The sequence below is a fragment of the Streptomyces sp. NPDC031426 genome (genome assembly GCF_055581585.1).
The window spans coordinates 78873-135280 of the sequence record NZ_JBVIJE010000005.1 but is presented as its reverse complement, the minus strand read 5'-3'; the positions used below and the strand labels follow the sequence as shown (position 1 = coordinate 135280).

Annotated in this window: 52 protein-coding genes, 1 pseudogene and 2 CRISPR repeat arrays (1 of these 55 only partly in view); of the genes and pseudogenes, 21 read left to right on the top strand and 32 right to left on the bottom strand. The window is 71.5% G+C overall.

What is annotated here, in order from left to right:
• The 4 genes and pseudogenes from ACZ5NH_RS11300 to ACZ5NH_RS11285 all read right to left on the bottom strand — a co-directional run.
• Window positions 1–1881 carry the 5' portion of a molybdopterin oxidoreductase family protein gene (locus ACZ5NH_RS11300; protein WP_468774426.1) on the bottom strand. The gene continues 351 nt to the left of window position 1, outside the view, so only the first 1881 of its 2232 coding nucleotides appear in the window; its start codon is at window positions 1879–1881; its stop codon lies off the left edge, out of view.
• Between the two features lie 115 nt (window positions 1882–1996).
• Entirely contained in the window at window positions 1997–2650 is a 654-nt protein-coding gene (locus ACZ5NH_RS11295) for a TetR/AcrR family transcriptional regulator (RefSeq protein WP_388626508.1), read from the bottom strand.
• Window positions 2651–2714: 64 nt separating this feature from the next.
• On the bottom strand, window positions 2715–3272 hold the full coding sequence (locus ACZ5NH_RS11290; protein ID WP_388626510.1) for a hypothetical protein: 558 nt from the start codon (window positions 3270–3272) through the stop codon (window positions 2715–2717).
• Window positions 3273–3405: 133 nt separating this feature from the next.
• Window positions 3406–4602 (bottom strand): annotated as a pseudogene (locus ACZ5NH_RS11285) (PP2C family protein-serine/threonine phosphatase).
• Window positions 4603–4811: 209 nt separating this feature from the next.
• Here ACZ5NH_RS11285 and hmgA point away from each other — a divergent pair.
• From hmgA to ACZ5NH_RS11265, 4 genes are all read left to right on the top strand, one after another.
• Window positions 4812–6158 carry a homogentisate 1,2-dioxygenase gene (gene hmgA / locus ACZ5NH_RS11280; RefSeq protein ID WP_468774423.1) on the top strand — a complete coding sequence of 449 codons (1347 nt, stop codon included), beginning with the start codon at window positions 4812–4814 and terminating at the stop codon, window positions 6156–6158.
• 45 nt (window positions 6159–6203) lie between these two features.
• The gene (locus tag ACZ5NH_RS11275) at window positions 6204–6953 is read left to right on the top strand and encodes a GntR family transcriptional regulator (protein ID WP_388626515.1); all 750 of its coding nucleotides are present in this window, start codon (window positions 6204–6206) and stop codon (window positions 6951–6953) included.
• Window positions 6954–6978: 25 nt separating this feature from the next.
• On the top strand, window positions 6979–8133 hold the full coding sequence (locus ACZ5NH_RS11270; RefSeq protein WP_468774421.1) for a type ISP restriction/modification enzyme: 1155 nt from the start codon (window positions 6979–6981) through the stop codon (window positions 8131–8133).
• A 163-nt stretch (window positions 8134–8296) separates the two neighbouring features.
• Window positions 8297–9505: a CaiB/BaiF CoA transferase family protein gene (locus tag ACZ5NH_RS11265; protein ID WP_468774419.1), complete on the top strand. Its 1209-nt coding sequence runs from the start codon at window positions 8297–8299 to the stop codon at window positions 9503–9505.
• Window positions 9506–9518: 13 nt separating this feature from the next.
• Here the strand turns inward: ACZ5NH_RS11265 and ACZ5NH_RS11260 are convergent, their stop codons facing one another.
• The 3 genes from ACZ5NH_RS11260 to ACZ5NH_RS11250 form a co-directional block, all read right to left on the bottom strand.
• Window positions 9519–9794, bottom strand: a complete 276-nt coding sequence (locus ACZ5NH_RS11260) for a hypothetical protein (RefSeq protein WP_330340950.1) — start codon at window positions 9792–9794, stop codon at window positions 9519–9521.
• A 126-nt stretch (window positions 9795–9920) separates the two neighbouring features.
• Window positions 9921–10739 carry an anti-sigma factor gene (locus ACZ5NH_RS11255; protein WP_468774417.1) on the bottom strand — a complete coding sequence of 273 codons (819 nt, stop codon included), beginning with the start codon at window positions 10737–10739 and terminating at the stop codon, window positions 9921–9923.
• Complete coding sequence (locus ACZ5NH_RS11250; protein ID WP_388626520.1) at window positions 10736–11278, bottom strand: sigma-70 family RNA polymerase sigma factor; 543 nt, start codon at window positions 11276–11278, stop codon at window positions 10736–10738. The genes ACZ5NH_RS11255 and ACZ5NH_RS11250 overlap by 4 nt, the downstream gene beginning before the upstream one ends.
• A 220-nt stretch (window positions 11279–11498) precedes the next feature.
• Between ACZ5NH_RS11250 and ACZ5NH_RS11245 the strand changes: the two genes are divergently transcribed.
• The 4 genes from ACZ5NH_RS11245 to ACZ5NH_RS11230 all read left to right on the top strand — a co-directional run bounded on the left by ACZ5NH_RS11245 (window position 11499) and on the right by ACZ5NH_RS11230 (window position 18143).
• Window positions 11499–13052 carry a DUF4331 domain-containing protein gene (locus tag ACZ5NH_RS11245; protein ID WP_468774414.1) on the top strand — a complete coding sequence of 518 codons (1554 nt, stop codon included), beginning with the start codon at window positions 11499–11501 and terminating at the stop codon, window positions 13050–13052.
• Window positions 13053–13143: 91 nt separating this feature from the next.
• Window positions 13144–14973 carry a tetratricopeptide repeat protein gene (locus ACZ5NH_RS11240; protein ID WP_468774412.1) on the top strand — a complete coding sequence of 610 codons (1830 nt, stop codon included), beginning with the start codon at window positions 13144–13146 and terminating at the stop codon, window positions 14971–14973.
• Window positions 14970–16457 carry a nickel transporter gene (locus tag ACZ5NH_RS11235; RefSeq protein WP_468774410.1) on the top strand — a complete coding sequence of 496 codons (1488 nt, stop codon included), beginning with the start codon at window positions 14970–14972 and terminating at the stop codon, window positions 16455–16457. The genes ACZ5NH_RS11240 and ACZ5NH_RS11235 overlap by 4 nt, the downstream gene beginning before the upstream one ends.
• A 60-nt stretch (window positions 16458–16517) precedes the next feature.
• Complete coding sequence (locus tag ACZ5NH_RS11230; RefSeq protein WP_468774408.1) at window positions 16518–18143, top strand: serine/threonine-protein kinase; 1626 nt, start codon at window positions 16518–16520, stop codon at window positions 18141–18143.
• Between the two features lie 18 nt (window positions 18144–18161).
• Here the strand turns inward: ACZ5NH_RS11230 and ACZ5NH_RS11225 are convergent, their stop codons facing one another.
• Window positions 18162–18956: an SGNH/GDSL hydrolase family protein gene (locus ACZ5NH_RS11225; protein ID WP_388626527.1), complete on the bottom strand. Its 795-nt coding sequence runs from the start codon at window positions 18954–18956 to the stop codon at window positions 18162–18164.
• 240 nt (window positions 18957–19196) lie between these two features.
• Between ACZ5NH_RS11225 and ACZ5NH_RS11220 the strand changes: the two genes are divergently transcribed.
• From ACZ5NH_RS11220 to ACZ5NH_RS11200, 5 genes are all read left to right on the top strand, one after another.
• Window positions 19197–19595: a hypothetical protein gene (locus tag ACZ5NH_RS11220; RefSeq protein ID WP_468774406.1), complete on the top strand. Its 399-nt coding sequence runs from the start codon at window positions 19197–19199 to the stop codon at window positions 19593–19595.
• Between the two features lie 369 nt (window positions 19596–19964).
• Window positions 19965–20786 carry a glycosyltransferase family 2 protein gene (locus tag ACZ5NH_RS11215; protein WP_451555563.1) on the top strand — a complete coding sequence of 274 codons (822 nt, stop codon included), beginning with the start codon at window positions 19965–19967 and terminating at the stop codon, window positions 20784–20786.
• Window positions 20783–21772 (top strand): glycosyltransferase family 2 protein, encoded by a 990-nt coding sequence (locus ACZ5NH_RS11210; protein WP_468774404.1) that lies wholly within the window; start codon window positions 20783–20785, stop codon window positions 21770–21772. Before ACZ5NH_RS11215 ends, ACZ5NH_RS11210 begins: the two co-directional genes overlap by 4 nt.
• Window positions 21765–22565 carry a polysaccharide deacetylase family protein gene (locus ACZ5NH_RS11205; RefSeq protein ID WP_388626533.1) on the top strand — a complete coding sequence of 267 codons (801 nt, stop codon included), beginning with the start codon at window positions 21765–21767 and terminating at the stop codon, window positions 22563–22565. Before ACZ5NH_RS11210 ends, ACZ5NH_RS11205 begins: the two co-directional genes overlap by 8 nt.
• On the top strand, window positions 22558–26376 hold the full coding sequence (locus ACZ5NH_RS11200; protein ID WP_468774401.1) for a lipopolysaccharide biosynthesis protein: 3819 nt from the start codon (window positions 22558–22560) through the stop codon (window positions 26374–26376). Before ACZ5NH_RS11205 ends, ACZ5NH_RS11200 begins: the two co-directional genes overlap by 8 nt.
• 15 nt (window positions 26377–26391) lie before the next feature.
• On the opposite strand, the gene ACZ5NH_RS11195 is transcribed toward ACZ5NH_RS11200, so the two are convergent.
• Window positions 26392–27810, bottom strand: coding sequence for a GH39 family glycosyl hydrolase (locus tag ACZ5NH_RS11195; protein WP_468774399.1), 1419 nt, complete (start codon window positions 27808–27810; stop codon window positions 26392–26394).
• 130 nt (window positions 27811–27940) lie between these two features.
• Between ACZ5NH_RS11195 and ACZ5NH_RS11190 the strand changes: the two genes are divergently transcribed.
• Together ACZ5NH_RS11190 and ACZ5NH_RS11185 are read left to right on the top strand one after the other, a co-directional pair.
• Window positions 27941–29050: a DUF5925 domain-containing protein gene (locus ACZ5NH_RS11190; protein WP_468774397.1), complete on the top strand. Its 1110-nt coding sequence runs from the start codon at window positions 27941–27943 to the stop codon at window positions 29048–29050.
• A gap of 15 nt (window positions 29051–29065) precedes the next feature.
• Complete coding sequence (locus tag ACZ5NH_RS11185) at window positions 29066–29833, top strand: DUF72 domain-containing protein (protein ID WP_388626538.1); 768 nt, start codon at window positions 29066–29068, stop codon at window positions 29831–29833.
• Window positions 29834–29859: 26 nt separating this feature from the next.
• Here ACZ5NH_RS11185 and ACZ5NH_RS11180 read toward each other — a convergent pair whose 3' ends face one another.
• Entirely contained in the window at window positions 29860–30228 is a 369-nt protein-coding gene (locus tag ACZ5NH_RS11180; RefSeq protein WP_388626540.1) for a GntR family transcriptional regulator, read from the bottom strand.
• Between the two features lie 71 nt (window positions 30229–30299).
• Here ACZ5NH_RS11180 and ACZ5NH_RS11175 point away from each other — a divergent pair, with 71 nt between their 5' ends.
• Together ACZ5NH_RS11175 and ACZ5NH_RS11170 are read left to right on the top strand one after the other, a co-directional pair.
• Window positions 30300–31229 carry a GNAT family N-acetyltransferase gene (locus ACZ5NH_RS11175; RefSeq protein ID WP_468774394.1) on the top strand — a complete coding sequence of 310 codons (930 nt, stop codon included), beginning with the start codon at window positions 30300–30302 and terminating at the stop codon, window positions 31227–31229.
• Window positions 31210–31710 (top strand): ribonuclease FAU-1 family protein, encoded by a 501-nt coding sequence (locus ACZ5NH_RS11170; protein ID WP_468774392.1) that lies wholly within the window; start codon window positions 31210–31212, stop codon window positions 31708–31710. The genes ACZ5NH_RS11175 and ACZ5NH_RS11170 overlap by 20 nt, the downstream gene beginning before the upstream one ends.
• A 28-nt stretch (window positions 31711–31738) precedes the next feature.
• Here the strand turns inward: ACZ5NH_RS11170 and ACZ5NH_RS11165 are convergent, their stop codons facing one another.
• On the bottom strand, window positions 31739–32362 hold the full coding sequence (locus ACZ5NH_RS11165) for a class I SAM-dependent methyltransferase (RefSeq protein WP_468774390.1): 624 nt from the start codon (window positions 32360–32362) through the stop codon (window positions 31739–31741).
• 112 nt (window positions 32363–32474) lie between these two features.
• On the opposite strand from ACZ5NH_RS11165, the gene ACZ5NH_RS11160 reads away from it, so the two are divergent.
• Entirely contained in the window at window positions 32475–32609 is a 135-nt protein-coding gene (locus ACZ5NH_RS11160; protein WP_468774388.1) for a hypothetical protein, read from the top strand.
• Between the two features lie 14 nt (window positions 32610–32623).
• Here the strand turns inward: ACZ5NH_RS11160 and ACZ5NH_RS11155 are convergent, their stop codons facing one another.
• Together ACZ5NH_RS11155 and ACZ5NH_RS11150 are read right to left on the bottom strand one after the other, a co-directional pair.
• The gene (locus tag ACZ5NH_RS11155; RefSeq protein ID WP_468774386.1) at window positions 32624–33082 is read right to left on the bottom strand and encodes a GNAT family N-acetyltransferase; all 459 of its coding nucleotides are present in this window, start codon (window positions 33080–33082) and stop codon (window positions 32624–32626) included.
• A gap of 68 nt (window positions 33083–33150) precedes the next feature.
• On the bottom strand, window positions 33151–33615 hold the full coding sequence (locus ACZ5NH_RS11150) for an SRPBCC family protein (RefSeq protein ID WP_468774384.1): 465 nt from the start codon (window positions 33613–33615) through the stop codon (window positions 33151–33153).
• A gap of 46 nt (window positions 33616–33661) precedes the next feature.
• Here ACZ5NH_RS11150 and ACZ5NH_RS11145 point away from each other — a divergent pair, with 46 nt between their 5' ends.
• A complete protein-coding gene (locus tag ACZ5NH_RS11145; protein ID WP_468774382.1) occupies window positions 33662–34270 on the top strand; it encodes a TetR/AcrR family transcriptional regulator in 609 nt (202 codons plus the stop codon).
• Window positions 34271–34330: 60 nt separating this feature from the next.
• On the opposite strand, the gene ACZ5NH_RS11140 is transcribed toward ACZ5NH_RS11145, so the two are convergent.
• The 17 genes from ACZ5NH_RS11140 to ACZ5NH_RS11060 form a co-directional block, all read right to left on the bottom strand.
• Window positions 34331–35869, bottom strand: coding sequence for an FAD-binding oxidoreductase (locus ACZ5NH_RS11140; protein WP_468774380.1), 1539 nt, complete (start codon window positions 35867–35869; stop codon window positions 34331–34333).
• 371 nt (window positions 35870–36240) lie between these two features.
• Window positions 36241–37437, bottom strand: coding sequence for a site-specific integrase (locus tag ACZ5NH_RS11135; protein ID WP_468774378.1), 1197 nt, complete (start codon window positions 37435–37437; stop codon window positions 36241–36243).
• Window positions 37438–37501: 64 nt separating this feature from the next.
• On the bottom strand, window positions 37502–37717 hold the full coding sequence (locus ACZ5NH_RS11130; RefSeq protein ID WP_453117847.1) for an excisionase family DNA-binding protein: 216 nt from the start codon (window positions 37715–37717) through the stop codon (window positions 37502–37504).
• A gap of 165 nt (window positions 37718–37882) precedes the next feature.
• Entirely contained in the window at window positions 37883–39139 is a 1257-nt protein-coding gene (locus tag ACZ5NH_RS11125; RefSeq protein WP_468774375.1) for a DUF3631 domain-containing protein, read from the bottom strand.
• Window positions 39136–39552, bottom strand: a complete 417-nt coding sequence (locus tag ACZ5NH_RS11120) for a hypothetical protein (RefSeq protein ID WP_468774373.1) — start codon at window positions 39550–39552, stop codon at window positions 39136–39138. The genes ACZ5NH_RS11125 and ACZ5NH_RS11120 overlap by 4 nt, the downstream gene beginning before the upstream one ends.
• Window positions 39549–40463, bottom strand: coding sequence for a bifunctional DNA primase/polymerase (locus ACZ5NH_RS11115; RefSeq protein WP_468774371.1), 915 nt, complete (start codon window positions 40461–40463; stop codon window positions 39549–39551). Before ACZ5NH_RS11115 ends, ACZ5NH_RS11120 begins: the two co-directional genes overlap by 4 nt.
• 89 nt (window positions 40464–40552) lie before the next feature.
• The gene (ssb, locus tag ACZ5NH_RS11110) at window positions 40553–41020 is read right to left on the bottom strand and encodes a single-stranded DNA-binding protein (protein ID WP_468774369.1); all 468 of its coding nucleotides are present in this window, start codon (window positions 41018–41020) and stop codon (window positions 40553–40555) included.
• A 24-nt stretch (window positions 41021–41044) separates the two neighbouring features.
• Window positions 41045–41722: a hypothetical protein gene (locus ACZ5NH_RS11105; protein ID WP_468774367.1), complete on the bottom strand. Its 678-nt coding sequence runs from the start codon at window positions 41720–41722 to the stop codon at window positions 41045–41047.
• A 24-nt stretch (window positions 41723–41746) separates the two neighbouring features.
• A complete protein-coding gene (locus tag ACZ5NH_RS11100) occupies window positions 41747–42250 on the bottom strand; it encodes a hypothetical protein (RefSeq protein WP_468774365.1) in 504 nt (167 codons plus the stop codon).
• Window positions 42251–42267: 17 nt separating this feature from the next.
• The gene (locus tag ACZ5NH_RS11095; RefSeq protein ID WP_468774363.1) at window positions 42268–42459 is read right to left on the bottom strand and encodes a hypothetical protein; all 192 of its coding nucleotides are present in this window, start codon (window positions 42457–42459) and stop codon (window positions 42268–42270) included.
• 200 nt (window positions 42460–42659) lie between these two features.
• Window positions 42660–44774 carry a hypothetical protein gene (locus tag ACZ5NH_RS11090; RefSeq protein WP_468774362.1) on the bottom strand — a complete coding sequence of 705 codons (2115 nt, stop codon included), beginning with the start codon at window positions 44772–44774 and terminating at the stop codon, window positions 42660–42662.
• 3 nt (window positions 44775–44777) lie between these two features.
• Complete coding sequence (locus ACZ5NH_RS11085; RefSeq protein ID WP_468774360.1) at window positions 44778–46370, bottom strand: hypothetical protein; 1593 nt, start codon at window positions 46368–46370, stop codon at window positions 44778–44780.
• Window positions 46371–46464: 94 nt separating this feature from the next.
• Complete coding sequence (locus tag ACZ5NH_RS11080) at window positions 46465–46707, bottom strand: hypothetical protein (RefSeq protein ID WP_468774358.1); 243 nt, start codon at window positions 46705–46707, stop codon at window positions 46465–46467.
• 212 nt (window positions 46708–46919) lie between these two features.
• Window positions 46920–47984 (bottom strand): hypothetical protein, encoded by a 1065-nt coding sequence (locus tag ACZ5NH_RS11075; RefSeq protein ID WP_468774356.1) that lies wholly within the window; start codon window positions 47982–47984, stop codon window positions 46920–46922.
• A 43-nt stretch (window positions 47985–48027) separates the two neighbouring features.
• A complete protein-coding gene (locus ACZ5NH_RS11070; protein WP_468774354.1) occupies window positions 48028–48408 on the bottom strand; it encodes an RRQRL motif-containing zinc-binding protein in 381 nt (126 codons plus the stop codon).
• Window positions 48408–48737: a hypothetical protein gene (locus ACZ5NH_RS11065; RefSeq protein ID WP_468774352.1), complete on the bottom strand. Its 330-nt coding sequence runs from the start codon at window positions 48735–48737 to the stop codon at window positions 48408–48410. The genes ACZ5NH_RS11070 and ACZ5NH_RS11065 overlap by 1 nt, the downstream gene beginning before the upstream one ends.
• Window positions 48734–49027 carry a hypothetical protein gene (locus tag ACZ5NH_RS11060; RefSeq protein ID WP_468774350.1) on the bottom strand — a complete coding sequence of 98 codons (294 nt, stop codon included), beginning with the start codon at window positions 49025–49027 and terminating at the stop codon, window positions 48734–48736. Before ACZ5NH_RS11060 ends, ACZ5NH_RS11065 begins: the two co-directional genes overlap by 4 nt.
• A 1032-nt stretch (window positions 49028–50059) precedes the next feature.
• On the opposite strand from ACZ5NH_RS11060, the gene ACZ5NH_RS11055 reads away from it, so the two are divergent.
• Window positions 50060–50827: an XRE family transcriptional regulator gene (locus tag ACZ5NH_RS11055; protein WP_468774348.1), complete on the top strand. Its 768-nt coding sequence runs from the start codon at window positions 50060–50062 to the stop codon at window positions 50825–50827.
• Window positions 50828–50830: 3 nt separating this feature from the next.
• On the top strand, window positions 50831–51304 hold the full coding sequence (locus ACZ5NH_RS11050) for an NUDIX hydrolase (RefSeq protein ID WP_468774346.1): 474 nt from the start codon (window positions 50831–50833) through the stop codon (window positions 51302–51304).
• On the opposite strand, the gene ACZ5NH_RS11045 is transcribed toward ACZ5NH_RS11050, so the two are convergent.
• Together ACZ5NH_RS11045 and ACZ5NH_RS11040 are read right to left on the bottom strand one after the other, a co-directional pair.
• The gene (locus tag ACZ5NH_RS11045; protein WP_468774344.1) at window positions 51292–51858 is read right to left on the bottom strand and encodes an HD domain-containing protein; all 567 of its coding nucleotides are present in this window, start codon (window positions 51856–51858) and stop codon (window positions 51292–51294) included. The genes ACZ5NH_RS11050 and ACZ5NH_RS11045 overlap by 13 nt on opposite strands.
• Before the next feature lies 1 nt (window position 51859).
• Entirely contained in the window at window positions 51860–52321 is a 462-nt protein-coding gene (locus ACZ5NH_RS11040) for a GntR family transcriptional regulator (protein ID WP_468774342.1), read from the bottom strand.
• 203 nt (window positions 52322–52524) lie between these two features.
• A CRISPR array of direct repeats spans window positions 52525–52859; the repeat unit is 29 nt; unit sequence GGGACCATCCCCGCAGGCGCGGGGCCGAC.
• Between the two features lie 91 nt (window positions 52860–52950).
• Window positions 52951–56397: direct repeats of the CRISPR family, unit length 29 nt; unit sequence GGGACCATCCCCGCAGGCGCGGGGCCGAC.
• Window positions 56398–56408: the final 11 nt, after the last annotated feature.

Below are 56408 nucleotides of genomic sequence, written 5' to 3'. Positions count from 1 at the left end.
GTTGGAGCGAAGGTGGCGGCGGCCGACGAGGACGAGGCCCTCGGGGCGCTCGCGCAGGGCCTGACGCAGCCGCGGCAGGTCGGCGGCGATCGGCTCGGGCAGCAACTCCACCTTGCCGCTGCGGGTCTTCAGCGGCTGCGGCAGGCGCGGGCGCAGTGGGCCGAGGTCGATGCCGTGCGGGTGGGCGAGCAGCCTGTCCAGGGTCAGCCCGTCGGGCCGTACGCCGAAGCCGTCGCCGTACGGGCCGAGGCGGAGCATCAGGTCCAGCCGGCGCTCGGGGCCGGTCTCGCCGGTGAGTTGGGCGGCGAGTTCCTTGGGGTCGCGGCCGTACACCGGCGAGTGCTTCTCCTGTACGGCCTTGCCGAGGGTCTGGTCGACGACCATGGCGTCGACGGCGGCCGGGTCGGCGCCGTGCATGCCGGTGGCCGCGAGGATCAGCCGGGCGAGGATCTCGCTCTCGGCCATACGGCCGGGCTCCAGCGGGACGGCGGGGCGGCTGTAGCGGACCTGGTTGCGCACGGCGAGGGTGTTGAAGGCGAAGTCGTGGTGCGGGCTCTGGGAGGGCGGGGGCGGGGGCAGCACGACATCGGCGTGGCGGGAGGTCTCGTTCAGGTACGGGTCGACGCTGACCATGAAGTCCAGGGAGTCCAGGGCCTTGTCGAGGCGGTCGCCGTCGGGCGCGGACAGCACCGGGTTGGCGGCCACGACGATCAGGGCGCGGATCGGTTCGCCCTCGTCGGTGCCGGTGTCGATCTCCTCGGCGAGCGCGGAGAGCGGCAACTCGCCCTTGGCCTCGGCGAGTTTGCGCACCCGGGAGTGCCAGCGGCCGAGCACGAAGCCGCGGCCGGGGCCCGCCGGGCGGGGCGTCCTGTCCGTGGCGGCCTGCGGGAAGAGGGCGCCGCCGGGCCGGTCCAGGTTGCCGGTGAGGATGTTGAGGACGTCCACCAGCCAGCTGGCCAGGGTGCCGTGCGGGACGGTGCAGCTGCCGATGCGGGCGTAGACGGCGGCGGTGGGGGCGGCGGCGAGTTCGCGGGCGAGGGTGCGGATGGTCCGCGCGTCGACGTCACAGGCCTCCGCCGCGGCTTCGGGGGTGAAGTCCTTTACTGCTTCCCGGAGTTCGTCGAGGCCCTGGACGTGCGGAGCGAGGTCGGCGAGGTCGACCAGGTCCTCCGCGAAGAGGGTCTGCGCCATCGCCGCGAGCAGCAGGGCGTCGGTGCCGGGGCGGACCGCCAGGTGCCGGTCGGCGAGCTTCGCGGTGCGGGTGCGGCGCGGGTCCACCACGGTGAGGTGTCCGCCGCGAGCCCTGAGCGCCTTGAGCTTGCCGGGGAAGTCGGGGGCGGTGCACAGACTGCCATTGGACTCCAGTGGGTTGGCGCCGATGAGCAGCAGATGGTCGGTGTGGTCCAGATCCGGTACGGGGATGGCGTTCGCGTCGCCGAAGAGCAGCCCGCTGGAGACGTGCTTGGGCATCTGGTCGACCGTGGAGGCGGTGAACAGGCTGCGGGTGCGCAGGCCGGCGAGAAGGACCTGCGGGTAGAGGGCGCCGGCCACGGTGTGCACGTTGGGGTTGCCCAGGACCACGCCGACGGAGTCCGGGCCGCGGCCCTCCACGACCGGCCGGAGCCCGGCGGCGACCGCGTCGAAAGCCTCCTCCCAGGTGGCCTCGCGCAGTTCGCCGTCCTTGCGCACGAGCGGGGTGCGCAGCCGGTCGGGGTCGGAGTCGACGGCCCCGAAGGAGGCGCCCTTGGGGCAGATGAACCCGTTGCTGAAGACGTCCTCGCGGTCACCGCGGGCGCCGGTGACACGGGTGCCCTCGATGGTGAGGGTCAGCCCGCAGGTGGCCTCGCACAGGGGGCAGATTCGCAGGGCGGTGCGGGGCACGGGTCCTCCCGGGGGTCGGCGGCGGTGCCTGGTGAGCGCGGCACGGCTCGGAGCGAGCATACCGACCGGTACGCATGGAGGGGAGGTCTCTTCCCGTGAACGATGGCGGGGAACGTCAGTCGAGTACGCGCGCCAGATACGCCCGCAGCAGCTCCCGGGTCTCCGTGATGATCGCCTCGTCGCCGTCCGGGTCGGTCCGGAAGGCCAGCTGGACGAGGGCGTCCGCGCTCTCCACGGCGACCAGGAAGACCCGGCGCAGGTCGTCGTCGGGGGTGCGGCCCAGGTAGCCGGAGAGCAGGTCGGTGAGGCGGTCGGCGACGCGGGTGTTGGGCTCGGAGTGCCGGGCGCCAACGGGTATCTGGTTGCCGAAGTCGACCAGGGAGAAGCCGGGCGCGGTGCGCTTCATGGCCAGGTACTCGTCGAGGACCGCGTCCATCGCGACCCGCCAGTCTCCCCGATGCCCGGCTGCGCTCGCGCGGGAGGCACCCCCACCGCCCGCCTTCCTCAGCCGCTCGGTGACCCGCTCGGTGTACCGCTCCAGGTTGCGCTGGGCGAGGGCGTCGGCCATCTGCCGCTTGTTGCCGAAGAACCGGTAGACCGAGCCGATGGGCACACCGGCGCGCAGGGCGACCGCGCGGGTGCTCAGGGCGTCGTAGCCGACCTCGTCGAGGAGTTCGGCGCAGGCGTCGAGGATCCTGGTCAGCCGTTCGGCACTGCGCCGCTGGACCGGCGCGCGGCGGAGCGATGTCGCGTGGGGCACGGACTTCATGATGCCTCTCCGCCGGGGCCGGGTGAACCTCGCCCTCCAGTACGGAGAAGAGTGGCCGGTGCACTCAGTTCCCGGCGGCCGGGGTCGCCGTGCCGGTCGAGGGCCGGGCCGGCGCCGTCTCCGCCTCCGACACCGTGATGTCGGCGGTGCTCTGGACCGGCTTGCCGTGCACGGCCCACACGGTGCCGTCGTCGGCGTACAGCCGGGCGGTGACGTGGTGGGTGCCGTGCGGGACGAGACCGTCGGGCAGGTGGTACTCGTGGGAGCCCAGCCGGGTGATCCGGTGGCCGTCGACGAAGAGGTACACGAGCCCGCGCCCGGGGACCGCCGTGGTGCCGGCGCCGGGTGCGGAGCAGCGGAAGTGGTGGAACGTCAGCCGGACGTCCCAGCCGCCGACGGAGTCCGGGGTGACCTCGACACCGACCTGCGGCGCGTTCTTCTTGGCGACCTCGCGCAGATGCCGGCCGGTGGAGTCGGTGTCGTCCAGGACCTTGCCGACCGGCGAGGGCGAGACCGTGCCGCCGTGGGGGTGCCCGGTCGTGCAGGCCGCCGTGCCGAGCGGCAGCAGGACGGCCGCCGCGAGCGCGGCGAGCGTCCTGCGGGTCCACGACGTCCTCGGCATGCCCCGGAGAGTAGAACAGGCCTCCGGTCTCCCGAATCCGCCTCAAGTCTGGTTCTGCCCGCTCCGCGAGGTCCCCCTGGGGGAGTAGGCGCGGCCGGGTCCGGACGCACTCGCGGTCGGCGTCGGGGCGGAGTCACTGCGGGTGCCATTCGAAGAGCAGGATGCTCGCGTCGTCCCGCAGTCGGTTGCGCTGATGGTCGAGGAGGGCGTGGATGAGCAACCGCAGCACCTCTGCCGGGCGTTGCCCGGCGGCGGAGGAGCGGATGATGAAGTCGGTGAACCGGTCGAGGCCGAACTCCACTCCGTTCGCCTCGCGTGCCTCCACGACCCCGTCGGTGTAGAGCAGGACGTGGTCGCCCGGTTCCAGTGTCGTCTCGCGGACCTGCCGGGCCGCCGGAGGGAGCTCGCCGGCCAGGCCGATCGGGGCCTGCGGGGGGCTGTCGAGCGCGCCGTGGACCACCCGCTCGGAACGGATCAGCAGCGGCGGGGGGTGACCGCAGTTGACCCAGCGCAGCACCCCGGCGATCGCATCGAGCCGGCACAGCACCCCGGTGCAGAAATGGTCGCCACTGGGCGAGCGCCCGGTCCATGGAACCGACGACGTCGGCCAGGTCGCCACCGCCGCGGCGGGTGTTCCGCGCCGCCGCCATGGCGACCGACGTGGTCAGGCCGGAGGCCAGGTCGTGCCCCATGGCGTCGAGGATCATGGTGTGCAGCACGTTCTTGACCACCGAGTGGTCGAAGGCGTCGCCGGCGATGTCGTAGGCCGGTTCCAGGACCGCCGTCGAGACACACCTCCTGCTGCCGATGGTGCGGGGTGGCAGGAAGGCCCGCAGCATCTCGGCGGGCAATCCCATGGTCGCGGTGCGGATGCGGGCGGCGAGCCAGTCGCTGTAGGCGCGCTTGGAGGTGATCAGCATGGCCAACAGATGGGCGAGCATCCTGCTGCGGCGCATGCGTGCCTCGTCCGGCGAGGCGGTCCGCACCGCCAGCACGCCCAGCCGCTCCGCGCCGTCGACCAGAGGCATCCAGATGATCACGCCGTCGTCGGTGTCGGCCACCCGCGGGGAGAGGGTGCGGTACGCCCAGCCGGCCGACGAGTCGGCCACCGACAGCGGCTCCAGGGCCTCGTCCAGCGGGATGAACTGCCGTTGTTGCAGGTCGACGAGGTAGATCAGCGCGCTGTCCAGGCCGAGAGCCGAAGCGCACCGGTGCGCCAGGGCGGGCAGTTCGACCGGCAGGGCCGTCTGCGCCTCGACGATCAGCTCCTCCAGCCGACTCTCGTCGGCGGCGGCGTCGAGCCGACGGGCGCGTGCGGTGGGTCCGACACGGGATCACCCCTTCCGCGCCCAGTCTCACACCGCTCCCGCCCCCTCTCACGTCAGGGACGGTCCGGCCGGAACAGGGGTCTTTCCGCGTGCGCCCGCTCGCCGGCGGAGTACGGCGGCCCTCTTGCGCCCGCCCTCGCGTATTCCTACGGTGATACATAGGAATAAGGAGCGCGATCAACAGCGCGATCAGGAGCGCAAGGGAGCGATCATGAGCGATGGGGGTGCCTCCCGCGCGAGCGTGTTCGAGCGTGGGGAAGCGCGCAAGGCCGCTGCGGGACTGTCGTATCTGACCGGATTCGGCAACGAACACGCCTCGGAGGCGGTGCCGGGCGCACTGCCCGAGGGCCGCAACTCACCGCAGCGGGCCCCGCTCGGGCTGTACGCGGAGCAGCTGAGCGGTACGGCGTTCACCGAGCCGCGGGCGCACAACCGCCGCTCCTGGCTCTACCGCATCCGCCCCTCGGCCGCGCACCCGGCGTTCACCCGCACCGGCAACGGCACGATCCGCACGGCCCCCTTCACCGAGACCGTGCCCGACCCCAACCGGCTGCGCTGGAACCCGCTGCCCGAGCCGCCGGCCGGCACCGACTTCCTCGCCGGACTGTGGACGCTCGGCGGCAACGGCGACGCCACCCAGCGCACCGGCATGGCCGTGCACCTGTACCACGCCGACACCTCGATGGAGCGCGTCTTCTCCGACGCCGACGGCGAGCTGCTGATCGTGCCGGAGCACGGCGGACTGCTCCTGCACACCGAGTTCGGCCGGCTCGCTGTGGAACCCGCACATGTGGCGCTGATTCCCCGTGGGGTGCGCTTCCGTGTGGAGCTGCTGGATGATTCCGCGCGGGGTTATGTGTGCGAGAACTACGGCGCACCGTTCCAGCTGCCCGACCTCGGCCCGATCGGCGCCAATGGCCTCGCCCACGCCCGGGACTTCCGGGCACCGGTGGCGGCGTACGAGGACGTGGCCGGCCCGGTGGAGGTGGTGAACAAGTTCTGCGGCAACCTGTGGACGGCCACCTACGACCACTCGCCGCTCGATGTGGTCGCCTGGCACGGCAACCATGTGCCGTACGTCTATGACCTGCGCCGTTTCAATGTGATCGGCACCATCTCCTACGACCACCCGGACCCCTCCATCTTCACGGTCCTGACGTCCCCGTCGGACACCCCGGGCCTGGCCGGCGTCGATTTCGTCGTCTTCGCCCCGCGCTGGCTGGTGGGCGAGGACACCTTCCGGCCGCCGTACTTCCACCGGAACGTGATGAGCGAGTACATGGGCCTGATCGAGGGCGCGTACGACGCCAAGGCGGAGGGCTTCGTGCCCGGCGGCGGCTCGCTGCACAACATGATGTCGGCGCACGGCCCGGACCGGGAGACCTTCGACAGGGCCAGCGCGGCCGAGCTGAAGCCGCAGAAGATCGACGACGGTCTGGCCTTCATGTTCGAGACCCGCTGGCCGGTGACCCTCACCCCGCACGCGGCCGGCGCCGACCACCTCCAGCAGCGCTACGACGACGTGTGGCAGGGGCTCCAGCGCCATTTCCGCGGATGACGCCTCTGTTGCGCCTGACGTTCATCGACAGGTACGGATAGCCGCGTGACCTCCTTCGCCCCGGATTCGATCGTCCTGAACCGCAAGCTGCCGCTGTGGTACCAGGTGTCGCAGTCGCTGCGCGCCTCGATACTCGGCCGCTCCCCCGAGGACCCACTGCGGCTGCCCACGGAGGAACAGCTGGCGGAGCACTACGGCGTGAGCGTGCTGACCATGCGGCAAGCGCTGAAGGAGCTGGAGGACGAGGGACTGATCAGCCGCCACCGGCGGCGCGGCACGTTCATCGAGCCCGACGTCCGGCGGGGCGCGCCCGTCCGGCTGCTGGGCTCGGTGGACGCGATCGTGGCCCAGCAGTCCGGGATGACGACGGAACTGCTGGACCACGGCATGACACCGGTGCCGGCCGGTGTCACCGAGTACTTCCCGGGCCTCGCGCAGGTGATGACGTACCACCGCCTCCGCAGCGACGAGAAGACCGGCGAGCCGACCAACCACGCCGTCAACCATGTACGCCCCGAACTCGCCGCGCGCATCGACCTGGAGGACCTGGTCCGCTGGCCGATGACGAAGGTGCTGCGGGACGTGGTCGGGGCGGACATCAGCCGCATCACAGACACCGTTGAGGCACGGCTCGCGGACCCGGAGACGGCGCGGCTGCTGCAGGTGCCGCTGCTCAGTCCGATCCTGCACTACACGGGGGTGACATATGACAGCGGCGGGCGGGTGCTGGACGTGGCGGTGATTCAGTATCGGGGGGACCGGTTCTCGTTCACGGTCACCCTGGATGCAACCTGATACCGGGTCGGGGACAGGCCGTACCATGCCCTGCGTGACGCACGACGACGCTCCGCTGCTGGCGGACCTCATGCCGTGGTCCGTCGCACCGCTGCGGCCCGGCCGCACCTGGCCGACGGCACCCGATCCCGGCTCCCTGAAGGCCCGCTGGGAGGCCCTGCTCAAGGCCGAGGGACCGGATCGCGAGGCCCTCTTCGAGCCGACCCGGGCCCGCACGCCGAACTCCGCGGTGGGCCAGCTCCCCGGCCAGTCCACCGGCACCGGGCGGCTGGCCCGCGCCGAGGGCCCCTGCGCCGAGCCGGTTCGCGTCCTGGCGGCGCCCTTCGACGAACAGTGGCTGATCCCCGACCACCGGCTGATCGACGCCGCGCGCCCGGAGTTGTGGCGGGTGGCGGACGCGCACCAGGTCTTCACGGTGGAGAGCGGAGACGAGAACGTCCCGCTCCTGGTGACCTCCCTGCTGCCCACCCTGCGCACGGGCCGCGTCCGCCCGCTGTACCGCCGACCCGGCGGCACGGAACCGAACCTCGCGTCAGGCCTCACGGCCCACCTCGCCGACCGCCTGGGCGAGTCCCCCACTCCGGTCGATGTCCTGTCCTGGATCCTGGCGGCCACCACTGGCGACCTGACCGTCCCGCTCACGGACGACCCGGACCTGTGGTCGACCGGCGTCGAACTGGGCCGCCGCATGCTGTGGCTGATGCGCCGCGACGGCGAACGCCCCAAACTGCCGGGCGGCCGCCGCCCCTACGTCCGCGCGCCCCTGCCGGTCCGGCCCCTCACCGTGCACTACGACCAGGACGAGGAGACCCTCCACGTCGACGAGGGCCGCATCTCCCCCGTCCCACCGGAGGCCTGGGACTACGAGGTGGCCGGGGCCCGGGTCCTGGAGTCCTGGTTCACCACCCGCACGACACCGGCCGAACCCGGCACCCTGGCGGCGATCCGCCCGGCCGGCTGGCCGCAGACCTGGACGTCGGAACTGCTCGAACTGATCACGGTCCTGTCCCTGCTGGCCGAACTGCGGCCGCTGCGGGCCGAGTTGAAGCTGACGACCTCGATCACGGCAACCGACCTCCGGGAGGCGGGCATCCTCCCGGTACCGGAGGCGTCCCGCCGCCCCGCCTCGGTCCTGGACCATCACGAGGAGGGCCCGGAGGGTCAGTTCGCCCTGCTCTAGCGGTGCTCCACAGCGGCTTCCAGACGGGCATCATGCGCTTGATCTCGATCTGGGCGAGGGGACTGACGACAGAGGTCGGGCGGGGATCCGTGCGCCTGTACGGCCAGGGTGGCCGGTGCCCGGGCTGCTGACAAACCCGCCGGTCACGGGCCATGATCCGGGCATGGAACAGCCCACGGATCAGCAGCCCCTGCCCCTGGACGGCATCACCGTCGTCGCCGTCGAACAAGCCGTGTCCGCGCCCTTCGCGACCCGGCAACTCGCCGACCTGGGAGCGAGGGTCATCAAGGTGGAGCGGGTCGACGGCGGCGACTTCGCGCGCGGGTACGACACCGCGGCCCGCGGTCTCGCCTCGCACTTCGTGTGGTGCAACCGCGGCAAGGAGTCCCTCGCGCTGGACCTGAAGGACCCACGCGGCCTGGAGGCCGTACGGCGGCTGATCGCGGACGCGGACGTCTTCGTGCAGAACCTCGCCCACGGGGCGGCGGCCCGGCTCGGCCTGGACGCGGCCACGCTGTGTGCGGCGCATCCGCGGCTGATCGCCGTGGACATCTCGGGGTACGGCTCCTTCGGCCCGTACGCGGACAAGCGGGCGTACGACATGCTCGTGCAGTGCGAGGCGGGGCTCGTGTCGGTGACCGGGACGCCGGAGCAGCCGGTGAAGGCGGGCGTCCCGGCGGCGGACATCGCGGCGGCCATGTACGCGTTCTCGGGCGTCCTGGCGGCTCTCGTCCGGCGCGGCACCACCGGGCGGGGCGGGCCGGTGGAGGTCTCGATGCTGGAGGCGCTCGCCGAGTGGCTGGGGCATCCGCTGCACCATGCGATGCACGGGGGTGAGCCCCCGGCGCGCACCGGCCTGGCGCATGCCGTCATCGCGCCGTACGACGCCTATTCGACGGCGGACGGCGGACGCGTGCTGTTGTCGGTGCAGAACGACCGGGAGTGGCGACGGCTGGCCGAACAGGTCATAGGGCGCCCGGAATTGGGGACGGACCCGGCATACGCGACGAACGCGTCACGGGTGGCGAACCGGGAGAAGACGGACGAACTGGTGGCACGGGCCCTCGGCGTACTGGACGCCGAGGAGGCCCTGGCCCTGCTGGAGAAGGCCGGCCTCGCCTGCGCCCGGCTGCGTGATCTGCATGAACTGGCCGGGCATCCGCAGCTGGCGGCCCGGGAGCGGTGGCGTGAGGTGGGGTCGCCGGTCGGGCCGCTGAAGGCGCTGCTGCCTCCGATCACACTGCCGGGCGGAGACGAGGCACGGATGGGTGATGTGCCCGCGCTGGGCCAGCACACCGGGGCGCTGCTGCGTGCCGTGGGGATGACGGACGACGAGATCGCGGCGATGCGCCGGGACGGCGTAGCGGCCTGAGCGCGCGGCGCGCTCAGTGCCGGTGGCCGCCGAACAGCGAACGGCGCAGTCGACGCAGCGGGGCGAAGAGCGAGACCCGGCTCACCCGGGCACCCCGGCCCGTACGCTCGTGCGTGGTGTCACGCGCCGTCAGCTCACGCATCAGCGAGGTCGCCTCGACCGTCTCCCGCTGCGGTATGGCGGGACCCGCCAGCACCGACAGATGGCGGTCGAGGCGCGAACTGGTCGCGCTGCTGCCGCAGGTGATCGCAGGGACCCTGGCCCTGCTGCGCACTGTTATCTGCTCCATGTCACTCCCCACCCGTACGAGTCCACCCGGCCCGGGCAGAGTAACCCTATCGCCCCGGAGGGGCACGCGTGTATCGCGCCCACAGGATTCACCTTCCCTGCAAGGGTGTTGACCATCCCTCTTTGACTACTCTCCGAATCCGACCGATTTCAGGGTGAGTTGGACAATGGGCTGGCTGGTGGGTTGCGCTGAGCCGCCGTCAGGCTCGACGGTCACCGCGAGTGACGTCGAGGAGGTGTCGAGACCTTTCGCGACCAAGGGCGTGTCGGCCGCGAAGAGCCCGAGGGAGCGCGGTTGCGTGCGGGGGCGCATGAGCCAGAGCTGACGGACACGGCCGGCGGGCGGGCTGCCGTATCCGCTGAGGGTGACGACAGCTTCTCCCTCCGAGGCGGAAGCGATCACTCCGAACGCCCGGCCCTGTGCGTCCTTGCTGGTGGTGGCGCGGGCGTCGGGCGCGGCCAGAACGTGGGCGATCTCACGTCCCCGGGCCCGCTCCGCGTCCAGCCGGTCCTGGGTTCGCTGGGCCTGCACGGCGAAGAGCGAGGCGACGACGAGGGCCGTCGCCGCGGTGGCCGTGGCGAACGGCACGAACAGGGGGCGCGTGCGGGGCGTACGGGTGTGTCCCGGCGGGGGCTGGGTGCCCCAGACGTGCGGCGGCAGCTGGGGCGTGCGCTCCCGGACCGGTGCCTTGGCCTGTTCCTGCGGGATCGTCTGTACGGCGGCCAGTACCCGCTCGCGCAGGGCGGGGGGCGCGTGGGCGGCCGTGGACCAGGCGAGGCGCACCGCGTCCTCGGCCAGCTCCCGCACCTCGGCAGTACAGCGGTCGCACCCTTGCAGGTGTTTCTCGAACCGGCGCCGCTCGCCCGGGTCGAGGGCGTCGAGGGCGTAGGGCGCGGCGAGGGAGTGCAGATCCTCGCGGCGCAGCAGCTTGCCGAGGAAGCTCACGCGGCACCTCCCAGGCACTCGCGGAGCCGGGTGAGCCCGTCGCGCATCCGCGTCTTGACCGTGCCGAGCGGCAGCGAGAGCCGCTCGGCCACCTCACGGTAGGTGTAGCCGTCGTAGTAGGCGAGGGTCACGGACTGGCGTTGCAGGTCCGTGAGCCGGCGCAGACAGCGGCGCACCCACTCGCGCTCCATGCCGGCCTCGACCTCCTCGGCGACCTGGTCGAAGGCGGGCTCCCCGGCCCGCAGGGCCTCCCGCTGCTCGCGTTCGCCGGCCGCGCGTGCGCTGCGCACCCGGTCGACGGCACGGCGGTGGGCGAGGGTGAGGATCCAGGACAGCGCGCTGCCCCGGCCGGGGTCGTAGCGGGCGGCCGAGCGCCATGTCTCCAACAGCACCTCCTGGGCGACCTCCTCGGACTGGGCGGGGTCGCGCACCACCCGTCGTACGAGTCCGTACACCGGCCCGGACACCAGTGCGTACAGATCCTCGAACGCCCGCTGGTCGCCGCCCGCGACGAGCACCAGCAGCTCGTCCGCCCGCATGCGGGCCCCCTCTCCGTGGCCACAGCCGGCCCTACCGCGCACTCCACGCATCCGCACGACCGCACACCTCCCGCGGGAGATACGGATCGGCGGGCCGAAAACGCGGGTCGGAGCGTGCCCAATGTTTTTCCGCGGATTTTCGCCGTCCGACCAATCCGATCCGCGGGCCCGCTCCGAAGACCCGTCCGTCAAAGGCAAGTCGGCACTGAGGACGGACGGCATGACACCTCTCTTCTCCAGGGGGCCCTTCGCAAGGAGCGGCACGGGACGCACGGGCCTGGCCGCGCTCCTGTGCGGTGCGCTGGCAGCCGGAGGGCTCGCGGCGGCCGGCGCCGCCGCGCTGGAACCCGGGGCGGCCTCCGCCTCCTCCCACCGCGAGGCCCCGCTGATCTCGGGGACCCCGCAGTACGACAACACCGACCTGTACGCGTTCGTCAGCCCGGACAAGCCCGACACGACGACGATCGTGGCGAACTGGATCCCGTTCGAGGAGCCGGCGGGCGGGCCGAACTTCTACACGTTCGCCGACGACGCGCAGTACGACATCCACGTCGACAACAACGGCGATGCCCAAGGCGAGTTGGTGTTCCGCTACACCTTCAAGACCCATACGAAGAACGGGAACACGTTCCTGTACAACACGGGCCCGGTCACCAGCCTGGCCGACCCCGACCTCAACATCACACAGACGTACGACATCGATCTGATCCGGCTGAAGAACCAGCACGTGGTGTCGGACACCAAGCTCGCGGACGATGTGCCGGTGGCGCCGTCGGACGTCGGCAAGGCGTCCATGCCGGACTACGGCAAGCTGCGTGCGCAGGCCGTGTACAAGACGGCGGGCGGTGCCGCGACGTTCGCCGGGCAGGCGGACGACCCGTTCTTCGCTGACCTGCGCGTCTTCGACCTGCTGTACGGCGGCAACCTCAGCGAGGTCGGCCGGGACACCCTGAAGGGCTACAACGTCAACACCATCGCCCTGCAGGTGCCGAACGACCTGATCCGCGAGTCGGCCGGGCAGCCGATCGTCGGCATCTGGTCCACCACGCAGCGCCGCAACGCGCAGGGGTACTACGCACAGGTCTCGCGTCTGGGCAACCCGCTGGTCAACGAGGTGGTGAACCCGCAGAAGGACAAGGACAGGTTCAACGCCTCCCAGCCCTGGTACGACGCCCAGTTCCTGAAGAACGTCACCAACCCCGAACTGCCCAAGCTCATCGAGTCGATCTACAAGATCAAGGCGCCCAGTGAGCCGCGCAACGACCTGGTCGACGTCTTCCTGAAGGGCGTGAAGGGCCTCAACCAGCCGCCGAACGTGCGCCCTGCGGAGGAACTGCGCCTGAACACCTCCATCAAGCCGGCCATGCACCCCAAGCGGCTCGGCGTGCTCGACGGCGACAACGCGGGGTTCCCGAACGGGCGCCGGCTCACCGACGACGTGATCGACGAGGCGTTGCAGGTCGTCGAGGGCGAACTGGTCGGCTCGAAGAACGACTTGGGCGACGCGGTGGACAAGAACGACAAGGGCTTCGAGAAGTACTTCCCGTACGTCGCCGAGCCCACCTCCGGTTCGCGCGGCCCGCTCGCCAAGGGCACCACGGCAGGCACGGACGTCCGAAGCCAGCTGGGCGACGCCCTGCAACCGGCCGGGTCCTCCGGCGGCTCCGGCAACACGGTGCTGATCGCCGCGTCGGCGGCCTCGGGCGCGGCCGGAATCCTGCTCCTCGGCACGGCCGTCGGCTGGTGGCGCCGACGCATACGCCGCCCGTACTGACCCGCCCCACCCCGGACCGGCGCGGCCCGTATCTTCCCCTCCCCCACGACGGGCCGCGCCTTCCACACGACCGACGCACGCAGGAGACGGCATGGGCCCGCGCAGACAGGACGACGACATGGACGGGCGGAAGGGCGCCACCGGGCGGAACGCCGGCGCAGACCAGAACGGTGACGCAGAGCGGAGGGCTATCGGCGGGCGTCAGGACGGCGCCGGCCAGGAGGACAACGCCGACCAAGAGGCAAGCAGCGGGCGGACGGGCAACGCCACGCAGGAAACGAGCAGCGGGCGTCAGGACAGCGCCGGCCAAGAGGACAACGCCGACCAAGAGGCAACCAGCGGGCGGACGGGCAACGCCACGCAGGAAGCAAGCAGCGGGCGTCAGGACAGCGCCGGCCAGGAGGACAACGCCGACGAAGAGGCGAGCGGCGGGGGTCAGGACGGCGCCGGGTCGATGGTGAGCGCCGGCGACGGTGATGTGCCGGAGGCCGCCGGCCAGGGCTGCTCCGCCGCCGAACGGGTGCAGGTCGGTTCCGAAGCGCCTCCGGCCCCCGGGGCCGATCAGCGTGTGGCCGCCGTGCGGCGGTTTGCCGCTGCCGGGCGGCGTTGGCGGGCCGCCCGGCTCATTGGCTGTGCGGCGCTGTTGGCCGTGGCGGTGACCGGTGGGGCCGTGGCGCTCGGGGACAATCGGACGCCCGTCACCGTGCCGGTCGCCTCGGCGGCCATGGATCCCGGGGTGCTCAGCGGCGGTGGCCTGGACGCGAGCATCGCGGCGCTTCAGGCGCATCTGCGGACCCAGCCCAAGGACTCCGGCGGCTGGGCGACGCTGGGGCTGGCGTACGTCGAGCAGGCGCGGACCAAGGGGGACCCCGCGCGCTATCCGCAGGCGGACAAGGCACTGGGGCGGTCCCTCGCCCTGGTGCCGGACAACGATCAGGCGCTGGCCGGCCGCGCCGCCCTCGCCGCCGCCCGGCACGACTTCAAGGACGCCCTGACCTACGCGGACCAGGCCCTGCGGCAGAACCCGTACAGCGAACGCGCGCTGTCCTCCCGTATCGACGCCCTGGTCGAACTCGGCCGGTACGCCGAGGCCTCGACGGCCGCCGGGACCGCCGACGCCCGCAAGCCGGGTGTGCCGGTCTTCACCCGGTACGCGTATGTACACGAACTGCAGGGTGACGTGGTGACCGCACGCCGGGTCCTCAAGCAGGCGCTGGCGGGCGCCACCTCCCCGGGCGACATCGCGTACGTGTCCGCCCAGCTCGGTCAACTCGCCTGGAACCAAGGCGACTACAGGACCGCGCTCACCTACTACTCCCGTGCCCTCGCCGCCGACGACACCTACCTGCCCGCGCTGGAGGGCCGGGCGCGGGCCCAGGCGGCGAGCGGGGACCGCACGGCGGCGATCAAGGGGATGGAGACCGTGGTGTCCCGGTATCCGCTGCCCGGTCCGCTCGTCGAACTGGGCGAGCTGTACGAGGCGCGCGGCGCGGCCGGCGACCGGGCCAGGGCACGGCAGCAGTACGCGCTCGTGGACGCCTGGATCGCGCTGGCCCGGGCCAACGGCGTCAACGCCGATCTCGACACCGCGCTGGCCGCCGCCGACCACGGCGACAAGGTGGCCGCCCTGCGGGCGGCCCGCGCCGAATGGGCCCGCCGGCACACCGTGCACACCTCGGACGCGCTGGCCTGGGCGCTGCATGTGAACGGCCGGGACGCCGAGGCGCTGCCGTACGCCCGCCGGGCCACCGCCACCGGTTACCGCAACGCCGCCTTCCTGTACCACCGCGGCATGATCGAGCTGGCCACGGGCGACCGAACGGCCGGCCGCGCCTCCCTCACCTCGGCCCTGCGCCTGAACCCCGGCTTCTCCCCGCTCGGCGCGGCCGAGGCCCGCAAAGCCCTGGAGGCCACGCGGTGAAGCGACGCCTGCCCTTCCTCCTCCTCGCCGGGTGCGCGCTCGCGCTGCTGCCGGCCGGCCCGGCGAGCGCGCACCCGCTCGGGAACTTCACCGTCAACCGCTACGACGGCCTGGTCGCCGCCCCCGGACAGCTCCGCGTCGACCACGTCGAGGACCTCGCCGAGATCCCGGCGACCCAGGCCGGGCCCGACCTCCAGCGGTTGGGCACGGCCGAATGGGCCCGGCAGCGGTGTGCGCGGGCCGCCGAGGGCAGCAGGCTCACGGTCGACGGCCGTACGGCCCCGCTGACCGCCGTCGGCGCCACGGCACGGCTGCGTCCCGGTCAGGCCGGGCTGCACACCCTGCGCGTGGAGTGCCGGCTGACCGCCCCGCTCCCCCGCGGCGCCACCCTGACCGTCGGCTTCCACAGCGCGGGTGCCACCGGCGGACCCGGCTGGCGGGAGGTCACCGCGCGCGGCGACCGGATGACGCTCACCTCGACCGACGTGCCGAAGACATCCGTCTCGCACGAACTGACCACGTATCCGAAGGACTTGCTGTCCTCTCCGGCGGACACCACCGCCGCCTCCGTACGCCTGCGTCCCGGCGGCCCGGCCCTCGCCGAGGAGCGGCAGGCGGAACCGGGTGCCGCGATCCTGCCGCGGGGCGCCGACCGCTGGACCCAAGCGCTGGACGACCTCGTGGCCCGGCACGACCTCACCGTCGGCTTCGCCGCGCTCGCGCTGCTCGTCGCGGTCGTCCTCGGCGCGCTGCACGCGCTCGCGCCGGGTCACGGCAAGACCCTGATGGCCGCGGCGGCGGCGGCCCGTGGGGGCCGGGCGAGGCTTCGGGACGTGCTGCCGCTGGCCGCCTCGGTCACCGTCACCCACACCCTCGGGGTGGTCGCCCTGGGCCTGCTCGTCACCGCCGGTTCCGCCGCCACGCCGTCGGTGATCGCCTGGCTGGGCATCGCGGGAGGGGCACTGGTCCTGGTGGCCGGTGCGGGTCTCGTACGAAGGGTGTGGTCCGCCCGCCACCATCACCCCACGCACCATGTGGGGCACACCCATGGGGGACACGCCCACAGCCACAGCCACACCCACGCCCATGAAGGCCACACCCACACCCACGGCGGTCACACCCACACCCACCCCACCGCCCCCACCCTCCGCGGCACCCTCCTGCTCGGTTTCGCGGGTGGGCTGGTGCCCAGTCCCTCCGCCGTGGTGGTCCTGGTCGGTGCCGCCGCGCTCGGGAAGGCCTGGTTCGGGCTGCTGCTCGTCGTGGCCTACGGCGCCGGGCTCGCGCTGACCCTCACCGCGGCCGGATTCGCCGTGGTGCGGCTGGGCTCGGGGATGAGCCGGGTGCTGGAGCGGCGTCCGCGCTGGACCAGCCACCCGGTGGCCGCGCTCGTGCGCCGCTCCGTACCGCTCGCGTCGGCCCTGGTCGTCATGGCTCTGGGCGCCGGATTGGTGCTCAAGGGGGCCGCATCCGCGCTCGGCTGAGCTAACTTGGGGTGAAATCACGCGTCGGGGAGAAATCACGCGACTTGCCTTGGGGGCGCCGTGTCCGAAGAGCCGGGCCGCGAACGTGTGATCGCGGGCCGCTACCGACTGCTGTCCACGCTGGGCGAGGGCGGCATGGGCACCGTGTGGCGCGCCCGGGACGAGGTGCTGCACCGCGAGGTGGCCGTCAAGGAGGTGCGGGCCCCGGCCGGGCTGCCGGCCTCCGACGTGGAGCGGATGTACGCGCGCCTGGAACGGGAGGCGTGGGCGGCGGCCCGGGTCGCGGGCCGCAACGTGGTCACGGTGTACGACGTGGCCATGGAGGGCGGCCGGCCGTGGATCGTGATGGAGCTGGTGCGCGGGCTGTCGCTCGCCGACCAGCTGGAGGCGGAGGGTCCGCTCTCGCCGCAGCGGGCCGCGCACATCGGCGCCGAGGTGCTGTCCGCGCTGCGCGCCGCGCACGCCGCAGGGGTGCTGCACCGGGACGTGAAGCCGGCCAATGTGCTGCTGGCCAACGACGGCCGGGTGGTGCTGACGGACTTCGGGATCGCCTCGGTCGAGGGCAGCTCGGCGCTGACCATGACCGGCGAGGTGATCGGCTCACCCGAATTCCTGGCCCCGGAGCGGGCGTTGGGGCGGACGCCGGGCCCGGAGTCGGATCTGTGGTCGCTGGGGGTACTGCTGTACGCGGCGGTGGAGGGCGTCTCGCCGTTCCGGTACGACACCCCGATCAGCACCCTGCGCGCCGTGGTGGACGAGGAGTTGCCGCCGCCGCACCGGGCCGGTCCGCTCACCCGGGTCATCGAGGGGCTGCTGCGCAAGGACCCCGCCGAGCGGCTGGACGCCGAGCGGGCGGAACACGAGCTGCGGATCGTCGCGGCCGGGGGTGCCCCTTCCGGGGGAGGCGCGGTCCGGGCGGCCACGATGCCGGTGCCGCCGTACGCCACCCCGACGGTCGCGGCCCCGCACCGACCGCCCTCCCCGACCCCGCCGCTGCCCCTGCCCGGCACCACGGCACCCACGGCGTCCGACGAGCCGCGGCGCAACCGGCGGGCGGGCGCGGTGCTGGTGGCGGGCCTGCTCCTGGTCGCGCTGGCGCTGGCGGGGCTGACGTACGCGCTGCTGAACCGTGACAACGGCGGTGGCAGGGGAAACGCGGGCGGCGACACCCGGACGAGCGGTGGCGCGCGGACGCCGACCGCGCACGGCACCACGCAGCCGGGCACGACCGCGCCGCCGTCGGCGAGCAGCAGCACGTCGGCGAGCACCCAGCCCGCGCAGTCCGTGCAGGTCACCGTGGCCGGCACGAACACGACGTACTCCGGGAGCTGCCCGCCGCCGGACGCGCGGACGCCCACCTTCACGGCGACGTTCACGGTGGGGCGGCTGCCCGCGCAGGTGGAGTACCGGTGGGTGACGACACGCGGATCGGTGTCCGACCCCGGATGGCACACGCTGCCGTTCCCGGACGGCGGCGGGAAGAGCCGGCAGGTGCGGGTGACGCTGACGGTGTACCACGGCAGCGGGACGACCGAGGACCGGATCGGCGTGAAGGTGCGCGCTCCCGTGCAGACCACGTCGAACGCGGTCCCGTTCTCGGTGAGCTGTACGACGGCCACGGCGACGGAGACCCCGTCGGGCGGGGCCTCCGCTTCCGCGTCGGGCTCACCGGGGAGTTCACCCTGAGGGGCGAGCCCGTTCGGGTCACGCGTTGTTCGAGAACACCGGGAGATAGCCGCCGGAGTGGCCGGCCGCGGTGGGGTGGTACGACTCGCTGATGTCGAGCCAGTTGACGCTGTGCAGCCAGGAGTCGCCGGAGCAGATCTCGTGGGTGGAGAAGGCGGTGCGGACGTCGCCGAAGACGAAGCCGTGGGCCTGGGCGCGCTTCTGGATGGCGGCGTCGATGTAGTCGGCCGCGCCGTTGATCGCGGACCGCTTGGTGTCGGAGAGTCCGAGGCAGGTCTGGCCCAGCAGGTAGAAGCGGGGGTAGCTGAGCACGACCACCCGGGCGGCCGGTGCCTTGGCGCTGATCGCGTTGTAGACGGTGTCCAGCTTGCCGGGGAGCGTGGAGTCGACGTACGCCTCGGCGGTGGCGATCCGGGACAGACAGGCGCTGTCGGACTGGATCACACAGGTCGTCATGACGTCGGAGAATCCGGCGTCGTTGCCGCCGATGGTGATGGACACCAGTGAGGTGGCGGAGTTCAGGGAGCCGAGCTGGCCCGCCATCACGTCGTCCGTCGTGGCGCCCGAGCAGGCGTTGAAGGCGAACGAGGACGGGCTGTGGGCGGCGTTCCACAGGTACGGGTACGCCTTCGTGCTGCGGTCGCAGGAGCCACTGGAGCTGATGTAGCTGCCCGCGCCGACTCCGGAGGAGTAGGAGTCGCCGAGTGCCACATAGCCACCGGTCGCGGCGGTCGCATGGCCGGCGCCCGTGAGACCGAGGCCGGCGGCGAGGAGGAGCGAGGTAACGAATCCGGTAAGTCGGGAACGTCTCATGGAACCTCCCTTTAGCAGGATCTCTGCCTCAACCGTCGTAGCAACTACGCGTGTTGACGGGAAGTGTCCATGCCAAGACTTTTGCGGCCTCAACAGGATCAACGCGAAACGTTCACGGCTCATCTATTGCATGGACATGCCAGTCCTGTTGACGGTCCGACAACCACCTTCTTGACGGCCCCACATGAACTGCGCCACATTGAAGCCCGGCATCCGGCGCGTCGGGGGGCAAAGTCGCCAATGCAGACCATACGCAACAAGACCTCTTCATTGCCGCTACTCACAGGGGCCGCGACCGCCGTGGCACTGACCGGCGCGCTGCTCGCTCTCATCGACGCGGCCTCTCCGCTGCGCGGCCCGTGCACCCTGCTCTTCCTGCTCGCGGCGCCGGCGGTGGCACTCGCCGCGGCTCTGCGCGGGCTGGATGCCTTCAGTCGTGCACTCTGTGCGCTTGCGGGCTCGGTCGTCGTCAACATGCTGGTCGCCCAAGGCATGCTCGCGGTCCACCGCTGGTCGGTGCGCGGCGGGGTGGTCGCGATGACCGTACTGAGCCTGCTGTTTCTGTTGCTGGTCGTGCTTCGGGAACGAATTTCCGGAAAACGCACACAAGGCCGAGCAACTCCGGCCAAAGTTGTGTAACGACCAAACCAACAAAACCGTGAGGCAGCCACACAGGGGTTGCCTTTAGGGTTCAATCGTCAATACCGTCGTACATCTCACCCGCACCGGCACGTCGGCACTCGGCACCAGGGGAGGGCTCAGGGGCCGCGGCGTCCACCGGCGCGGGGCGCGGTAGGGGGGTGCCGTGCTCGGTGACCGCAACTGTGACCGAGTCGTGCCGCGCGACCGGCTGCCGTTCTTCTCCGGCGGACCGGCCAGCTTTGCCAGCTCATCGACGTGCACGGAGATCATTTCACCGCGCCGAAGATGAGAACCCCCCTTTCGAACCGGACACAGAGCCGGGCCGCCCGGGGGTGGGCGGTCCACCGGACGAGAGGGAAAAGACTCATGAGTTCCGTCCTGCGCCCGCCGAGTTCGGGGCAAGATCCTTTAATCGCCGCGCACTACCGGCCGATCTCCTCTCACCTCGCGATCACTCCGCCGGTGAGCGTGGTGATTCCCGCCATGAACGAGGCGGAGAATCTGCCCTACGTCTTCAAGACGCTTCCGGACTGGATACACGAAGTCGTCCTGGTGGACGGCAATTCCACGGACGACACCGTCGAAGTGGCCCGGTCCCTGTGGCCGGACGTCAAGGTCGTCGAACAGCGGGGCAAGGGCAAGGGGGATGCCCTGATCACCGGGTTCGAGGCGTGCAGCGGCGACATCATCGTGATGGTCGACGCGGACGGCTCCGCCGACGGCAACGAGATCGTGTCGTACGTCTCCGCGCTGGTCTCCGGCGCCGACTTCGCCAAGGGCTCGCGCTTCGCCAACGGCGGCGGCACCGACGACATGACCTTCATCCGCAAGCTCGGCAACTGGGCGCTGTGCACGGTCGTCAACCGCAAGTTCGGCGCCCGCTACACCGACCTGTGCTACGGCTACAACGCGTTCTGGCGGCACTGCCTCGACAAGATCGACCTCGACTGCACCGGCTTCGAGGTCGAGACGCTGATGAACATCAGAGTGGTCAAGGCCGGCCTGAAGGTGCAGGAGATCCCGAGCCACGAGTACCTGCGCATCCACGGCACCAGCAATCTGCGGGCCGTGCGCGACGGTTTCCGGGTGCTCAGGGTCATCCTCGGGGAACGCTCCAACCGACGCGAACTGCGCCGCCAGGAACACCACTCGCCGATGCTCGACACGGTCCGGGGAGAGGTGTCTTGAGAGATCCCGGCATCTCCGTCGTGATCTGCGTGTACACCGAGGACCGCTGGGAGGACATCCTCGCGGCGGTCTCCTCGGTGCGCGCGCAGTCGTACCCGGCGCTGGAGACGCTCCTGGTCGTGGACCACAACCCGGCCCTGAAGGACCGGCTGGAGCGCGAGTACAAGGAGGCCGGCGGCGTCCGGGTGCTGGCCAACGCGGGCCCGCGCGGCCTGTCCGCCGGCCGCAACACCGGCATCGCCGCCTCCCACGGCGAGGTCATCGCCTTCCTGGACGACGACGCCGTGGCCGAACGCGACTGGCTGTGCCGCTTCGCCGAGGGCTACGCCGACCCGCGCGTCATGGCGGTCGGCGGCCGCACGGAGCCGGTCTGGGCCTCGGGCCGGCGGCCGGCCTGGTTCCCGGCGGAGTTCGACTGGGTGGTGGGCTGCACCTACAAGGGGCTGCCGCCGGGCCGGGTCCAGGTCCGCAACGTGCTGGGAGGAAACGCTTCCTTCCGGCGTACGGCGTTCGAGGCGGCGGGCGGCTTCGCCACCGGGATCGGCCGCGACGGCGACCGCCGCCCGCTGGGCTGCGAGGAGACGGAGCTGTGTATCCGCCTCACCCGGGCCCGCCCCGACGCCGTCCTGCTCATCGACGACCGTGCCGTGATCCATCACCGGGTGCCCGAGCCCCGTGAGCACTTCGCCTACTTCCGCACCCGCACCTACGCCGAGGGCCTGTCCAAGGCGCTGGTCGCGAAGAGCGTCGGCGCGGACAAGGGCCTGGAGTCCGAACGCCGGTACACCACCAGGGTGCTGCCCGCGGGGGTCGCTCGTGGCCTGCGGGACGCGCTGCTGGCCCGGCCGGGCGGCGCGGGACGTGCGGGCGCGATCGTCGCCGGGGTGCTGAGCGCCGCCGGCGGCTACGCGCTGGGCAGCCTGCGGGCGCGGCGGGGCGGTACGACGTTCTCGGTGGCGCCGATCGAAGGGGGAACCGGTGAGTGACACGCCCGTACCGATCCTCATGTACCACTCCGTCGCCACCGCCCCCAACGACGCCACCCGTGCCCTGTCGGTCGCGCCGGAGGCGTTCGCGGAGCAGATGGCGCTCATCGGCGACCTGGACCTGACCCCGGTCACCACCGCCGACCTCGCGGCCCGCTGGCGCTCCGGCCGCCCGCTGCCCGCCCGGCCGGTGCTGATCACCTTCGACGACGGCTACGAGGGCGTGCACCGGCACGCGCTGCCCGTCCTCGCCAAACACGGCTTCCCGGCCACCCTGTTCGTCTCCACCGGCTGGATCAGGGGCGCTCACGACACCGGGGGCGGCCTGGACACCATGCTCGACTGGCGGCAGGTGCGCGAACTGGCCGCCGCCGGCGTCGAGATCGGCGGGCACAGCCACACCCATCCGCAACTCGACCAGCTGGGCGACGCCGTGCTGCGCACGGAGCTGACCCGCTGCACGGAGATCGTCCGGGACGAACTCGGCAGCCGGCCGGTGTCGTTCGCCTACCCCTACGGCCATTCCGACCGCAGGGTCCGCCAAGCCGTGCGCGAGGCGGGGTACGGCCAGGCCCTCGCCGTCGGCAACGGCCTCGCCCGCCGCCGCCAGGGGCCGTACGCCCTCCAGCGGGTCACGGTCCGGCGCTCCACAGGTGTGGAGGAGTTCGAGCGGCTGCTCCACGGCCGGGCCATCGCCCGCACCTTCGCCAGGGACCGCGCCCTCACCAAGGGCTACGCCCTCGTCCGCAGAGCCCGTCAGGTCCGCCGGAAGGCCATCCGTTCCCGTGTCTGACACGACCACCACGACCGAGTCCACGACGACCGGCGCCGAGACATCCCAGAGGTCCGGGCGCCGCCTCAGGCTGCCCGGCACCGGCCGGTCCGCCGGCGGCAGCCCGCTGTTCCGCAACGCCTACGCGCTGATGCTCAACACCGGCATCTCCGCCGTCCTCGGACTCGGCTTCTGGCTGGCCGCGGCACGCTACTACTCCGAGTCGGCGGTCGGGCAGGGCTCTGCCGCCATCGCCGCGATGAAGTTCCTCGCCGGGCTGACCGCGGTGACCCTGACCGGCGCCCTGGCCCGGTTCATCCCGGTGGCCGGCAGACACACCGGCCGGCTCGTCTTCGGTACGTACGCGGGCAGTTCCCTGCTCGTGGCGCTCGCGGCGGGCGTCTTCCTGCTGACCCTGGACACCTGGGGGCCGTCGTACCGCTTCCTGCACGGGACGGTCAACGGGCTCGGCTTCATCGCGGCCGTCATCGCCTGGAACGTGCTCACCCTGCAGGACGGTGTGCTGACCGGGCTGCGCAGCGCGACCTGGGTGCCGGTGGGCAACACCGTGTTCTCGGCGGTGAAGCTGGCCCTGCTCGTCGCGTTCGCCGTCGCCATCCCCACCACCGGTGTCTTCGTCTCCTGGGTGGCCGCGATCGCCACCTCGGTGGTGCCGCTGGGCTGGCTGGTGTTCCGCCGGCTGGCGCCCCGGCACGTCAAGGCGACCGAGGGACGCGCCGAGCCGCCGACGCTGAAGCAGGTCGGCAGGTTCCTGGCCGGGGACTACACCGGCTCGCTGTTCTCCCTCGCGGTGATCTACCTGGTTCCGGTGCTCGTCGCCTCGCAGGTCAGCTCCGCGGAGAACGCGTACTTCTACATCGCCACCACCATCGGCGGCACGACCGACCTGCTCGCCATCAACATGGGCGCGTCGCTCACGGTCGAGGGCTCGCACGCCCCGGCACGGCTGGCCGCCTACACCCGCGCCGCGCTGAAGCGGATGGCCCGGATCATGCTGCCCATCGCGGCCCTGTGGATCATCGGCGCGCCCTGGATCCTCGGCGTGTTCGGCGCGGGCTACGCACAGGCGGCGACCCCGCTGCTGCGCTGGCTCGCGATCGGCTCGGTGCTGCGGGTGGTGATCGAGACCTACTTCGCGATGCTGCGCGCGCGCAGCCGCACCGCCGGACTCGCCTGGCTCCAGGGCCTGTTGTGCGCCCTGACGCTGGGCCTGACCCTGCTGCTCCTGCCCCGGATGGGGCTGACCGGCGCGGGCCTGGCCGAGGCCGCGAGCCTCGCGGTGATCGCCGCGATCGCCGCGCCGAGGCTCTGGAGGACGATCCGTACCGCGGCCGACGCCGTGCCCGACACAGCGGCCCCCGACGGGGACCTCGCCGACCTGGGGGCCCGTGAGATCCCGTCGCCCTCACCGGCGCGCCGGCCCGGCCCGGCCTGGGCGCTGGACTCCGACACCCTCGCCCTCGGCATCCACGTCGACTTCGACCATGTGGAACGCCGTCCGGACGTCCGCCCGGGCCCCGGCACGCCGCCCGCCGGTACGCCGGTGCCCGCACTGGGCCTGCCGGTCGAGGAGCGGGAGCCCGGCGGTGAGGCTTCGCTGGGCCCGGCGGAGGCCGAGCTGCTGCGTGAGGCGGAGGCGGCGGACGTCGACGCGCCGTTCACTCAGGAGGAGCTGGAGGCGTCCGTCGGGAGAATCGACTCCGTGGCGGAGATCGACGCGTCCCTCGCGCAGGAGCCCGTACCGGACGAACCCGTGCCCGGCGAACCGCCGGGCCCCGTGCCGCTCCGGCAGCGGCTGCTGCCCACCCGCACCGGTGTCGTCCTCGGCTGTCTGCTGATCGCCGCGCTGCTGCTGTACTGGGTGCCCGCGCTGCGGCTCGGCGAGGCCGACCTGGACCGGATGGGCGGGCTCGGGCTGATCTCGGTGCTGCCGCTGCCGACGCTGGTCGGCGCGGCCCTGCTGGTCATCGTCTTCGCCGCGCTGCTCTGGCTGCGCCGCGAGCACCGGGCGCTGCTGCTGCTCACGCTGCTCGCGACGGTCGTCTCGCTGCACGCGCTGCCGGCGGTGATCGAGACCGAGCCGCGGTTCCCGACGGCCTGGCAGCACCTGGGCTTCATCGACTACATCGACCGCACCGGGTCCGCCGTACCGGACCTGGACGCCCGCTGGAGCTGGCCGGGCTTCTTCGCGGTGGCCGCGTTCGTCGGCCGGGCCTGCGGAGTCAGCGACTTCACCGAGGTCATCCGCTGGTGGCCGACCGCCATCCAGCTCGCCTATCTGGCACCGATGTTCCTGCTCACCCGGTCCCTGCGGGCGAGCTGGCGGGCGAAGTGGACCGGCGTCTGGCTGTTCGTGCTGTGCGGCTGGGTCGGCCAGGACTACTTCTCGCCGCAGGGCTTCACCTATCTGCTGTACCTGATGTTCGTGGCGATCCTGCTGGTCTGGTTCCGCCCGCCGCGGGTGATCTGGACGAAGTTCCGCCCCGGGGAGGCCGAGGTGGAACCCGCCGACCGCCGTCGGCGGGCGGTGCTCCTGCTGGTGCTGATCGGCCTCTACGCGGCGAGCGTGCCCGCGCACCAGCTCACCCCGTTCGTCATGCTCGGCGTGCTCGCCGCCCTCGTCCTGCTCGGCCGGTCCGAACTGCGCGGGCTGCCGTTGCTGTTCGCGGTGCTGGTCGCGGTCTGGGTGGGATTCATGGCCGAGCCGTACTGGTCGGGGCACTTCAACGACCTGTTCGGCGGGGTCGGCGGCGTCGGCAGCAATGTCTCGACCTCCGTCTCCGGCCGTATCCAGGGCGGGAACTCCACCCACAAGCTGGTGCTGTACACCAGGGTGCTGCTGGCCGGCTCGGTCATGGCGTTCGCCTGCTGGGGCTGGTGGCGCCGGCGCTTCCACCGCTACCGCGAACGCTCGCTGCTGGTGCTGACCTTCGTGCCGTTCCTGGGCTTCGGCATGCAGTCGTACGGCGGTGAGATGGCGCTGCGCGTCTTCATGTTCGCGGTGCCCGGCGCGGCCCTGCTCGGCGCCCTCGCCCTCTTCCCGCGCACCGGCGTCACCGCGCAGGAACGCGAGAAGGACCGGGTGAGCCTCGCCCCGCTGGCCGCGCTGCTCGCCGGACTGCTGCTGATGGGCGGCTTCCTGGTGGCCCGCTGGGGCAACGAGCCGTTCGAGCGCACCCGGCCCGGCGAGGTCGCGGCCATGAACTGGGTGTACGCCCACGACAAGCCGACACTGCGGCTGCTGTGGCTGACCCAGGACACGGTCAACGACGTGACCCCGGCGATGCCGTGGGGGTCGAAGGACATGGAGCGGGTGAACTATGTGCCGACGCTCGCGCCGACCGACCCGGTGCTGGTGTCCGGCCTGGTCAAGGCGCTCAAGGACGCCGGCCCGAACTCGTATCTGATGATCAACAAGAGTCAGGTGACCTATCTGCAGCTGGACGCGGGCTACTCGGCGACCTGGGAGCCCCGGCTGATCGAGAACCTGAACGACCGGCAGGAGCTGACGAAGGTCCTGGTCAACGACGATGTCACCGTGTTCGCGCTGCGCAAGCAGCCGGTCGGCGCGGTGTCGAGACCGCACCCGGGGCCGATTGGGCCACAGGTGACCTGGACCCCGTGGTCGGTGGTCGGCGCGCTGGCCGCCGTCATCCTGATCCTGCTGCTGGCCGCCCGGGAGGTGGTACGGGTCGCGGTGCGGCCCGGCGTGCGCCAACTGCGGCTGCTCCAGGGCACGTTCTGGTTCGCGCTGCCCCTGCTGGCGGTGGTGCTGGCCTCGCTGGTGCAGCGGTTCCTGACCATGAAGTGAGGGTGGCTCGGCCGATCAGCGGTCGAACCACTTCACCTCGTACGGCCGCATGTCGAACCGCTTGCCGTCGATCCGGGCGCTGATGGTCCGGTTCTGCGTGTTGACCACGAGGACGGTCCTGTCGCTCGCCAGGACGCGGACATCGGGCACGTCGTCGGCCGCCACGGACACGTTCTCGTACCGCGTCCCCGGCGGGAACGCCTTGGCGAACCTGGACACCAGGCCGTACATGGGCAGGGCCGTGCCGCCGCCCGCGCTGTCGGTGGGCGTCCACAGACAGCCGGCGCAGTCGGTGCCCGTCTTCTCCTCCGGGTTCCAGTAGAAGCCGGACTCCGCGCCGCCCTTGACCATGGCGATCATCCCGGTGGCCTGTACGGCGACGCGGTGCGGCTCGGTCCAGCCCTTGCGGTCGTCGTTGCCGTCGCCGGGCTCCACGTAGTACTCGGCCCACCACAGCGGCAGGCCGTGGGTCTGCCGCCGTACCCAGGAGCTGACCGCCGTCAGCTTGTCGGTGGCGGCGAACTCGTTCGGCAGCATGACGTCGTCGCGGGTGTAGCTGGAGCCGTCGACCACGGTGAAGTCGGCGCCTGCCTTGTGCGCGTTCCAGTAGGAGAAGGCGTCGAGCACCCGCTGGTCCATGGCGCCCCAGGGCCCCTTCAGCGCGGTGGAGGCGTCCTGGTCACGCGGGTCGACGCTGTCCATCACCAGGTAGGGCCCGCCGACCATGATGTCCTTGCCGACCTTCTTCAGCGCCTGGTACACGAGGTTGTACAGCTTCGTGTAGCCCTCGTAGTCCCAGCGGGACTCGGCGTCGTTCCAGAAGCCCTTGAACTCGTTCCAGACGATGAAGTGCTTCACGTCCGGGTAGCGCCGGGCCACGGTGGCGGCGAGGTCGGCGAAGTCCTGGTAGTGGGCGGGGGTGGGCGCCGTCTCCAGGGCGGCCTGGCTCCAGTCCGTGTTGCCGACGCCGGCCTTGCCGCCCTTCATCCAGTCCGGGGAGCAGCACAGCGTGATCACCGGGGTGCCGCCGGAGGCGCGCACGAAGTCGACCCGGCGGTCGAGGGCGCCGAAGTCGTAGTGTCCCTCGACCGGTTCGGGATTGTCCGCGCCCCAGCCCATGATGTGCTGGTTCTGCGCCAGCCCGGCGTCCTGCGCGAGCAGCTTCTGCACACGCGCGGTGGCCACCCCGGCGCCCTCGTCGGCGCTGTACTGGGTGTGGGTGAAGCCCCAGCCGACGTACGGCTCCGGTTTCGCGCCGGGACCGGCGGGGGTGCCGTGCACCTTGTCGCCGTCACGCGTGGTGCCGGCCGTACTGGGCGCGCCGGACAGCGTGCTGAACAGGGTCACCGCCAGGGCCAGAGCGGCGACGCCCACACCGAGCAGGGCGGTGAGCCGCCACCGCCGAGTATCCGAATCCCACCCATGACGTCCCATCAAGGACAACAGTAACGGCGGAAGCAGCGCCTCGGGCAGGTCTTGGGAACTCCCGGAACAGTGTTGGAACACCCGGAACAAGGGGAGGAAATGCCGTGCGCGGAGGGCACCGGTGGCGGATCATGGCCGCATGTCTGCGAACCCACACGACGCTCTGCCGATCCGGATCCACGTCGACGACTCCGACTCGCCTGCCGACGTCGTCGACGCGCTGTTCCTCGGCCGCTTCGCGACGGGCGAGCAGCCGTACTCGCACGCGGCGAACATCGACCGCGTCCGCTCCGGCGCGACCCTGCTGCCCGACGGCGCCCGCGTGCTCCGGATCGCCCGCGACGACGACCGCAGCGCCACCCTCGCCGAGGGCGAAGGCTGGACCCTGCTGGTCTCCCGCTGGAACCGCGGCGCGGACGTCACGGTGACCGCGACCAGCGCCGAACTGGCCAAGAACGTCCTCGACCTGGCCACGGACGGCGCCGCCGACGAGCCCGAACCGCAGCCCGAGAACGTGACGATGGGCTTCTGGTACGTCTCCCCCAGGCGCGGTCCGTACCGCACCACCCGGCAGATCTCCGCGGGCACCTGGGACGAGGTCCGGGCCAACTACACGGCACCCGTGGCGGAGGCCATGGACCGCCTGATGAAGACGACTCCGGAGGGCATCGCGGGCCGGCTGCTCCTCCTGCACGGCCCGCCGGGCACCGGCAAGACCTCTGCCCTGCGCACGCTGGCCCGCTCCTGGCGCGACTGGTGCCAGGTGGACTGCGTCCTGGACCCCGAGCGCCTCTTCTCCGACGTCGGCTATCTGATGGACATCGCGATCGGCGAGGAGGACGGCGCCGGCAAGGGCCGCTGGCGGCTCCTGCTGCTGGAGGACTGCGACGAACTGATCCGCGGCGAGGCCAAGCACACGGCGGGGCAGGCCCTGTCCCGGCTGCTGAACCTCACCGACGGCCTGCTCGGCCAGGGCCGCAACGTCCTGGTCGGCGTCACCACCAACGAGGACCTGGAGCGCCTGCACCCGGCCGTGGTCCGCCCGGGCCGCTGCCTGGCCCGTATCGAGGTGGGCAGGCTGACCCACCGGGAGGCGGTGAGCTGGCTCGGCACCGAGGCCACCGGCCGGGAGGACGCCATCGGCCGGGACGGGGCGACGCTGGCCGAGCTGTTCGCGCTGCGCCGGGGCACGGCACCGACCTCGGTGCCGGGGGCGCGGGACGGCGCGGACGCGGGCCTGTACCTGTAGTGCTTTGATGGTGTTGTGACCTTGTTCGTCGGCACCTCCGGGTGGCAGTACAAGGACTGGCGGGACCTCGTCTATCCGGCCGGGGTCCCGGCGCGGCTGTGGCTGGAGGAGTACACGCGTCTGTTCGCCACGGTGGAGATCAACAACGCGTTCTACCGCCTCCCCTCCCGCGAGAACTTCGAGGCGTGGCGGGACCGGGTCCCGGAGGACTTCACGGTCGCGGTCAAGGCCAGCCGCTACCTGACCCACATCAAGCGCCTGAAGGACCCCGAGGAACCGGTCCACCGCCTGATGAGCCATGCGTCGGGCCTCGGCGACCGCCTGGGCCCGGTCCTGCTCCAGCTCCCCCCGACCCTGCGCGCCGACCCCGCGCTCCTGGACGCCTGCCTGGCCTGCTTCCCGTCCGGCACGCGGGTCGCGGTCGAGCCACGTCACGACTCCTGGTGGACACGGGAGGTGCGGGAGGTCCTGTCGGCCCGGGGTGCGGCCCTGTGCTGGGCGGACGTCCTGGCCCGCCCGGTCACCCCGCTGTGGCGGACCACCGACTGGGGCTACGTCCGCTTCCACCAGGGCCGCGCCCAGCCCTGGCCCCGCTACGGCAAACGGTCCCTGGAGACATGGGTCGACCGCATCGCGACGACGTGGCGGAAGGGGGATGACGTGTACGCGTACTTCAACAACGATCCGGGCGGTGCGGCGGTGCAGGACGCGATGACGTTCGGGCGAACGGCGGGACGGGCGGGGCTGACGGTGACCCGGATCCCGGAGCTCACCAAGCGCTGATCCTCATCCGCGGCCGCCCCCACGCCCTACCCCCCGTAAGCGGCCCGCAGGGCATCCCGCACGGCGGCCAACGCCTCGGACTCCCCCAGTCCCAACCGACGCACCCGCTCCGCGTACGCCTGAGCGGCGAAGGAGGCCTCACGTTCCGCGGCCGAGCCGGCGGCAGCCACGAACGTTCCGTTGCGCCCCCGCGTCTCGATCACCCCGTCGCTCTCCAGCGCCCGGTACGCCTTCGCCACCGTGTTCACCGCGAGGCCCAGGGACTCGGCCAGCCCCCGCACGGTCGGCAGCCGGTATCCCACCGGCAGTGCCCCGGACCGCGCCTGTTCGGAAATCTGCGCCCGTACCTGCTCGTACGGAGGCGCGCTGTCATCGATGCGGATCTTCAGGCTCACGGGCCGATTGTCCCGTACCCGGCGGAAAATGAGAGGCATCCCCGGCACGCCTGCGCCTACCGTGCCTGCCCATGACAGTGATCGTGCGCGACCTGCGCCCCGATGACCGATCCGATGTCGAGGCCTTCACCCGGGTACGGCAGCTCGCCCTCCCCCACATCCTGTGGAGCCCGGACGCCATCCTCCACCACCTCACCCGCACACCGCCCGAGGCCCGGTTCAGATCCCTGGTCGCGGAGGAGGACGGCGAGGTGATCGGCACCGCTCAGGTGGCCCTCGCGCATGACAGCCCGGAGCCGGGTCAGGGGCTGCTCAACATCTATGTGCACCCGGACCGTACGCGGCGCGGCGCGGGCGGGCTGCTGGTCCGCGCGGCCGAGGAGCACCTGGCCGCGCACGGGGCGACGAAGCTGTTCGCCTGGCTCCTGGACGAGCCGGCCAACCGGGCCTTCGCCGAACGGCGCGGCTACGGGCCGGGTCGGTCCGCCCATTTCCTGCGCCTGGATCTGACCCGGGCGGCGCTGCCGTCGCTGCCGGCTCCCCCGCCCGGCGTCGAACTGCGCACGGCCGCCGACTTCATGGCCGACCCGCGCCCGTTGTTCGAGCTGGACGCGGAGACGACGGCGGACGAACCGAGCGATGTGGACGCCGAGTTCACCGACTACCAGGCCTGGATCGAGAGCACCTGGGGGCACCCGCTGCTCAACCGCGAGCTGACCACCGTGGTGCTGGCCGACGGCCGTCCCGCCGCCTTCAGCGTGGCCCACACCGACGGCGCTTCCCGGTACGCCTCGGCCATGACCGGTACCGCCCGGGCGTACCGCGGGCGGGGGCTGGCCAAGCTCGCCAAGGCCCACGCACTGCACCGCGCCCACGCCGCCGGCTGCACGCAGGCGCTCACGGGCAACGACACCGGCAACGGTCCCATGCTCGCGATCAACAAGTGGCTCGGCTACGAGATCTGCGCCACGGAGGTGCGCTATGTCCGTGAACTCGGCTGAACCGACCGCCCGGCTGGACGTCGTCCTGGTCAAGGCGGGCCGCACGAAGATCCGTTACCCGGCCGAGCTGCTCGCCGACGACGGCACCCGCATCGCCGTACGCGCGCCCTGGGCGGGCTCCGGCGTCCGCGACTTCGGCTTCGTGCGCTTCGAGCCGGGCGACGTCTTCACCGAGTACTACTGGCGTGACCGCTGGTACTCGGTGAAGGAGGTGCGCGCCGCCGACGCCACCGTGAAGGGCTGGTACTGCGACATCACCCGGCCGGCGGTCCGCACCGACCATGAACTGGTCGTGGAGGACCTGGACCTGGACCTGTGGCGCTCCGCCGACGGCAGGGACGTACGGCGGCTGGACGAGGACGAGTTCGCGGAGAGCGGCCTGACGGAGTCGGATCCCGAGGCCGCGTCCGCCGCCGTGGCGGCACTCGCCGAACTGGAGACACTGGCCCGCACCGGCGGCTTCGAGAAGCTGCTGGCGTGACACCCCGGTCAGGGAGGCACCACCTGCCTCAGACCACCGCCACCACCGCGTACCGCTCGTCCTCCACCACCCTCCCCCACAACAGCGCGTCGTCGGACAGTCGCTCCACGCGTACGTCCGCGGTCAGCGGTGCCAGGAGCGCGGTGAGGCGGGCGGCGGGGATGCCCACGGGGTGCAGGGTGCCCCAGACTCCCTCGACCAGCACGAATCGGCCATCGGGGCGCAGGAGGTCACGCCAGTGCCGCAGGACCCGGGCGGGCTCCGGGAGGGTCCACAGGACATGCCGTACGAGGACGACGTCGAAGCGCTGCTCCCCGACCGGCGGCGCCGCGGCCTCCCCGCGCAGGATCACGGTGTCGCGCCCGGCGAGCTTGGCGCGGGCCCGCTCGACCATGGCCGGGGACGCGTCGACGCCCGTCACCCGGTGTCCCTGTTCGGCCGCGAGGAGCGACAGGCTGCCGGTGCCGCAGCCGAGATCGAGGACGTCGGCGGGGCGCTCGGGCAGCCAGGAGCGGAGCCGGTCCGCCCAGGCCGCGCGGATCCCGGGGTCGCGCAGGCCGTGGTCCGGCTCGTCGTCGAAGGCGCCGGCCTCGGCGTCCCAGTCCACTTCCGGGGTACCTGCCGCAACCGCGCCGTCATTCACGTTCGTCATGCCCCAAGAGTGACAGCCGCCACTGACAATCCGGCTCCGATGAGGAACTCTCACCAAAAGCGTCTACCACCGTGACAACACGGAAACTCGGTAGGCACTGAAGGAGGCAGCCATGCGCCGCGTAACCGTGCAGAAGCCCCTGAAGAGGACGGACAGCCGCCGGATCCACGAAGAGGCGGCGGAACACCCCCCGAAACGTCCCGAGGTGCGCAAGGACATCGCCCGCACCTGGTGGCCCGACGGTTGAGCCCGCCGGGGCCGTCAATCCAGTCGCTTGCGGTAGTGGATGCGGTCGTAGGGCCCGTCGACACGGCGTTCCACGACCTCGTATCCGTACTTCGGATAGATCTTCCGGTTCTCCCACATCAACGCGTTCGTGTAGAGCCTGATCTCGCCGAGGCCCAGCTCACGCGCGCGTGCGTCGACGAAACGCAGCAGCCGCCGTCCCACGCCGGTGCCGTGGGCGCCGGGACGGACGGCGATGCTGTCCAGGAAGAGATGGCCGGCGAACGCCTCGATCACGACCAGTCCGTCGACGGGTGTTCCGGTGACGAACACCTTGCCGGCGGCCACGTTCGCGGCGTGATCCGCCTCCATGGGCTGCGGAACCACTCCGATGCGTTCGATGTAGTGGTGGTAGGCCGCGTCCGTCACGGCCTTGACGGCCGACACGTCCTCGGCGACGGCGGGCCGCACATGCTCCGCGTTCTGTTCGATCACGGACGCACGCTATCCGCCCGAGCGCGCTCCGAGCAGCCCCTCTCGCAAGCGGGAACGGGCCGCGGCCGTCAGGAGCCGGCGGCGGACACGTGGTGGGCCAACTCGGTGGCCAGGCGCCGCATGACCGTGTGGTTGGCGCGCCGCATGGTGGTCCGTACGACGGGGGCCAGCAGCCGGTCGGCCAGCGGGGCGCGCGCCCAGGTGTACGTGAACGAGACTCGGCTGCCACCGGCGGGCAGGGGGGCGATGACGTAGGTGCCTCGGGCCTGGCGGCGGCCGGCCGCGCTGACATTGCGTTCGACGATCCGCCGGGGTGGCTCGGCCTCGACGACCTCGATGGTGACGTCGGTCCGCGCGCCGCCCAGCGCGGCGGTGACCGTGGCGCACGATCCGACGCCCCGGCGGGGGCCGCTGTAGCGCCAGTCGGACAGGTAGTGGTCGGTGAATCGCTCGTGGTGGGCCATGACATCGAGGAAGTCGTAGACCTCGTCGGGTGTCTGCGGTACGTCGATCGACACGGTGACCGCCTTCATGTACCACACGGTACATGCCCCCTGTACCAATTGGTACACTCGCGTCGTGGCGAATACGGGCGACCCGCGTTCCGAGGGCGAGGCCGGGCACGGCGCGGACCAGGACCGGCGCGCACAACTGGTGGACGCGGCCGTCGACCATGTCGCGGAGCACGGCATCGCAGACCTGAGCCTGCGCCGCCTCGGGACCGCGATCGGCGTCAGTCACCGCATGCTGATCCACTACTTCGGCTCCAAGGAACAGCTGCTGGTCGAGATCGTCCGGACGTCGGAGCGGCGCCAGCGCGAGCTGCTGTCCCGGCTCCACCTGGAGCCCGGGCTCTCGCCCGCCGAGGTCGCGCGGCTGCTGTGGCGGCGACTGACGGACCCTCGGCTGGCCGGTCAGGAACGGCTCTTCTTCGAGATCTGCGGGCACGCGCTGCGCGGCCGCCCCGAGGCCGTCCCCGTCCTCGAAGGGTTGGTGAAGGACTGGCTGGAGCCGCTCGTCGCCGCCGAGACCGCCGCGGGGACGGACACCGCCACGGCCCGAAACCGCGCCAGGCTGGGCCTCGCCACCGTCCGGGGCCTGCTGCTGGACCTGCTCGCCACCGGTGACCGCGCCGGCGTCGACGCGGCGATGGAGGAGTTCCTTCGGCTGTACTACGGCCAGGAGTGACTGGGCGGCGTACGCCGTCGACCCGGGCAGAGCCGAGCAGACGATGCCGGTGTGAGAGCGTCAGGTGCCGATCCCCTGTGGATAGCTGAAGAAGTCGGTCGGATCGTACTTCCGCTTCACCCTGACAAGCCGGTCGTAGTTCGAACCGTAGTAAGCCCGCCGCCAGTCCTTCAGCGTCGGATCCGGAAAGTTCTGATACGAATACCCAGGACTCATGTCGCCGAAAATGTCGTGATAGAACTCACGGAGCCAGTGCAGATTCGCGGTCTCGACGCGGTGTGGGTCATAGTCCGCCCAGGAGGTCTCGGCAGCGAAGACGAACACGGCGTTTCGGTGCACGAACGCGGTCGCATCCGGCGGCACCTGGTTGATCTCGCCGCCGAGGGCGAACATCGCGAACCCGGCCCCGTCCTCGTTGCTACTGCCCGGCCAGTCCAGCAGTTTCTCGGCGGCGGCACGGACCTGCTTGTCAGTCAGGAGCGTCCGGGAAGTGAGAACCGCCGACTTGGCGGCGAACTGTTCCACCGGCGTGGTGGCGCTCAGCAGCACGCTCGCCTGACCGGGAGTGACCTCGCGGACGGACGCGCTGTTGCGGGCGCGCTCCTCGGCCGTGCCGATGGCAAGCAGCGGAGCCAGGATGTCGCGCAACTCCTCAAGGGGGCCGTAGTACTGGCCGATGGCGTTGACATTGGCGTTGGCACGGATCTGGTCCCTGGCAAACCCATGGGTCCCGATGCCGACGCGAAGGTGGAACCGCTTGTCGTCCAGGGCGTTCACGGCGATCCGCTGCGCGGTGGCGATCACCGGCACCACGGAGTCCAGGCTCCAGCGCAACTGGTAGACGCCCACGTTGCCCTGGAACTGCTCGTACTGGAACGTAAAGGAGGTGTTGACGCCAAAGTTGTTCCCCGCTCCGCCACGGCAGGCCCAGAACAGGTCGGAATGCGAGTCCGGACCGGCCTCCACCACGCGGCCGTCGGCGAGCACCACGGTCGTCGAGACCAGCCGATCACAGGTCAGACCGAACATTTTGTCGCTGAAGCCGATACCGCCGCCGAGCACCAGTCCGGCCACCCCGACCGTGGGACAGCGGCCGGTCGGCACGAAAATCCCCTGGTTCTCCAGGAGCGGGTGCAGGTCGCCATTGGTGACCCCGGCTCCCACGGTGACCGTACCCGCGTCATGGGTGACCTTGATCGGCCCGTAGGTCCGGGTACGGGAGCGGGCACCCGGCAGCGGGGTGACGGCGATGCCTTTCATCCGGGCCATGTTGAGCAGCAGGCCGTTGGTGCTGGAGTACCCGGCGTAGTTGTGACCCAGCCCGGAGCGGGGCACGGCGGGCAGCCCCACCGCGCGGGCCCAGCGGACCGCGGTGCGGACATCCCTGGTGGTGGCGCACGCGACGATTCCAGCGGGGTGGATCCCGGCGTAGCGGTGGTTGAACGGGAGCGCAAGCGGCGAGTAGTTGGAATCCCTCGGCCGGTAGAGGGTGGAACGCGATGACAACGCGTCGGCCAGCCGCTTCCAGTCCCGAGGGCCGACCCGCTCCACCACCTCGGTCGGTGACGCAGCAACGGGTGGCGCCTGCAAACCCACCATCCCCGTCCCCAAAGCCCCCAGTGTGCCCGCCCGCACCGCACCCCGCCTGTTGATCACAGTGGCTACCCCTCACGAGAAACGCCCCAAAGACGCGATCGCCTCACTGCGAAGTCAACCGACTGCCGACCGGCACAGCCGTACAACAGGGCCCCGCCACAGGCCCGTAACCCTAAAGAGTGCCCGGCATACCGCCGTACGGGCCGCACCACAAGCGCACCACATCCCCTCTTCCTGAGCCCCCGGTTAGTCCCGCCTTAACGGCACCATAAGATCCCAAAGGCCCCTCAGAGCAGCGTTTCCGCACTTCAGAGACGGGGCCTTTGGGGCTCTTCTAGCCTTGGGGAGCCAAACAGGGCGCCACGGCTGCGAAATCAGAGACCGTCTGGGCAGTCACCCTCGACCGCCTCGTCATTGTCCCCAAAGATGTCGTCCATGGCCTCTGCTCCCTCGGAGATGACCGGGCGCAGTTGCTTGCGATAGACCCTCTCGGTCGTTCCACTGCCGTTGTGCCCAACGAGACGCGAGATGACTTCGATCGGGATCCCGTGGTCCGACAGCACGGACACAAAGCTTGTCCGCAGCTCGCGCGGAGTCCACTCCTTCGGGTTCGCGAAGCCGGCCTCCTTGAGCAGGGTCCTGAAGTTCCGGCGCACGTTCAGGGCACTGCGAAGTTCACCCGTCTCCGTCGGGAAGACCAGTCGTTCATCGGTCCACTCCTTGCCGGCTGCGACGCACGCAGCCTGCTCGCGGCGCTTGTGAGCCCTCATGACGACGACGGTCTGCTGCGGCATGGCCAGTGAGCGTCGGCTCTTCCGGGTCTTCGTTTCACCATGCCGGCGTACCGAACGCCACACGTCCACGTGCGGCTTGTCCGTTCCTGAGCGTGACAGGTGAACGTGCGACCAGGTCAGGGGCCGTGCTTCCTCCGGCCGGACACCTACAAGTAGGGACAGAACTACGTAGGCGTGGATCCAGGTTCCTTCCTTCGCACGGAGAACAGCAGCAGCCTGCTTCAAAGAAAGCGACTTACTCGGCCGCCCCGATCGCCCCTCCGGTACCTCGACCAGGTCAGCGACGTTACGGACAGCCCTGCCTCTTCTCTGAGCATGGCTGATCGAGCGTCGTAGGACCGAGTGCACCATCTTCAGAGACTGCGTTGCGAGAACCTCGGCCTCAGCCTCCAACCACGCATCCAGGTCGTCAGCTTCGAGGTCACGCAGCTTGCCTTTCCCGAGCTGCGGGATGATGTGGTTGTCGGCAAGGCTCCTGTACGTGTCGACGCTGGTAGCTTCCCTCCCCTTGAGTCCTTGGGCAAGCCAGTCGCTCACAGCTTGAGCAACGGTGTAGTTGGCGGGCGTCTTGACGCCAGCAGCCAGCTCCTTCTTCAGCTCGCGGAGTTTCTGGCGAACTTCAGCCTTCGTCTTGCCTGACACCTTCGGCCGATTGCGCTTGCCAGCCGGGGTGTAGCCGAGAGACACGGCGCCGATGTACCTGTTCTTGGACTTGTCCCAGTAGATCGAGTCGTCGCCATGCCCGGCCCTGGTGCGCCGCTCGGGCACCTCAGTCATTGTCTTCCCTTCCAAAAAGGAGAAGGGCCGCGCCCGGAGGCGCGGCCCTTCGTTGCGGCTGCGGTCAAGCGGAGGCTTCGGCCTCACGCTTGAGGAGTTCGACGTATTCGTCGATCCACTCGGTGGGCACCAGACGCCGGCGGCCACAACGGACGGTGCGAAGGCGCCCGAGGCGGATCTCGTCATAGGTCGCGGTACGACCGATCCCAATGAGCGCGGCCGCAGCTTCCACGCTGTAAAGACGGCGCTGCACCGGAGAGGCGGTAGCAGCCGTATCCATGGGTTCCTCCCTCATAGGTCGCTCGCTGCCTAGCCCTTCTGGGAATCCGCAACATCCGCCACGCCGCAACATTGCTGGTCAGCGGCTTGGATTTGTTGCGGTTGCCGGTTGTGTTGCGGATAGGTCCGCCGCGCGGTGGCGCGGCGGCACCGTGGGCGGGAGTCGTCAGCCGACGATGCGCAGCGGTCGTGTGTCGGCCTCCGCAGACATGTGGCGGCTTTCGTCGGGGGCTTCCGCCACGGATTCACCCGCGTTGACCTGCGGTGTTGCGGCTGTTGCGGCTGTTGCGGACTTCTCGGGGGGAGGAGGGCAGTAGCGGGCCCACGCGTCGGTCAGATCCTCGGCGTAGTAGCCCTTGGGGGTGCCGCTGCCGACCCGAATGCCCCGAGGCCGGATGGGGGTGTTGTCGGGGCGGACGTACTGGCTCAGCAGCTTGGACAGGCCACGGGCGGTGAGGGGTTTGCCGTCGTCGTTCAGGTCGGCCCAGGGGGCGTCATCGAGCCCGTGGAGGACTTCGAGGATGGCGGCGGTGGGCATGCGGTCGGCGCCGCAGAACACGCGGTCGCGCAGGTCAGTCAACAGGCGGACTCCGAGGGAGGCTTCGTCGCCCTGCTGGGCGGCCTTGATGAGTTCGACGCAGGCGGCGCGGGCGCGCTCGGGCCAGTGGCCGCCGGCCGCGTCGGCGACCGCGAGCAGCGGTTCCCACACGTCGGCGGGCCGGTCGGAGACGCCCTCGGGCATCTCGGGCCAGGCTTCGGCGACCTGGTCGTGCACGGTGGCGGCCCACTCGGCGAGCCGGTCACGCAGGGCGTGGCCTTGCTTCTCGTGGACGCGCCGGCGGTACGGTTCGGCCTTCTCGTTGGGGGCCTTCTTGCGCATCCGGATGATGACCGAGCGGGTCAGGATCGTGTCTGGGAGGGACCCAAGTCCGGCCATGGCGACGGCGCAGAATGAGGAGAACCACTCTGTGCTCTGGTTCGAGCCGTCCCCGACGCACCGCAGCGATTTGGCGCCGCGCCGGTAGCCGGAGTTCAGGAACCCGCGGACCTCTTCGTTGCCGCCGGCCTTGGGCCCGAAGACGGTGTCGATCTCATCGAACAGCAGCGTTGGCGTCCCGCCCTCCGCCTCCACGAGCCGGAAGAGGGCGTTGGCGGAGGCGTTGACGGTGGTGGCCGCGCGCGGGGTGAGGGTCTCCACGATCTCCAGGGCGCGGGACTTTCCCGACCCCGGCTCCGGGGAGAGGAACGCCAAGCGGGCGGTGCCGTCGAACGCGTCGATCAGGTGGGCGTGAGCGTCCCATAGGGTGACGGCGACGTAGGCGGCCTCGGTGGGGAAGATGTTGAAGCGACGGTGGAACGCTTCGACCTCATCGAGCAGGGCGGCGCCGTCGATGGACGGGGCGGCCGGGTTGACGCTGGTCATGCGGCGTTCCTCCTTTCGTGGTGCTGGGCGGGAGCTCCCGTGCAGGCGTGCTTGTGGGCGGCGTACTCGGTGACCAGGGCGGCCACGGCGTCCTGTCCGCGGGCGGTGTCGGTCTGGCCGCAGGGGCAGGCGTAGGCGACGGTGGGGGTGTCGCTGTAACGCTTGGACCAGCGGGCGCCGTCGTAGTGGTGGCGGTAGACCGGCGGGGCGTAGATGCGGATCCGCGGCCGCTCGGGCGTCGGGTCGTCGGCGTTGTGGCTCGGGTGGTCGGTCGGGTGCGGGTCACAACGAAGAGCTGTGAGGACGGCCTGTCGGCCGTCGCTCTTCGTGCCACGGCCCGCGTCGGCGCCGCCCTCGCCCGGGCGCGAGCGCTCGGACGTGGGTTGGGTCGGCTTTTCAGGGCGGGGGGTCATGCGGCGTCCCTGGGTCGGCAGGTGCGAATTGACCAGTCAAGGGCGCTGCGGATGGTGGCGCGGCACTCGGCCGCCGGCAGTCCGGCCGCCTCTCCCCCCGCCTGAAACGCCTCCTGCACCACGTCCCGCGGGATCTCGCCCCATGCGACGAACCGCCCCAGCGCGCGGGCGCCCTCCAGCAACCGGGTGTTCCTGCCGCCCTCGCCGGTCCCGGCGACCGCGGCCACCTCGCGGTCAAGGGCAGCCCTGGCCCGCCGGGTGACCGAACCCGAGACGAGCAGCGGCGCGAGCGCCGCAGTGGGCCTGGACGACTCGATCAGCAGCGGGGCCAGCCAGTGCGGCAGCGCGGCCACGGGTACGTCGTCCAGCACCTCGTACACGCCGTCGGGGGTAGTGCTGCCGGAGGCGACGACGTAGCCGCCCCATGCGCGGGTGTCGATGTGCGGCCCGAGCCGGTTGACGCTGCTCGGTAGCCTCCCGCCGGGCGGGGCGGTGAAGTACAGGTGCCGTCCGCCGCTCGGGGTCCGCACCTGGTACGTGGGCGGAAGCTGCTCGCCGGCGCGCTCGCAGAGCGCGCTCAAAGAAGCGGCGCCGTCAGGCGCTCCTTCTTCCTCCCCGAGCTTGCACACGTCCAGATCGATCACCAGCAGCCCGGCCGGGCCGGTGGCGATGCCGACGTTGTACGGGCCCGTCGTCCAGGCGGTGCGGATGCGGTCGGGGTCCGTGGTTGCGCGCTGCTCCCACTTCACGTGGCCGCCGGCGCACGGGCCGCTACGCGGGCAGGCGTGCTCGCCGTGCAGCGCGGGGGCCTTGCCACCGGGGCGGAGCGGGTGGACGTGCCAGCCGCGCCCGGCGGCGGCCAGAGCGGCGGCGAGCAGGTCTACTCGCCGCGCGTCGGTGCGATGGGTCATGCTGGATGCCTCCAACAGGTCTGTTGTGGACTGGTTGGCCGGGGCGACCGCGTGTCTTTGGCGAGATCGGGCGGTCGCCCCGGGCCTGTCTAGAACGGCGGTTCGGCGCCCTCGGCCGCACTGGCGCCGCCAGGGGCGGGCGTGTTGGTTGCGGCCCACGGGTCATCGCTGGCCGGGCCGTTCTGGGCCGGCCGCTTGCCGTTGATCTGGACGGTGGTGAAGCGGACGGAGGCGCCGATGTCGTCGACTTCGACGGCGAGCATGGAGCGCTTCTCGCCGGTGTCGGTGGTCCAGTCGTGCTGTCGCATCCGGCCCATGGCGACGACGCGGGAGCCCTTGCCCAGGGACTCGGCGACGTGTTCGGCGAGGGCGCGCCAGGCGGCGCAGCGGTAGAATGCGGTGGTGCCGTCCTTCCACTGATTCGCCGCGCGGTCGAAGCTGCGCGGGGTGACGGCGATGGTGAACTTCGCGAGTGCGGCGCCGCCCTCGGTGAACTTCAGTTCCGGGTCGTCGGTCAGGTTGCCGACGAGGGTGATCGGGGTCTCTCCGAACGACATGCTGTTGTCTCCCTTGGTGACTGGTCAGGCGCGGGTGCGGGCGTGCTGGGCCTTGGCGTCGAGTAGGGCAAAGGCGAGGGCGGATTCGGCGAGGACGCCGTAGGCGTAGGCGGCGTCGGGCAGGCCGGAGGCGGAGTCGATGGCGTCGTGCAGCTCGCCTCCCTCGTGATCGGTGAGGCAGGGCTGGTCGTCCAGGTAGTCCGCGTAGGCGGCAGCCATGTCGCACTGCGCCCACCGGGCATGCGCGCAGACGAACTTCGTGTAGCCCTTCCAGCGCTGCAGCTTGGGCATCAGGCTCGGGACGGGGCACAGCTCGCCGGGGATGACGTACTCGCCCTGCGGGGTGCGGCCCAGTTCGACGGTGTCCGGGTGCTGGCCGTCGAGCACGCGCAGGATCGCCCACGCGGCGCCGTACGCGTAGCCCAGCGCGGCCTGGACGTAGAGGCTGCTGAGCTTGCGCCTCTGTTCGGACAGGACGTCGCCGATCACGAACAGGGCGTCGTCGTACGGGCGGAACGGCACGGAGCCGGGGGCGCGGCCGTCGAGCCGGACCTCGCCGTCGACCGGACGGAGCCGGTCCAGGTCGTACGCGTCGCGGGCGAGTTCAGCCGCTCGGGCGGCGCGCTGGGCCTCACGGGCGGCGGCTCCGAGCGCGAACACGCTGTCGGTGAGCGAGTCGAACCAGGCGGGAGCGGTCTTCACAGGTGTTCCTTTCCTGCGGGGTGGTCAGCGGTGAAGTTCGTTGCGGTTGCGGGCGATGAGCCCGTACGCGGGGGCGGTGATGGTGTTGGCTTCCTGCCGGACGGGTCCGGCGTAGTGGTGGTGGACGGCGGTGTGCGTGGCCTTGATGGAGCGCATGGCGGAGCCGATGGCGGCGGTGACCGCGGCCAGGGCGGCGATCGGGAGGGTGACGAACAGGACGCTGGTCAGGGTGACGGCGGCGAATCCCTGGCAGGCGAGCCAGATGCCGCAGCCGAGACCCACGCAGGTTGCGCCGACGCCGATGCCCGCCACGGCCGTCCCGGCGGCCCACGCGGGGACGATCCGGCGGTCCGGCTGCGGGACCGGTGGCGTGGGGCCGTAAGCGGGCAGTGGGGTGGTGTCGCGGTAGGCGGTCGGTATCTGCGGCACGGGCCGGTAGGCGTCGGCGATGATCCGGCGGGCTTCGGCGGTGGCTTCGGCGTCGGTCATGCGCGGCTGCCAGGCCGGGGGCTGGTCGTGGTCGGGCATGGCGGGCTCCTGCCGGGTCAGGTGAGGTGGCGTGCGGCGTCGGCGAGCGCGGCGCATATGGCGCGGATGGTTCCGGCGGCGCCGGTGCCGGCGGTGAAGAAGCCGAACAGGAAGAGCACGAGGGCGCTGAACGGGCCGACGTAGCGGCCCCGCAGCAGAACGAGGGCCAGCACCCCGAAGAGGGCGACGGCGGAGAGGGTCAGGATCACGAGCGGCCTCCCGGAAACACGGCGGGCAGCACCCGCGCGGCGGGGTGCTGCCCGTGCCTTGTCTTGTCGTGTCACTTGTCGTCTGGCTTGTCGCTTGTCTTGTCTTGTCGCTTGTCGCCTTGCAGGTCACGAGCCGTTTCCGGGCCCCCTGAGCCGCCCCGGACGGCTTATGTTCCGGCGGGGCGACAGGCGACAAGTGATCAGCTCTCGCCGGGCTGTCCGGGGGCGTGGCGGCGGTGGACGTACCGGGCCTTGGTGCCCTCTCCGACACGTACGGCAGTGCCGTCCAGCACCCAGGATTTGAGCCAGCCGACGACCGTCTGACGGTTCGTGCCGTACTCGTCGGCGAGCGCGCGGGCGATCGCGGATGCGCCGGTGCCCGCCGGGCCGGCGGCGAGCAGCACCGCGAGCGCGGCCTGCTGCGCGGGACTGTCCTGCTCGCCCCGCAGCGCCGACAGGTTCAACCCACCCGACCTCGGCGGCGGTTCGTCGGCAGCCGGTGCGTGCGGGTCGGGGGCCGTGGCGAACTCGGCATCGATCTGGGCCCGGAACTGCCGCAGCATCTCGTCTTCCGGCGAGACCTGCTCGGCCGGCGACTCGCTCCGCAGGGCGGACAGATTCAGCCCCTCCCCCGACGGCCCGCGGCCCGGGGCGTCATCGGCGGGGTTGTGGTCGCGCATCCACGCGGTGCGCTCGGCATCCCAGCGGCGCGCGTAGGCGGGACCTGCCGCCTTGGCGGAGATGTCGTCCAGCACGGGATGCCGGTCGGAGGTGGCGGCGATGATCTCGCGGATCTGGTTCGGCAGGATCCGCCAGGCCTTGAACAGGGCGGCCGGGGACTCCGGGGTGCCCATGAACCCGGCGCCCTTGTAGGGGGCCTGTTCCACTCGCAGGCCGCGGGAGCCGGGGAACATCTTGGACAGGTCCATGCCCTCGGTCTCCCCGCCGGTCAGGGCTACGCGGACTTTGGCTTCCCGGCGGATCATGAGGTTGCCCAGCACGCTGCCCGTGGCCCCGAGGGCGGTGAGCACGGTGCGCAGGCCCATGGCGCGGGCGATTCGGATCACTTCAAGGATCTTTTCCGCGAGCTTGCGCATGTCGCGGTCGCCGCTGGCCAGGATCTCCGCGCCCTCATCGATCACGAGCATGATCTGCGGAATCTTCGGACTGATGGGCAGCAGATCGGTGTTGTGGCGGGCGAGCAGGTCCTGATAGCCCATCTTGCGCTGCTTGGCCACCCGCACGGCGACGTCCAGCATCGTCATGGCCTCATCGAACGTCCCCGCCAGCCAGTCGACACCCGGCCGCACCGGCTTGCCCCCCTCGGCCTTGATCTCGCCGTTGAGGGCGGGCAGGACCCAGGGCAGGCCGGCCGATCCGGCGTTGAGGTCGATGACCCAGGTCAGCATGTCCTCGGCGCGGGCGAACCCGGCCAGGATCAGATGGACCAGGTTCGTCTTGCCCGAACCGGTCGGGCCGACGACCAGCGCGCACTGCTCGCGCAGGTAGGCCCGGATCTCTTCCGCGTTGGTGCGGTACCCCCACGGGATGCCGGTGTGTACGGACAGCGGCCCGTACTCGGCCGGGTAGGTCCGCTCCTGTTCCAGCACGTTGACGGTGGTCACGTCGATGATGACGCGGCCCTGGTGGATGCCGGGGGAAGCGGTGGCGGTGCAGCCGTGCGGCAGTCGCGCATCCGCCGACAGGCGGGGCGACTCGGCCGCGATCTTGTTCCAGGTGGCGCCGCCCGGCGGGAGTTCGGCGTCGATGGAGTAGCCGGTGCCGGTGGCCCACTTCTCTACACCCACGACGCGGACGGTGATGGAGCAGACGCGCTGGATGCGGTCGATCCACTCGGCGGCGATCGCCCGGCGTTCGGCGGACAGTTCGGCGGCGATCTGCCGCTGCTCAGCGGCGATCGCCTCTTCCTCGCGGGCCTCTTCGTAGAGGGTGGTGGAGCGGGCGGCGGCGCCGATGCCGACGCCGATGGTGGCCAGGGATCCGAGGGCGGCCCAGGTCAGGGGGCCGTGGGTCATGGCCCAGGTGGTCCATCCGGCGCCGATGAGCCAGCTGGCGGCGCGCGTGGCCAGGGTGCGGCCGGCGTTGCGCAGGCGCAGCCCGACGACGGTGTGTCCGAGGGCGCCGGCCGCGCCGACGGCGAGCGCCCAGCCGGGGGGCATGGAGGTTGCGGCGCCGGTGGTGGCGACGGCGAAGGCTCCGGTGGTGGCGGACAGGGCGCCGGTTACGGGTCCGTGACCGGCGGTCCAGTCCAGCACCGGGCCACTGGGCTGCTGCTTGGTGGCGGTGGTGGCCATGGTTTAGACGTTCCAGCCCTTCTCGGCCTCGTGGCCGTTGCGGGGGTCCTCGTGCCGGGCGATGTCCTGGGCGTGGACCTGCCTGAACAGCGGGCCCATGTCCTCAGCGACCGCGACGGAGGCCATCAGGGCGCCGAAGATGTCGTTGAAGCCGCCCGCGACCTCCTTCTCCAGCGGGAACTCGCTGTCGGAGCGCTCGGCGAGGATCTTCATCACGTTCGCCACGCTGGTCAGCGCGGCCGGCAACCCCTCGACCATGGCCAGGATCTCCATGCAGTCCTCGGGGTCGTAGGAGTTGGCGGCCTGCTCCATCTCGGCCGCGGCCTCTTCGAACCGGAAACCGGACACGTGCTCTCCTTCACTCACCTCGGATGTGCTGCTGCTGGTGGGGACCGTGGCTGCGGGCCGCTCGACGCCGTCCGCGATGCCGTCCGTGCCGTCCTCGGCGGCCTGCGCGTCGGCGGTGGCCTCCTGTTCGGCCAGCTCCTCGCGGATCGCCGCATCGCGGGCGGCGCGCTGCTCGGCCGCCACCCCGGCCAGCCGCCGGTACAGGCGGCGGCCGGGGTGGATCAGCCACGGGATGTTGAGCTTCCGGCCGATCGGGCTGGTGATGAGTCCGAGCAGACCGAGCGGCAGGGCGAGCAGGGCGGCGAGCAGACGGCGGCCGTGGAAACGGGCCGCCGACCTGCGCAGCGCCTTGCGGGCCGCTGTCCGGGCCGGTGCCTTGCGCACCTGGGCACGCTGTGCGGCCACCGTTCCGGCCGCCTTCTTGTCGCGCCGGGCACGCTGCTTGGCGACCGCCGCATCCCGCGCCGCGCGAGCCTTGCGGGCAGTGGCGCCCATCAGGCGACCTGCGCGACTGCCGTGCTTGCCGGACCGGTTGAGTCCCGCTGCGGCCTTGGCGTTGCGGCGGACGTCGGCGACCGCGCGCCGTGCGGCCGTGGTCTGCGCCCGCCTGTCGGCGCGGGAGCCGCCCGCAGCCTTCTGCGCGGCGCGAAGGGCCCTTATCTGCCCGGCCCGGCTCGCAGCCTTACCCGCCGTGCCGGTCAGGCGCCGGGCCGCGCCGGGGCTCGTCTTCCCGCTTGCCTTGCCGCTGGTGGCGGTGCCATGGCGTGCGGCCGGTCCGGTGCTGCGCCGGTGCTGGCCAGGCGCACCACCCGAGCGGCTACCGGTGCGACCGTGGCCGGTGCCCGCGGAACGGCCGCCACTGCTGCGACCGCCCATTGCCGCTCCCGCGCCGCTTCGGCGCAGGCCCGCGCTGCGGGCAACCGTACGCCCGGCCGTACGGGCTGCAGCCCGGCGGGCGTCGCGGCGGGGGTTGGGGTTGTGGGAGCGGGCGGCGGCGAAGGTGCCCAGCACGACGACGCCGGTTGCGGCGACCATGGCGGCGATCGGGCCGCCGGCCAGAGAGGCGGTGGCGACCGCTCCGACGGTGCTGTTCGCGCCGGTCAGGGCGAGGGGGACGACCGGCCAGCCGCCGGGCGTGTGCTCCACCTCGGACGCGGGCGGTGTCTGCTCGGTCGGTGCGGGGGCGGGCGGGGGTGTCTGGGGTGCGGCAGCCTCGACGGCTACCGGCTCGGTGCTGAGTTCCGTCATGCTGAGAGCACTCCTTCAGGGAGGACAGCAGAGGCCCGGACGCCATGCCGTCCAAAGCGAGCGTCCGGGCCTCTGCGCTGTAAGAAAGCGCCGGTCAGAGCTGGTTGGGCTCCAGCAGGAAGAACCCGACCGAGGCTCCGTTCAGGTCGGGGTCCTGGCTGGTGACGGCCCGGTAGATGGACAGGTAGGCGTCCTGGCGGGTACTGCCGGGCCGGGGCGTGAACGTGCCCTCCTGCGTGACGGACAGCCAGCCCGACTTCTCCAGGGTGATGACGAAGTGATGCGTGCCTTGCCCCTGATGAGCGCGGCCGGTGTCGGTAGCGGTCTGCGTGGTCACCGTCGAATCTCCTGCGTGTCGGTTCAGGCCGCGATGTGGGCGGCCTTCGGATGGCGGGACAAGCTCGCCGGGTCTGCGCGCCGGGTCTGCGAGGTACCGCTCGCCGGGGCTCACCGGGTCTGCTTCACTGGTGCTCGACTGCTTCCGGCAGTCGCAACGACGGCCAGCCCACTTTCCCTGGGCTGGCCGTCATTGGTGGTGCCGGACGCCGGTCAGGCGTCGGATTCCTCGTGGGACATCAGCGAGCCCCACGCCTTGCGTACGCGCTGCTCACCGCCGACGAACCCGCCCTCGCGGAACGCGGCGACGGCCTGGCGGTAGGACAGCGGCGGGTCGTCGCTGTAGCGCAGGTGCCGCAGGACGACGACGAGCTGAGCGTCCGTCAGTGGCTCGCCGGGTTGCGGCGTGGGAACGCCGGCCACGGCCGCGATCTCCTCCAGCGTCACGGGGGGCGTGACGAGAGGCGTCACGGGCGTGACGGCCCCGGCCGGTACGGTCTCGAATTCGGGCGTGACCTGCGTGTCTTCCTCCGTCACGGGGAGCGTGACGCCCGTGACGCTTTCCTTGTCTGCGGCCTCGACGGCGGGCGTCTCGGGAGCGGCCGTCACGCCCGTGCCGGGGGCCGTGACGGGCAGGGCGAACATGCCCGCGAGCGCGGCATCCGCGCTGGCCGTCATCCGCTCGCGCTGCACGTCGACCAGGTGCGCCCCGAGCAGAGCGTCACCCGCACCGACCTTCTTCGCGAGCTTCCAGGACTTCAGCTCCGAGTCCTTGCGCGCGTCCTCTTCGGGGTGGTTCGCGGCGCGGGCCCGGTGGTAGGCGAGCTTCTGCACGACCGCGGCGTTGCGGCGCTGCGCTTCGGCGTCCACCCCGGTGCGGTAGACCACGATCCGGCGGGCCAGCAGGCCCATGCCCTCCGCGGCCACGCACATGGCCATCGGGGTGAACGCGAACACCACCGACTCCGTACCCGTAGGCGCGACCGCGGCGCCGGTCAGGGACGCCACCGCCGGCAACGTCCACAGACCCAGCCGCACGGCCGCCGGGGAGGACTGGCCCAGCATGGTCAGCCCCACCAGGGTCAGCGCCAGGACCAGCGTGGCGCCCTCACCCGCGGCGACCACACCGAGCGCGGTGGCGGAGCGGTGGAACACGGATGTGATGTTGCTGTAGGTGCCCCACGCGCCCAGGCCGCCGAAGCCGACCATGGGCAGCGCAGCGGCGCCCAGTACGAGGGTTTGTCCCCAGCTCAGGGACTTCTCCGGGGGATACTTCACTGCTTGTCTCCTTGTCGGGAGGATGACCGCCTGACCAGGCCGGTCAGGCGGGGCGCTGGTCGTCGGGGTAGGCGCAGGGGACGCACACCCCGAGGGATGCGGGGATGACGTAGCCGGCGTCCGTGCGGCACTGCGGGCAGGTCCTGCGGGCGCGCATCGCGCACTCCAGGGCCCGGCGCTTCGCCTCCGTCATCGGCCGGACCGGCTTGGCCTGGTCGAGCCGGTAGAGGTAGGCGACCAGCGGCCCGCGGCGGTAGCAGGGGCGGAGGATCTGCGCGGCGACCGACTGTCCGCCGGGGCGCAGGCCACGGGCTCGTAACTGCCGCCGGGTGGCCAGGCCGTCCGGGGCCAGGCGCCAGGGGTAGGTGGGCACCCCGTAGCGGGCGCCGGTCGGGTCGAAGCACTTGCCCCACGCTGCGGACATCAGGCCGCCACCACGGACGGCGCCGGGTCGGTGATCTCGGCGAAGCCGGTCGGTTCCAGCACGGCGCCCGCAAAGTCCGCGGTCGCCTTCAGCACGCGCGTACGGCCGTCGCCTTGCGTGCCGTGTGCCACCGCGTCCGGGGCGATGCCGAGCGCTTCGCGCCATGCCTCGAAGCCGGCCAGGTCGTCGTGGAACGACAGCTCCAACCGGTTGGGGTAGACGGTGCTCACCTGCACGCACGGTGCCGGCAGGTGCCCGAAGTCCACGGCCAGCATGCGCAGGGCCCGCAGCGGCACGGCCAGGTCGTCCAGCGTCAGCTCCTTGCTCATGCGGCAGCTCCCCGACGCGCGGGGCGGTGGCGGGCGGGGCGGGCCAGCGGGACCACGTTGAACAGGTCCGGGTGCTCCTCGACGACCCGCGCGGCCAGGCGGATCAGGTCGTCGGGCAGGGTGCGGTACTCGGGGTCGGCGAGGATGTCACGGGCCGCGTCCAACCGCGCCGCGCGCTCCTCGTCGCTCTCGCCGTCGACCCCGAGCCAGAGTTCGGGCGGGGTGCCGAGAGCGAGTTCGGCGAAGTCCTGCGGGGTGTCGGCCCGGTGGCCGCAGACGTAATTGAGCATGGGAGCTCCCATGTCGAAGGGGCAGGAGAAGAGCCGGGGCCGCGAGAGACTGCCAGGGGGCGGCGGCCGGTCCGGGACGTGCGGCCAGCGCCGCGCGAGGCGGCGGGCCGGAGCGCCCCGGCCGGGAGTCGAACCCGGCCTTGCGACCATCGGGGCGGTTGGATTCAGCGGCCGGACACGGCCGCGTGCGGGTGCGGACGGGGTGGGCGCACCGGCAGCGGGGGCTTCGTCCTCTCGTGCTCCGAACCGGCCATCAACGGCCGCCCCGAGCCCGCGCGTTGTCCTCGCTGCGCTTGTTCGCCTCCGCTGCCCTGCGAGCCAGCTCGTCCCGCTCCGCGTCTGTCAGACTGGTGACCACAGGTTCCTCCACATCAGGTGCCTGTCCGCGGTCCCCCGGGTTGCCCCCCGAGGGACCGCACTGATTCCTCATCAAACGGGCAGGCCACCGACGTGATGCCGACCTCCTGCCCGCATGACGAGTGACGGGAAAGCCCGTCACTGTCGTCTCGCGGCTCCGTACGCGCCTTACTCCCTTCCGCTTGGCCGGCGCGTCGGTGACCGCGTCACTCAGTCGTCACTCGCTGAGTCGATCTCCCTGGAATGGCTACCTGTCATGGGCCGGGTGCAGCCCAACCACCGGGGTCCCCGCGATCCGGTCCCTGGGTCTACGCCCGAGGGTCAGACCAACGGCTTAGCCGATGACACCGATCGATCCGTGAAGACGACGGACTTTTACGTCTCCCCTGCCGCCCGGACCGCGTGTAAGCGGATCCGGCGGGGCCTAGCTGCGCATGCGGCATGAAGCCGCCTTCCGACCGAGTTGTTGCGTCCGGTCGTTGCAGAACCTGTTTTACAGGTACCGCATGGGGGTCCGTCAAGCACGTAGACGAACCTCGCGGTTCTCACGCCGGGACTTCTTGGCGCACGATCAGAATCGCTGCAGATCAGGGGAGTTGGTCACCCCTTGCGTGGACAGCTCCGGGACTTCTGGCTACGGTCAAGAAGTCCCTAGACGTCCCAACGGGGGTGCAGATGTCGAACGAGCGCTTACGGTCCGCCCTCCTCGCCCGCGGCATGACCGTGCAGACCCTCGCCGAAGCAATCGAGGTGAACCCGAAGACGGTCGAACGCTGGATCACCCAGGGCAAGGTGCCGTACAGGCGTCACCAGTACGCGACCGCGGCAGTCCTCAAGGTCGACGTGACAACGCTGTGGGAGGACGGCCGGACCGTCGACAGCGCGACGGACCTGACGAAAGCCGAGATAGCGGCCGTCTACCCACACCGACACACAGTGCCGTCCGGTCTCTGGCGGGAGCTCTACGGCCGGGCTGTGCAGAACCTGGACGTCCTTGTCTACTCCGGTCTGTTCCTCTCGGAGGATCCCCTGTTCCACGACCTGGTGAAGGCGAAGGTGGCGTCAGGGGCCCAGGTGCGCATCCTGCTGGGAGACCCTGATTGCGCGGCCGTCCACCAGCGCGGCATTGACGAGGGTCACCAGATCATGGACGGCAAGATTCGCAACGCCCTGCTGCTGTACCGCCCACTCATGCGGAGTCATCCGGAGATCGGCTTCCGGCTGCACGACTCGACGCTCTACAACTCGATCTACCGCGCCGACGACGAAATGCTAGTGAACCCGCACGTCTACGGCATCGGCGCCTACATGGCGCCTGTCCTCCACCTCCGCCGACTGCCTGGCGGCGGCCTCTTCGACACGTACGCGAACAGCATCGAGCACACCTGGCAGAACGCCCGTCCGGTCACCGAGCAGGACATAGCCACGATCACAGGAGCTTGAACCATGGGACGCATTGACTATCTGCACGACCCCGACGCGCCGCCGGCCAACTCGGTCGTGCCGTCCGTCGTCGCCTTCGTCCAGAACAACGCGGACCAGGTGCTGATGATCCAGCGATCCGACAACGGCCGGTGGGCGCTACCCGGCGGCGGCCACGACGTGGGCGAGTCCATCAGCGACACAGTCGTGCGGGAGGTATGGGAAGAGACCGGGATCAAGGTGGAAGTAATCGACGTCTCCGGGCTCTACACGGACCCCGGACACGTGATGCAGTACGACGACGGCGAGGTGCGCCAGCAGTTCAGCATCTGCTTCCGCGCCCGGCCGGTCGACGGCGAACTCCGTACGAGCAACGAAACAACTCAGGTCCGCTGGGTCGACCCCGCGGACCTGACAACGCTGGACGTGCACCCCACGATGCGACTCCGAATCGAGCACGCCCTGGACCGGACGCGTCCGGCCCCCTACATCGGCTGACGCTTGGCCGCGGCGACCCGATCGAGCACGCGGGACGTGCAGGCGAGGAGCTCGGGTTCGGCCCTGCGGATGAACTGCCCGATCAGACTGTCCGGCCCGTACCGCCCCGCGATCTCGTTGATCCGATCGATCGGGTTCGTCGGCGAACCGTCCGGTGTGGTGTTCATGTCGCAGTAGCAGAGCGCATCGTTCAACTGCTCGCGCTCGCGGGGAAACTCCCCATCCAGCTCCTCGCGCATGCTGCGGGCTTCCGCCTCCATCCATGCACACGAGTGGTGAGCGACCAGGTTAGTGACCCGTTCATCGGCGCCGGCCACGTCCCGGAGGTAGCGAGCGCCGTCCAGCGGATGAAAGCCCGTCTTGGCCAGGTCCGGCGCATAGCCGATGTCGTGCAGGACCGCCGCGGCCTCCAGCAGATCCGCGTCCTGGCCAAGGATGAGCGCGATCGTACGCGCCCTCTCGGCGACGCCCAGGCAGTGCTTCCACCGCCGCGGCAGCGGCTCGGCGAGCAGGGACTCCGCCAGGGGATATGCCCACTCCGTCAACTTCGGCAAGCTACGAACGCTCCTCTCGCGTCGGCACGGCGCGGACCGTCCGCACCCTGCCCTGTCCTCCCCCCGCCAGCACGCCGGCGGCCTCCAGCTTCTCCAGCGCCTTGGTCACCGTCGGACGCGAGACGCCGAACCGCTCGGCAAGCGCCAAAGCACTCGGGAAGGCTTCCCCCACTTCGAGCCCATCAGCCGTGATGATGTCCGCGATCCTCTGATGGAGCGGACGCCGGTCGACTTGCGCCCCCGAGCGCACGACGCGCCACCGCTCGCCCGGCGCGGGTTCGGCAACGCCCTCCTGCTTCAGTACGCCGAACGCGCGGACAGCCACGCCACGCGAGACCTTGTAGTCGCGCACGACCTCGGTCAGCGACGGCAGCACCGTCATGTCCGGGTCTCCCTCAATCCGCGTCTTCAGCGCTTCAGCGATCTTCAGGAAGGTTCCCCGAGGGTTGGCTTGCTGCGACACCCGCTCTCCCTATCGGTCAGCCAATCGTCATGTCCCAGCTTCCCATGCTGGAGAGGACCGTGAGGCTGGTCAGATTCCGCTGCCCCGTCGGCTTGATGTGGTCTTCTCTACTTCACCAAGCCACCCGCTTGCATTCCTGCCGTCGACCCGCTCCGTGGGCGCGGGGCCGACCTTGAGCCCGCATACACGGGCGAGGTCTCCGTGGGACCATCCCCGCGGGCACGGGGCCGACGCGATTTCGTCGTTGTTGGTCTCGAAGCACCAGGGAGCATCCCCGCGGGCGCGGGGCCGACTTCCGCGGCGCGGATCAGATGCCGGATGACATCGGGACCATCCCCGCAGGCGCGGGGCCGATTTGGCATGCTGCTCGGCGAGGATGCGCTTCTTGGAACCATCCCCGCAGGCGCGGGGCCGACTTGGCCTCGTCCGGGAGTCGGCGGTAGACCAGGGGACCATCCCCGCAGGCGCGGGGCCGACAACGGGTGGACCGTCAGGTCCACCATCTGGTCGGGACCATCCCCGCAGGCGCGGGGCCGACGTTGCTCTCCAGCAACTGGACAAGGATGATCTGGGACCATCCCCGCAGGCGGGGCCGACCTGCGCGGCCTTACCGAACATGGGCAAGAGTTCGGGACCATCCCCGCAGGCGCGGGGCCGACCTGATGTCGCCCTTGAAGTTGAAGGTCGTGCCAGGACCATCCCCGCAGGCGCGGGGCCGACTAGCCGCCGGGCCGCGTCATCACCGAGATCCAGGGACCATCCCCACAGGCGCGGGGCCGACAACCCCGACGACGTCGAGGTGCAGCCCTCCCCGGGACCATCCCCGCAGGCGCGGGGCCGACGCGAGCCTGCTCGCCAAGTCGGTGCTGGAGGAGGGACCATCCCCGCAGGCGCGGGGCCGACGCGAGCCTGCTCGCCAAGTCGGTGCTGGAGGAGGGACCATCCCCGCAGGCGCGGGGCCGACGAGCGGGCCATCGTCATCGACCGCCGGTACGCGGGACCATCCCCGCAGGCGCGGGGCCGACGACGAGCGGGCCGGCCACGTCCCACATGCCCTGGGACCATCCCCGCAGGCGCGGGGCCGACTACTCCAGACCGGGCGAGGTGAGCGTGACGCCGGGACCATCCCCGCAGGCGCGGGGCCGACATGGAGGTGGCGTGGGTGCCCTGTTCGATCCGGGGACCATCCCCGCAGGCGCGGGGCCGACCCATCGGTTTGCTCGTAGGTCTGGGAGACGCCGGGACCATCCCCGCAGGCGCGGGGCCGACTGCTGGCCGTAGCCGGTCGGAACCCATGGTGCCGGACCATCCCCGCGGGCGCGGGGCCGACACCAGCGAGACGACCGAGGTCTCGCTGACCCAGGGACCATCCCCGCAGGCGCGGGGCCGACTTCTTGCAGGTGACCTGTACGGCCTACCGCGTGGGACCATCCCCGCAGGCGCGGGGCCGACAGCTGGATACGGCTGTTCGCCGTCACGCTCGTGGGACCATCCCCGCAGGCGCGGGGCCGACCCGATGACCGCGGCGACGCCGCGAAGGTACTCAGGACCATCCCCGCAGGCGCGGGGCCGACACTCTGCTCGGCGCCTCCCGACCCCGACGACGGGGACCATCCCCGCAGGCGCGGGGCCGACTCCTGTGCGCCATCGCACGTGACTTGGATATCGGGACCATCCCCGCAGGCGCGGGGCCGACCTCCAGGGCGTGGGCGGCACGGTCCTTGTCACCGGGACCATCCCCGCAGGCGCGGGGCCGACTTCCCGGTCCAGGTGAGCAGCTCGCTCTCGGCGGGACCATCCCCGCAGGCGCGGGGCCGACTGCATCTCTCGGTCCCGGTCCCGCTCACTCTGGGGACCATCCCCGCAGGCGCGGGGCCGACGGTCAGACGGCGTACCAGCCCCACGCGGTGCCGGGACCATCCCCGCAGGCGCGGGGCCGACGCTACATCGACGGCCTCCACGGCAAGACGATCGGGACCATCCCCGCAGGCGCGGGGCCGACCAAGGCGTGAGCGACGAGCAGGAGATGGCTGAGGGACCATCCCCGCAGGCGCGGGGCCGACCTGCTGCTCATCGCCGACGCCCTCCAGGTAGACCGGACCATCCCCGCAGGCGCGGGGCCGACTCGGTCCGGGTCGTCTGCGACGGCGGTATCCGGGGACCATCCCCGCAGGCGCGGGGCCGACAGGGGGTTTCGCGGGGAGAAGCGTCCGTCGCGGGGACCATCCCCGCAGGCGCGGGGCCGACTCCTTCATCTTGGCCGCGAACGTCTTCTGCGTGGGACCATCCCCGCAGGCGCGGGGCCGACGTGAAGTTCAGTGTCGCGGTGAACCGGCAGCGGGGACCATCCCCGCAGGCGCGGGGCCGACTCCGCGCGCGAGCGTGGTTCGGTGGCGGTGGAGGGACCATCCCCGCAGGCGCGGGGCCGACTTGGCTGGTCCGGCGCCTGGTCCGCGGTGCGCGGGACCATCCCCGCAGGCGCGGGGCCGACATGAGACCGCGGCTCGGGTCGCCCGCCTTGGCGGGACCATCCCCGCAGGCGCGGGGCCGACAAGATCAGCAAATGCCAGTCACCGTCGGCGCAGGGACCATCCCCGCAGGCGCGGGGCCGACGTGCCGTGGCAGGACTTCACCGCGGTGAGCCGGGGACCATCCCCGCAGGCGCGGGGCCGACCGGCGATCCGCCGGGTGTCGATGGCGCCGCGCAGGACCATCCCCGCAGGCGCGGGGCCGACAAGTCGTTCGGCGGGCGGCAGATCGGGCATGTGGGACCATCCCCGCAGGCGCGGGGCCGACTCGGTACGCACCTGCTCCAGCGCCCGCGTCCGGGGACCATCCCCGCAGGCGCGGGGCCGACCATGCCGGGCACAGCTCCGTCCCGATCACCGTGGGACCATCCCCGCAGGCGCGGGGCCGACAGCGCGGTTGCCGCGCTGATCTGGGAGGTAGGGGGACCATCCCCGCAGGCGCGGGGCCGACTGCTGTCGCGGCTGCCGCTGCATGGGTGTTCCGGGACCATCCCCGCAGGCGCGGGGCCGACTTCTGCTCTGCACTGTGCAGAGCCGTGGCGAAGGGACCATCCCCGCAGGCGCGGGGCCGACGACTCGGGACAGTCCGAGGCGTAGTGCCCGTCGGGACCATCCCCGCAGGCGCGGGGCCGACTCAGGCGGGGCGCGCCAGGCGGCGGGGTCGTGGGACCATCCCCGCAGGCGCGGGGCCGACCCGAACGACGAAGCCGCTCCCGGGCTGCCGTCGGGACCATCCCCGCAGGCGCGGGGCCGACACTGTATCGGCCGGGTCTGACAGTGGCCTAGGAGGACCATCCCCGCAGGCGCGGGGCCGACAGGAGCTTGTCGCCGATCGACACGGTGAGGGCGGGACCATCCCCGCAGGCGCGGGGCCGACCAGATGAAGGTGACCGCGCCCGCGTCCTTCAGGGGACCATCCCCGCAGGCGCGGGGCCGACATGGAGGTGGCGTGCGTGCCCTGCTCGATCCGGGGACCATCCCCGCAGGCGCGGGGCCGACACCATGCCGCGAGAACCAGCTACCTCGGCGCCGGGACCATCCCCGCAGGCGCGGGGCCGACTACCGGGTGACGACGACGCCGGACGGCCGCAAGGGACCATCCCCGCAGGCGCGGGGCCGACCACGGACGACGGAAGCCTCTGGGGCTACGGCTAGGACCATCCCCGCAGGCGCGGGGCCGACCCGTCCCTGGGCGTGGGACGGGCCTTCAGTTCGGGACCATCCCCGCAGGCGCGGGGCCGACTGGCAGAACAAGGATGGCCAGGTCATCACCCAGGGACCATCCCCGCAGGCGCGGGGCCGACCTGTCGTCGTCCTCGGTCGCGCCACGCATGCCGGGACCATCCCCGCAGGCGCGGGGCCGACTCTTCTTGTATCTCCCGGCATCGGATCACCTCGGGACCATCCCCGCAGGCGCGGGGCCGACCCATCCGGTCTGATCAGCGACAACGTGGGCGGAGGACCATCCCCGCAGGCGCGGGGCCGACTGGCAGAACAAGGATGGCCAGGTCATCACCCAGGGACCATCCCCGCAGGCGCGGGGCCGACCTGTCGTCCGT

Excerpts from the sequence above, each read along its gene's own strand:
- ACZ5NH_RS11295 (WP_388626508.1), bottom strand. The coding sequence starts at position 2,650 with ATGAAGTCCGTGCCCCACGCGACATCGCTCCGCCGCGCGCCGGTCCAG.
- ACZ5NH_RS11290 (WP_388626510.1), bottom strand. The coding sequence starts at position 3,272 with ATGCCGAGGACGTCGTGGACCCGCAGGACGCTCGCCGCGCTCGCGGCG.
- hmgA (WP_468774423.1), top strand. The coding sequence starts at position 4,812 with ATGAGCGATGGGGGTGCCTCCCGCGCGAGCGTGTTCGAGCGTGGGGAA.
- ACZ5NH_RS11270 (WP_468774421.1), top strand. The coding sequence starts at position 6,979 with ATGCCCTGCGTGACGCACGACGACGCTCCGCTGCTGGCGGACCTCATG.
- ACZ5NH_RS11265 (WP_468774419.1), top strand. The coding sequence starts at position 8,297 with ATGGAACAGCCCACGGATCAGCAGCCCCTGCCCCTGGACGGCATCACC.
- ACZ5NH_RS11260 (WP_330340950.1), bottom strand. The coding sequence starts at position 9,794 with ATGGAGCAGATAACAGTGCGCAGCAGGGCCAGGGTCCCTGCGATCACC.
- ACZ5NH_RS11250 (WP_388626520.1), bottom strand. The coding sequence starts at position 11,278 with ATGCGGGCGGACGAGCTGCTGGTGCTCGTCGCGGGCGGCGACCAGCGG.
- ACZ5NH_RS11245 (WP_468774414.1), top strand. The coding sequence starts at position 11,499 with ATGACACCTCTCTTCTCCAGGGGGCCCTTCGCAAGGAGCGGCACGGGA.
- ACZ5NH_RS11240 (WP_468774412.1), top strand. The coding sequence starts at position 13,144 with ATGGGCCCGCGCAGACAGGACGACGACATGGACGGGCGGAAGGGCGCC.
- ACZ5NH_RS11225 (WP_388626527.1), bottom strand. The coding sequence starts at position 18,956 with ATGAGACGTTCCCGACTTACCGGATTCGTTACCTCGCTCCTCCTCGCC.
- ACZ5NH_RS11220 (WP_468774406.1), top strand. The coding sequence starts at position 19,197 with ATGCAGACCATACGCAACAAGACCTCTTCATTGCCGCTACTCACAGGG.
- ACZ5NH_RS11215 (WP_451555563.1), top strand. The coding sequence starts at position 19,965 with ATGAGTTCCGTCCTGCGCCCGCCGAGTTCGGGGCAAGATCCTTTAATC.
- ACZ5NH_RS11195 (WP_468774399.1), bottom strand. The coding sequence starts at position 27,810 with ATGGGACGTCATGGGTGGGATTCGGATACTCGGCGGTGGCGGCTCACC.
- ACZ5NH_RS11190 (WP_468774397.1), top strand. The coding sequence starts at position 27,941 with ATGTCTGCGAACCCACACGACGCTCTGCCGATCCGGATCCACGTCGAC.
- ACZ5NH_RS11175 (WP_468774394.1), top strand. The coding sequence starts at position 30,300 with ATGACAGTGATCGTGCGCGACCTGCGCCCCGATGACCGATCCGATGTC.
- ACZ5NH_RS11170 (WP_468774392.1), top strand. The coding sequence starts at position 31,210 with ATGTCCGTGAACTCGGCTGAACCGACCGCCCGGCTGGACGTCGTCCTG.
- ACZ5NH_RS11165 (WP_468774390.1), bottom strand. The coding sequence starts at position 32,362 with ATGACGAACGTGAATGACGGCGCGGTTGCGGCAGGTACCCCGGAAGTG.
- ACZ5NH_RS11160 (WP_468774388.1), top strand. The coding sequence starts at position 32,475 with ATGCGCCGCGTAACCGTGCAGAAGCCCCTGAAGAGGACGGACAGCCGC.
- ACZ5NH_RS11150 (WP_468774384.1), bottom strand. The coding sequence starts at position 33,615 with ATGAAGGCGGTCACCGTGTCGATCGACGTACCGCAGACACCCGACGAG.
- ACZ5NH_RS11140 (WP_468774380.1), bottom strand. The coding sequence starts at position 35,869 with ATGGTGGGTTTGCAGGCGCCACCCGTTGCTGCGTCACCGACCGAGGTG.
- ACZ5NH_RS11135 (WP_468774378.1), bottom strand. The coding sequence starts at position 37,437 with ATGACTGAGGTGCCCGAGCGGCGCACCAGGGCCGGGCATGGCGACGAC.
- ACZ5NH_RS11130 (WP_453117847.1), bottom strand. The coding sequence starts at position 37,717 with ATGGATACGGCTGCTACCGCCTCTCCGGTGCAGCGCCGTCTTTACAGC.
- ACZ5NH_RS11125 (WP_468774375.1), bottom strand. The coding sequence starts at position 39,139 with ATGACCAGCGTCAACCCGGCCGCCCCGTCCATCGACGGCGCCGCCCTG.
- ACZ5NH_RS11120 (WP_468774373.1), bottom strand. The coding sequence starts at position 39,552 with ATGACCCCCCGCCCTGAAAAGCCGACCCAACCCACGTCCGAGCGCTCG.
- ACZ5NH_RS11115 (WP_468774371.1), bottom strand. The coding sequence starts at position 40,463 with ATGACCCATCGCACCGACGCGCGGCGAGTAGACCTGCTCGCCGCCGCT.
- ssb (WP_468774369.1), bottom strand. The coding sequence starts at position 41,020 with ATGTCGTTCGGAGAGACCCCGATCACCCTCGTCGGCAACCTGACCGAC.
- ACZ5NH_RS11100 (WP_468774365.1), bottom strand. The coding sequence starts at position 42,250 with ATGCCCGACCACGACCAGCCCCCGGCCTGGCAGCCGCGCATGACCGAC.
- ACZ5NH_RS11090 (WP_468774362.1), bottom strand. The coding sequence starts at position 44,774 with ATGGCCACCACCGCCACCAAGCAGCAGCCCAGTGGCCCGGTGCTGGAC.
- ACZ5NH_RS11085 (WP_468774360.1), bottom strand. The coding sequence starts at position 46,370 with ATGACGGAACTCAGCACCGAGCCGGTAGCCGTCGAGGCTGCCGCACCC.
- ACZ5NH_RS11070 (WP_468774354.1), bottom strand. The coding sequence starts at position 48,408 with ATGTCCGCAGCGTGGGGCAAGTGCTTCGACCCGACCGGCGCCCGCTAC.
- ACZ5NH_RS11065 (WP_468774352.1), bottom strand. The coding sequence starts at position 48,737 with ATGAGCAAGGAGCTGACGCTGGACGACCTGGCCGTGCCGCTGCGGGCC.
- ACZ5NH_RS11060 (WP_468774350.1), bottom strand. The coding sequence starts at position 49,027 with ATGCTCAATTACGTCTGCGGCCACCGGGCCGACACCCCGCAGGACTTC.
- ACZ5NH_RS11055 (WP_468774348.1), top strand. The coding sequence starts at position 50,060 with ATGTCGAACGAGCGCTTACGGTCCGCCCTCCTCGCCCGCGGCATGACC.
- ACZ5NH_RS11050 (WP_468774346.1), top strand. The coding sequence starts at position 50,831 with ATGGGACGCATTGACTATCTGCACGACCCCGACGCGCCGCCGGCCAAC.